Origin of the sequence: Streptomyces sp. NPDC002884, from assembly GCF_040295245.1 — a bacterium.
GTDB lineage: Bacteria > Actinomycetota > Actinomycetes > Streptomycetales > Streptomycetaceae > Streptomyces.
Window position 1 is genome coordinate 112802 of sequence record NZ_JBEOVB010000012.1, and the last position, 57671, is coordinate 170472.

The window sequence follows — 57671 nt, forward strand, 5'->3', positions numbered from 1 at the left end:
CGTGTTCCTGGAGGAGACCTCCTACGGGCTGGTGCCCGCCGGCGGCTTCGTCACCACCGTGATCACCGCCAAGGTCTACGAGCGGTTCGGCACCGAGGACCAGCGCCGCGAGGTGCTCGGCGGCGCCGCGCGGGGACGCGTGCTGGCCGTCGCCATGTCCGAGCCCGGCGCCGGTTCCGACGTGGCCGCCCTGCGCTGCCGCGCCGAACTGCAACCTGACGGCAGTTGGCTCGTGGAGGGGCAGAAGACCTGGATCTCGAACGCCCATATCGCCGAGAGCATGCTGCTGGTGGCGCGGACGGGCGGGGACAGGCACGAGGGACTCACCATGTTCCACGTGCCCATGAGCACTGCGGGGGTGGAGGTCCGGGGCATCGAGACCATGGGCGGCCGCGAGGTCAACGACGTGTTCCTCATCGGCGTCCGGCTGCCCGCCGACGCGGTCGTCGGTGAAGTCGGCTCCAGCTGGGGCCAGTTGATGGCGGGGCTGAACCACGAGCGGCTCTTCCTGGCGGCCAACATGCTGGGCCTGGCCCGCCGCGCCTTCGACGACGCGGTCGCCTTTGTACGCGAGCGCGAGCAGTTCGGCCGGCCGGTCGGCTCCTTCCAGGCGCTGCGGCACCGCGTGGCGGACCTCGCCACGGAGATCGAGTGTGCCCGGCTCCTGGTGCGCGAAGTGGCGTCGGACTGCGACGCCCGGCCGGACCGGCTCTTCCCGCGCGAGGCGTCGATGGCCAAGCTGAAGGCCACCGAGACGGCCAAACGCGTCGCGCTGGAGTGCATGCAGATGATGGGCGGCTACGGCTACGCCACCGAGTACGGCATGGAGCGCCACCTGCGCGCCGCCGTCGTCTCCACCGTCTACGGGGGCACCAGCGAGATCCAGCGCGACATCATCGGCAAGAGCTACGGCCTCTGAGTCCACCGGGCCCCGGAAGCCGCAAGCCGACGACCGCCCCTGCCCTTTCCGGGCCGGGGCGCGTCCTCACCGATGCCGCTGGGCGGCGGCGAGTCGTGTGTCGGTGCCGACGCCTAAGGTTGCGCAGGCAGGCGATACCGAACGTGGAGCAGGGGTCTCGCAGGCCGGGTCGGCCCCTTCATCTCCTCCCTTGACCGCACCCCTTGGTCACACGAACGAGAGGTAAGTCCCATGCACGGAGTGCCGTTGACCGAGCAGGTCGTCGAGGCCGTGCGCCGCGATCCTGGAGCGAGCGCGCTCCCGCAGCTGCTGCCGTACGTGAACGTGCCCTGGGTGGAGGGCGGCGAGGCCAGACCGATGCCTGCGGAGGCGCTCGCGAGGGCAGTGTTCCCGTCGGGGCGCCCGCTGCCACCGAGCCTGCGCTCCTGGCTGGCGTACGACACCAGCCTGCTGGCGCGGTACGGATGGTTCACGCCGGACGGCGGATTCGCGCCGCGGTCGATCGACCAGGTGGTCGGGGACGAAATGGGCGACTTCTGGGCAGGGCCGTTCGCGTGGCTGTCCGGGCGCTTCCCGGAGTGCTTCGTCCTGCCCGGCGGGTCGGACTCACGACGGATCCTGGCCGTCACCGAGCCCGACGAGGAGGGCGAGTACCCGGTCCTCGCGCTCGACCTGGACGACATGCCCTACCTCGGCATCATGTACCCGGGCTTCGACGTCTACCTGGCCGACACCGCGGGCCTCCTGGAGCTGGGCGAGCGACAGACCTACACGGACCTGATCGACCACGCCGCCTACGGACCCCGGATGCGCCGCCACGCCGTGCAGTGCTTCGCGGGCGAGACCTGCGTGGAGTACCCGTTCGAGTTCGCGCCCGTGTACGAGCAGCTGTATCCAGGGCAGGGGCAGGTCGCGGGACGTGGTGGTGCCCCACGCTGACGCCGACTGCCCGGCCCCCGTTCCACCCGCTGCACGACACGGCCGGTGCGGCCCGGCCCTGCGGGCGTGTCACCTCCGTCGGCGGCGCCACCCGCCGGAACGGCGTCCGTCATCAGCAAGGCCAAGAGTTGCTCTTCGACCAAAAAAGGTAGTGCCTCCCCGACGGTGCTGCGGGCACCCTGGAGAGACGGAATCACGGGGGTGAGCCGATGAGCCATTTGGCACTGCCGCATCCTGCCCACTACACGCCGTCGATGCCACGGCAGCAGGATCAGGAATCGGTGAGCCCACGGGACGACAAGGTCCGCGTCAACCGGCACTGGCCCGACAGTCTGCTCGACGGGACCGGTCCGGCGCCCTTCTTCCTGGTCGAGACCTGGCGACCGTACGACAAGGCCGGGTACCTCGCCTCGTGCACGCCGGACACCTGCCGTCGTTGGGTCGACGCCGCCCTCGCCTACGCCACCGCCGTGGACGAAGTCAGCGTCGAGTTGACGGCAGCGCACCAGGGCGTGGAGTCCGTCCCGCGCTGGCGATACGCCGCCGCGCGCCGTGCCCTGCACGACCGGGAGAAGGTCCGTGAGCGCTACGAACAGACAGTGCGGGAGGCCGGCGAGGCCTACCAGCCGATCAGCCGGGAGATCTGGCACGCGGTGTGGGCCGAGCACGACCGGGCGGCCTTGTCGGCCCGGGAGGACGCGCAGGCCCGACGGCGGGCAACGGAGCTGGGCGAACGGCCGATCTGGGGCTGGTCGGTGGTGACGAGGAAGAAATGGAGCATCGCGTATGTCTTCCGGCACGACGTCCCCCACAGCGACGAGCGCGTGTCCGCCACCCGCCAGGGCAGGCCGTGTGTCAACCTCCTGGAACTGCGGCAGGCCCTCAGGGACCTTCATCCGAACCGGCTTCACTGGGACGACGCCGCGCTCGCCGAGACGGGATGCGAGTTGGACGGTGTGAGCTTCGGACGCTGCTGGCGGGAGCTGTTCGGCGAGGATCACAACACGTTCACGTCGCTTCCGCCGCTTCCCCCGCCGACCCGGCGCCCCACCCACCGGGGCAACCCGAGCGGCGGCAGCGCCACCGGCGGCACGGGCGGCTATGGCGGCGGACATGGCTATGGCGGCTTCGGCGGCGGGTACTGACGCAGACACCGGACCGCAGCGGCGGCAACCGTGCGCATTCGAGCGGGAGGTCACCACCGCGCACTCTCCCGGACGACCCAGGCGCGTAACGGCTTCCTGATCGCCCCCTCCGCCCGGCCGGACAGGAAAAGCCCTGGCCGCGGGCAGACCGACCTTCGCTGCGGCGAAACCCAGCAGTGCGAGCAGCGAGTGGCGAGCAGCGGGCGGCGAGCGCTGTGACGCCTGATCAAACAGAGGCGAAAAACTCCTCGGGGGCTTCGTCGAGGACGAATCCGTTGTCGAGCCTGACGCGGACCGTGACGCTGAGCATCCGTCGCTGGTAGGCGACCCACTCCTCTTCCAAGGCCCCCACCTGTTCCTCCAGTTGCTTTCTGCTCTCCGGCGGCATCTGGTGACCGAAGTCGTCGAGGAGCGACTTGAGGCGCAGATACTCACGGACCCCGTGGCTCTGCTGCCTGTGATGCTCGTCCACCCGCTCGACAGTGCCCTCGATCCCTGCCGCAAGGGCGACAGAGGCGGCGAAGGCACCCGTCTCCACCGGGGGCTCCTCGACTGAGGTCACCGACCCGGCCAACCGCAGATCCGCCGCCAGCCGCACCCGTTGGCCCACGTTCAGCATCATCGATCCTTCGTCTTCCTCGTCGGTCACCGGCAATCCGGTACATGTGGCCACGCCAGACGTACCGGAGAGGAATGGATCATCCCACTCGAGTCATGAAACACCGTCACGTCAAACTATTGTCCATATATATGCGCATGCATGCCCTCTCGTCGTCATTCCGGCGTCCGGCACGGCGGACGGGACTCTGTGGCAACTCACCGAGGCAGTGCGGCTGCTGTCGCCGTCCCGCCTTCTCCTCGTCCTGCCCGCCCACGACGAGGAGGGCTACGAGCGATTCCGCGCCGCAGCGGCGCAGGCGTTCGCGACGCGTGCCGCGTCGCTGCCCGAGGCGCAACGCGCGGCTTTCCGTCCACCGGTCCTCCCTCCGGAGCTGCCACCCCCGGTGACACCGGTGGCGGACCGGGTGCCGGCGCTGTACGGCGTCATCCATTTCACCGACGACTGGGGCGCCGCGATCCTGCGCTTCGATGCGTTGTCCGCCGACTTCACCGAGATCCTCCGAAGCAGACAACTAAACAGGCTGCGTGGGCAGTTGGACCAGCTGATTACTCATCTGGATCCGGTGAGGCCGCCGCGTCAGAAGCAGCCCGTGCCCTGTTCGGCCTCCGATCGGACACGGATCCGATGAGGGGACCGCGTATCGGATTCGGTGCCGCCTCGACAGAAGCCGGGATGTGCTGCTGAGGCCGGAGGACCGCAGGAGCGTGCGGCGAGGCGTGGGTGACGATCGTCAGGCCGGGATCGGCGGAGTCTCCAGGGCGTCGTAGTCCAAGTCCCCGACGACGCCCTGCCCCCCCACGACATGCCGTTCGCTCCGCCGCAGACCGAGACGCCCGGCGCCGCCACCGGGCCGGGCGTCTCGTCGGCGTCGTCGACCTCACGCTTCACGGGGTTGCCTGGGAGGAACTGGCCCGGGATCACGAGATCCGGCGGCGGAGCGTCTGCTCGAGATGCACCATGCGCCCACACCGGCCGAGTTGCACCAGCGGCCCGGACACGGCGACGAGGCGACGACGGGTCAGGATTCGAACTCCGAAGTCCAGGTGCCCAGGGAGATCTCCGCCGTGATGCCGGGCCCGAAGCCGGCCATCAGGCCGCGGTGACCCTCAAGGGCTGACGCTTCGTCAAACATGCGGGCCAAGGCGTCGAGTACCACCGCACTGGCTATGTTTCCGTACTCGGTGAGCGTGGCGCGGCTGAAGCGGAACGCCTCGGGCGGCACGTCCAGGAAGAGGCTCAGGTCGTCCAGGATGCGCGGGCCGCCCGCGTGGATGATGTAGAAGTCCATCTTGCTGGCGTTCCATTGGTGCTGTTCCGCGACGGCCCGCAGCGCCGGGGCGAGGGGCTCCATGGTCCCGGGTACGCGCTTGTCGAGCTGGAAGTGGAAGCCTGTGGACCGGACCGCGTAGGAGATCCAGTCCTCGGTGCTCGGGATGATGTACGAGCCGTTGCGTTCCAGGCGGACTCCGGTGCCGCCGTTGCCCCGCATCACGACCGCGGCGATTCCGTCGCCGAAAAGGCCGTTGGACAGCAGCGACCCCACGCCCAGATCGGTGGGCTGATAGCACAGCGAGCAGAACTCGCAGGCGACGACGAGGACGTTGGCGTCGGGGTACGCCGTGCAGAAGTCGTGTGCCCGGTTGATGGCTGCGCCGCCTGCTGCGCAGCCGAGTTGAGCGATCGGCAGCTGTCGTGTCTCCGGCCGGAAGCCCATCTCGCCGATGAGCCATGCGGTCGGCGGGGGCATCATGAAGCCGGTGCAGGAGACGTAGACGATCATGTCGATCTGCTGCGGCTCCAGTTCCGCGTGGTCGAGTGCCTGGCGCACCACGGCCGGAACGCGGGCCTTGGTGTGCTCCTCGTAGGTGGTGCTGCGAGCGTCGAAGCCCGGGTGCTGAAGCACCTTCTCGATCGGCTGGATCAGATGCCGCTTCTGCACCCCGGTGTGTTCGATGAGCCTGAGGATCAGATCGAGCTGCGGATGGTCGCCGTGCAACCGTTCTGCCAGCTCAAGGGTTTGCTCGTTGGTGATGACGTACTCGGGCACCTGAATTGCCGGCTTACAGAGAACCGCCATGGAATGCCTCCCGCGGACGTGGTCCACATAGCCGGGCCCTGGCCGGATGCGGGCTGTTCGTCTTCCGGCGGCAGCCACCCGGATTTGTCCGCGCGGAAACGGTGCGAACAGATCTGTGGTGGGCTCCGGCGCCGGTTTCGATACCCCTGGCACGGGCACGGTCGGGCAGATGCCGAAGACTCAGGCTCTCCCCGTTGAGGCGGAAGGTGATCCGCCACGGCTTGATCAGCCGTCCGACTCACGCTACGACGGGAGGGTGATCGTCGCATGTCGAGCGGGAAGCACAACGGAACTGTCCGGACCATTGCTGGCCGGCCTCCTGACCGGCGCCATTGGTGTGTGACGGCCTTGTTCTCGGCCAAAGCGAGGCGGTGTGGACGTTCGCGTTCTTCCCCAGGAGCGACTTCACGTAGTTCCCCAGGCCCTGGTCCGGTGGGGGGCGGCCCGGCCCTTCGTCCGGCGAGGGCCGGCGGCTGGCGGCTGGCGGCTGGCGGCTGGCGGCTGGCGGCTGGCGGCTGGCCGAGGATCGAGGAAGCGGTCGCGGCGTGACGACGCGCGGCCGCCTCGAAGGGGGGTTCAGCCGTCCAGGTGCCCCGATCCTGACCTCCGCCCTCCCCAGCACTGATCAGGAGAACTCGGGATGGGGGAAACTACGTGACCCTTGAACCACTCTTAATCGCCGACAGGCGGGCGACTCACACCCGGAGTCAAACGCTGCGCCCCCGCCGCCGGGTCCGGCGGCGGGGGCGCAGCGCTACGGGAGACAGCCGTCCAAAGCCCTACGAGGGGACCTCGGACACCTGGATGCGACGTGTTGCCGGGGGCGCCGCGGTCACCAGAGGACGGGCAGCGCGAGCGGATAGCGCCAGATCGACGTCCTGTTCCAGCGCACCTCTTCGGCCGGCTTCGCGAGCTTCAGGTCGGGGAAGCGCTTCAGGAGGCTTCCGATGGCGACCTGCAGTTCTGTGGTGGCGAGCGGAGCGCCGAGGCAGTGGTGCCCACCCCAGCCGAAGGTCATGTGAGACGGACCGGTGCGTTCCAGATCCAGCTCATCGGGCCGGTCGAACTTCCGGCCGTCACGGTTGGCCGTCAGATAGGAGACGTGCACGATGTCCCCGGCGTGGATCGTCACCCCGCTCAGCACCACGTCTTCGGTGGCGACGCGGGGGATGCCGACGCCCTTACGGAAGGGGATGAAACGCAGCAGTTCCTCGATGGCCTGCGGGAGCATCCCAGGATCGGAGCGCAGCATGGCGAGCTCTTCGGGACGGGTGAGCAAGGCGTAGGCGATGTTCCCGATCTGGTAGGTGGTGGTGTCCTGGCCGGTGATGAGCAGGACCATGGCCATGACTGCCAGTTCCTGGTCGTTGAGAATCTCATCTCCGTCACGGGCCGCGGCCAGCGTGCTGATCAGGTCCTCGCCGGGGTTCTCACGCCGGTGTGCCGTCAACTTCTCGAAGTAGGCACGCAGATCGGCCTTGGCCTGTACGGCGTTGTCCCGGTTGTCGATGCCGATGTCCATCATGGTCCGGGCGTGGGAGCGCAGTTGGGCGCGATCGGCCTCGGGGATGTCGAGGACCTCGCAGATGGTGGCCAGGGGCAGGGGGTCCGCCAGATGCTCGGTGAGGTCTGCGGGAGAGCCGTGCTCCTCCATCCGGTCGAGCAGCTCGTCCACGACATGCTGGGTGCGGACCCGCATGCGTTCCATGTGGCGGGGCGCGAAGCCTTTGGAGACCAGGCTGCGCAGACGGCTGCTGCCCGGTGGGTCCATCACGTTGATCGCCTCGTCCTGAACGATGGGTTCAGGGGTCATGCGCGGAAAGTTCCGGCCGATGACGGCGCTTCGGCTGAAACGCCGATCGGTGGTCACCGTGCGCACATCGTCGTAGCCCGTGACGAGCCAGGCTTCGCCGTCGCCGTGGGGCAGCCGGATGCGGGAGACGGGCTCTTCGGTCATCAAGTGCTTGAGCACAGGGTCGAACTCGAGCGCCTCGGCATAGTCGAACGGACATTTTCTCGAGGCAGCGGCTGGTTCCATGCGAGGCTCCCGACGGGGGTCTGATGAGTAGCTCGAAGATGCCCGGGGGCCGGACAGGACATGGGTGCCCGATCACCCGCAAAAGCACGCAACCCTCCGGCCGATCGGCCTAACAGTCCCTGACGAAGATCAGCTCATGCCGACCCCGGGCTCGGTCGGCCGGAGGAGTGGTGGCCGGCCCGGGCAGGTGACCCGAGGAATGCACGGATCGCAGGCGCGATGGCGCGGGCGAGGTCTTCGGCCGTCTGAAGATCGTCGCCAATGTGGACCATGGCCAGCTGCCCGTTGGGAAGGGTCTCGGCGGCTTCTTCGGCAAGAGCGGTGGGGTGACGTGGGTCGGCGCCGGGGAAGACGAGGGTCGGCACGGTGATCGTGGCAAGTTCGCTGACGCTTCGGAATGAGCGGTCGTGGCCGATGGCGGCTGCGGCCACGATGCTGGCGGGATCCGACCGGGGGATGGCGTCGCGCACCATGGCCCCGACAATGGGTGGGAAGTAGGGGAGGATGGGCTCCCAGCCAGCCTCGATGCCATCGGCAGCGACACGCGCGGCGAACGCATCGAGGAACCGGATCTCGGCGTTCTTCGCTTCGTCGTCCTCGATGTCCTCGACCCCGATCAACACGGCGGCTCCCACTCGGCCCGGGTGCGCAACTGCGGTTCTGAGCGTGATCGTGGAGCCGATGCCCGCTCCGGCGAGTACGGCATCGGGGCGACCAATGTGGTCCAGGAGCCAGATCACATCCCTGGTGTACTGGTCCCAGGTGTAGCGGGCCGGGTCCCTGCAGACCGAACGGCCGTAGCCTCGCAGGTCGGGCAGGACGACCATGTAGCGGTCCGCGAGCCGTTCGGCCAGGGGAAGCATGCTCATGTGGTCGGGGCCGCCGGCGTGCATGAGGACAAGGGCTTGGCCCTCTCCGACGACGGTGGCGTGCAGGACGCAGTCGTCGGCCGCCCGGTAGCTGATCTCTGCCATGAGCCGAACCTAGAGCGGTTACCCCAGCGTCCGGAACGCAAAATCCGCCGGATGATGCCGCCATCCCGCCACCTTGGCCGTCACCGCGCATCCAGTCTCCGCGGCCAGCAAACCCGGCGAACCTACGCGGTCACAGCACTGGCAGGGGGTTCCATAAGGCCATCCGCAGGTACCCCGTGCCCCCCTTTCGGCGCTGCCCAAAGTACTGCTGGAAGTCGTGCCACTCCTACTCGGTGGACCAGCGGAAAAGCCGCTCGCGAAGTCCGACGGGAGTGTGCGGGCGACGAGTCCGTCGACTCATCACCGTCCCGGCCGCGCCGCCTTTCGATGCCAGTCCTGCATGGGCACCACCGCTCGGAAGCTGCGCGGCGGCTCCCCTCCCCCAGCTCTCGCTTCTGTGGCGTTTCTACCAATGGACCACCCAGGCCAGGTCCGGGCGGATCGGATCGGACCGGCGGTGAAGGCGAGGATGCACGCCTCGTTCGGTCCGTCTGTCACCGGTCCGAGCAACCCGACATGATGCGGGCGGCGGCGTACAGCCAGGCGCAGGTGCGATGACGAGCCATGTCTGTCGGGCAGCGGGCAGCCGCCAGCGAGTCTGCGGTGAGGACGACCGTCACGCGCAATGCAGCGGCCGGGAGGACTCCGCCGTGGAGTCCCGGTTCAGGACGACCGCGGGGTCGGTTGCGGCTCGCCGTCAGCCTCCCGGTCGCCGGCGAGATACTCGAAGAACTCGTCGAGCAGGCTGAGCAGTTGGTACACAGCGTGCTGGTCGTCCTCGTGCGACCACGGCTCCGCGGGGCGGCCCTCGGGAAAGACGAGCTTGACGACCAAAGTCGACCAGATCAGGTTCCGACCGAATCCCAGTTTGGCAGCGAGCCACTCCTGAAACCCATTCAGCAGGCCTCCTGCAACGGCGACGTTGTAGCCGGTGAGGAACCCGGTCACCGACTCGAAGTTGACATGGGCAATGTACGTACCCGGATATGTCTTGAAGTTCTCCCAGAACTCCTGGCGTGACCCCATCGGCTTGCGCTTGCCGGCACGCCTCCAGGCGGGGGGAATGTCCGACAGATCGGTGCCGACCCCCCAAGTGGAGTACGAGACCGCCTCCGGCCCGACGCCGAGAGCCGCGAGGAGACGGCCCGCGCGCGCGGCCGGGTCGACCGGTCCGCCCTTCCGGGTCCAGACATGCGTTCCCGGAGCATCGCCCTCGTGATGGGTAGCGACGAAATCCGTTCCGTCCAGCACGAAGAAGGCACCCCGGACGCTGCCGTGTCCGTCCCACGAGGTCTCGAGGGTCAGTCTCAGCCGTCGGGCCACCGCGTCCAGGTCCACCGAGAGCAAAGCCAGCGAATGCAGCGGCCAGCCTGCGCTTTGGAACATCGAAGTCTGCCGGGCCGGGTTGTGCCCACCCGCCCGGGGTTCCGTCGCAGGCTCCCAGTCGTCCTCGGCATCCGGTACGTACAGCAGATCAGTCACAGGGACAGTCAACCAGCAAGCCCCGAAGTCGATGTGACTGGTCGCCAGCAGTCTCGCAGCGCCGCGCCCGCCGACCAGCGATGCACGGAACTACGGAAGGAGCCAATTTCACCTACCCCTGTCACCGAAGGCGGAAATAGGGCCGCGCGGCCGTCGGCGCGGCACAGATAGCCTGCACGAATGAAGCGGATCCAGCGGGCCGCCGGCGTGATCGTCGGCTCAGCGGTGGGTGACGCCCTGGGCGGCCCCTTCGAGTTCGGTCCCCCGGGAGCGTTCTCCGCGCGGTTTCCCACTCCTGGTGCCGGTGGCGAGATGTGCGGAGGCGGTGGCTGGGACCCCGGCGAGGCCACTGACGACACGCAGATGGCCGTCCTGGTCGGGGAGTCGCTGCTGGAGCGGGGTGGACTGGATCTGCCGGACGTCTTCGCCCGCTTCCAGCGGTGGGCGGCATCAGAACCGAAGGACATCGGCCTGCAGACCGAAGACGTCCTGACCAACGGCATGCCCTGGGACCTCGCCGCCGCGATCCATTTCCAGGTCAACCAACGAGCAGCGGGAAACGGCTCCTTGATGCGGGCATCGACGTCCGCGGTCCACTTCGCGGCCGCCGGCCGGCAGACCAGCATGGACGCGGCCCGCCGCATCGCCGCCCTCACCCACGGTGATCGCGCGGCCTGGGAAGGCACCGCGATCTTCCACGAACTCATCCGCGTCACGTTCGAGGACACCGACCCCCTCACCGCGCTCCCGGACGTCCTGGCTCTTGTCCACCCCGACCACCGCGACCGTTACGCCACCGTCCTCGCGCCCGGCTGGCACCCCGATCAGGCGACCGAGTTCAACGGTGCCGTCTGGCCCTGCCTGGGCTCCGCCGTCTGGGCCCTGCGCGCCACCGCCGGCTTCGAAGACGCGATACGCGCGGCGATCGACCTCGGCGGCGACACGGACACCGTCGCCGCGGTGACCGGAGGCCTCGCGGGGGCGTACTACGGGCTGGACGCGATCCCCGCCCACTGGACCCGGCCGCTCCACGTCCCCCTCCCAGGCTTCGACGGACGGGTACTGCGCCTGGCCGATCTGCTCCACCTTGCCCACCGCCTCGGAGAGGAACCATCGGTGAGACAGGCACGGTAGCCCGCGTGGAGGGGGTTGTGTGACCTGTGGGGGTGTCTCAGCCCCCAGGTTTCTCAGCCCCCAGGTGTCTCAGGCTGCGCAGCTCCCTTGGACGAGTCGTGACGGGCGTCCCGGCCGCGTGCCGCAGCGGCCGCTCAGAGGTGGCCGTCCAGGAACTTCCGTACCTCGGCGGTGGTCATGGGCTCCGTGCCGTGCGCCACCGCCTCTCCCTCCTTCAGCAGGACGTAGGACGGGGCTCCGGTGATCCCGTATCGCTCGGTTGCGGCCGGACAACGCGTGATGTCGGCGCGGACGACCGTCAGGCGGCCCGTGTATGCGTCGGCGATGCCACCCACGACGAGGTCCATCACCCGGCAGGGCTCGATCGCCTTGGGCCATGTACCGGTGAAGTATGCGAGGACCGGAACTCCGCTCATCTCGAGGATGAAATTGAACTCCGCGTCCTCACGGGGTCGGTGAACCCGCTTCGCCATGGAAACTCCTGACCTCACGTACCGTCTTTCCATCCCCATCATCCCTCGCGCGATGTGCGCGGCCGGCCTGGTCAGTCGTCCGGTCGGCCTGTCGTCCGGTCGACCTGTCGTCCGGTCGACCTGTCGGTACGGGGGCACGGGGCCGTCGCGGAACCACGGTGGTCCTCGGCGCGAGCGGCCCGGCCCCCGCCCCCTGGTGACCATCACCCCCCGGTCCCAGCTGGCTGATACCGCTCCTCCCCTGGCCGCATCAGCCGGCTGATGGCACCGAGAACGAGGCACGATTCCCGGACCGCGCGCGGGCGCGACGCGGTCGTGGACGGTCGAAGTACGCGTCAGCCGTCCCGAAGACCGACCGCCAGCGTCAGTTCAAGGACCCGCTGTGGCGAGGCGAGATCCGGAAAGAGCTCCCGCAGCTGCGACATCCGGTACCGGACCGTCTGGGGATGGACGAACAACGCCGCCGCCACCTCGTCCCGTCTGCCCTGGTGCAGCAGCCACTCCCGCAACGTCTCCTCCAGCCGCCGTGCGGTCGCGACAGGCAAGGTCCGCAACGGTGCGAGAGCGCGGGCACGCAGGTCTGCGAACGCGTCCACGTCGGCGCTCAGCACCAGCTCGGGCAGGTGGTCCTCGGTGTCGCGGATGTCCGAGGAGAGGGAGCGCGCGCGTACGGCTCGTGCGTACGAGGCGGACGCGCGAGTCCATGGCCGGGCCGGGCCGACCACGGCGGTGCGGTCGGTCAGCTGCCGCAAGAGATGTGACCGGTCGGCATCGGGGACGAGCAGCACACCGGTGGCGTCCGGCAGATCGTCGAGGACGAGGGTGCTCAGGTCGAGCGCGCGGTAGGCAGGCCGGGCCTGGGCGGCGGGCAGCAGGACCGCGGTCAGCGAAGCGGGAGGCTGCCACCCGGCCCGTTGGGCAGAGGCCAGCAGCACGTCCGGGCTCGCGCCGGCGAGGAGGTCGCGGGCCAGGTGTTCCAGGTGGCGCTCATGGGCCCTGCCCCGGGCTGCCAGTTCGTCGGCGTGGCCGGCGGCGCTCGCGGCGGAGAGCTCGTCGATGTAGGCGAAGGTCAGCTCGGCGAACTTGGCGACTTCGGCGGCGGGCAGACCCGCGGGTACGGCACCCGCTGCCAGGCATCGCCAGGCCACGCGGGCACCGACGCGGTAGGCGCCGAGCAGGGCGTCCATCGAACGGCCGTCCCGGACCTCGCCGCGGCCCAGCTCGTAGGCCGCGTCACCGCCGTCGCCGCCTGTGGCGTTCCCGCTCGCGAGGTCCAGGTAGTGCCCCAGGGCGGTGCGGACGGCTCGGCGGATGGTGCCGCCCATACGGCCCGAAAGAGCGTTGGCGTACGGAGGGACCTCGTCGATGATCGCCTGGACGACCTCGTCGGCGGTGGTCTTCAGCGCGGCCCGCAGTACGGTGACCGTCGTCTCGTCCAGGGCCAGCTCGCTGGCCCTCCGGGTTACATGGCTCACGATTCTATTCCCTGCGAACAATTCCGTCGATCAGATTCACGTCCTACGGTCAGGACTTTACGCCCTGAGACGCAGCAAGCTGGGGCCATGACGAGTACAGCCCTCCGCAGCAGGGCGTGGAATCTGCTGGAGATGGTCACGACGCCGCTACTGCCGTCGGACTACCTCGACCTGGTCAGCCCGCTGCGTGCCGGCGCCGACCTGCGAGGGCGCATCGAGGCCGTGCGCCCCGAGACGGGTGACGCCGCGACCATCGTGATCAGACCGGGACGGGGCTGGCGCGGCCACACACCCGGCCAGTACGTGCGGATCGGGGTCGACGTCGACGGGGTGCGCCTGTGGCGTGCCTACTCCATCACCTCACCGACCGACCGCCAGGACGGCCGCGTCACGATCACCGTGAAGGCGATCCCGGACGGCAAGGTCAGCAACCACCTGGTCCGCGCGGCGAAACCGGGCACGCTGATCCAGCTCGACCAGGCGACCGGTGACTTCGTGCTGCCGCAGGCCAAGCCCGCCAAGGTGCTCTACCTGACGGCCGGCAGCGGCATCACGCCCGTGATGGGCATGCTGCGCGACACCGAGTTCGACGACGCCGTCATGGTCCACTGCGCGCCACAGCCGCAAGACGTGATCTTCCGCAACGAACTGCACGACCTGGTCGCGGACAAGAAGCTGCGGCTCACCGAGGTGCACACCGACACGGACGGCATGCTCGACATCGCCCGTCTCGACGAACTCGTGCCCGACTGGGCCGAGCGCGAGACCTGGGCCTGCGGGCCCGCGGGCCTGCTCGACGCCGCCGAAGAGCACTGGACCGGGCACGGCGTCCCAGAGCGTCTGCACACCGAACGCTTCCGCCCCAGCATCGTCGTCGCCGGCGACGGCGGCGAGGTCACCTTCAGCGCCACCGGCAAGAAGGTCGACGCGGACGGCGCGACGCCGTTGCTGGACGTCGGCGAGGAAGCCGGCGTGCTCATGCCCTCCGGGTGCCGCATGGGCATCTGCTTCGGCTGCGTCACACCGCTCAAGGCGGGCGCCGTCCGCGATCTGCGCACCGGTGAGATCACCGAGGCCGAGCCGGGCGTCCTCATCCAGACCTGCGTGTCCGCCGCGGCGGGCCCCTGCGACATCGAACGGTAGGAACACCTTGACCGCCATCGACCCCACCGCCCACCTGACCGCGGAGCAGATCGAGGAGCTCGGCCGCGAGCTGGACGCGATCCGCGACGAGGTGATCGCCAGCCGCGGCGAGAAGGACGCAGCCTACATCCGCAAGGTCATCTCGGCGCAGCGCAAGCTCGAGCTGGTCAGCAGGGGTGTGCTGCTGTTCTCGATCTTCCCGCCCGCGTGGGTGATCGGCACCGCCGGGCTGTCCGTGGCGAAGATCATGGACAACATGGAGATCGGCCACAACATCCTGCACGGCCAGTGGGACTGGATGCGGGACCCGAAGATCCACTCCACCGCCTGGGAGTGGGATCACGTCTCGCCGTCCGAGCAGTGGAAGCACTCGCACAACGAGCTGCACCACACGTACACCAACGTGATCGGCAAGGACAACGACCTCGGCTACGGCATCATGCGCGTCGACGAGGACCAGCGGTGGCACCCGTTCCACCTCGGCCAGCCGCTGTGGAACTTCATCAACGCCTGCTTCTTCGAGTACGGCATCGCGGCGTACGACCTGGAACTCGGCAAGAATCTAAACAAGCGCCGCCGTAAGAACCCGGAGTTCCGCGCGCGGGCCAAGGCCGTGGGCCGCAAGATCCGCAAGCAGGTGCTCAAGGACTACGTGATCCACCCGCTGCTGTCGGGCCCGTCCTTCCTCACCACGCTCGCCGCCACGTTCACCGCGAACCTGGTCCGCAACCTCTGGACCCACTCGGTGATCATGTGCGGGCACTTCCCCGAGGGCGTGCAGGTCTTCGAGCGCCGGTCGATCAGGGGCGAGACGCGCGGCCAGTGGTACCTGCGCCAGATGATGGGCTCGGCGAACATCAGCGGCAGCAAGGCCATGCACTTCATGACCGGCAACCTGTCGCACCAGATCGAGCACCACTTGTTCCCGGACCTGCCGAGCAACCGGTACGCCGAGGTCGCGGTGAAGGTGCGCGCGCTGTTCGAGAAGTACGAGCTGGAGTACGTCACCGGACCGCTGCCCAAGCAGGTGTTCTCCGCGTGGCACAAGGTCTTCCGCCTCTCGCTGCCGAACAAGAAGCCCAAGGTCAAGACGCCCGACCGCGAGCAGGAACTCGTCGCGGCCTGATTCCCGGTACTGGTTCAGATCTTTCGGCCGGGCCCACGGCGGTGCCGCGGGCCCGGTGAGATCCGTTGCGGAGGGTGGACACTCGGTTTGCCGACGGGCGGGCTGGGTGGAAGGCGGCCTGCGACCGTGGACACTGCAGGAACTCATGCTCGCCGCCCCCAGGTGCGGGGTGCGCAGGGTCCCGACCGGGGTTGCTTGGCACAACTGCACGCGGTCCATTTCACCAAATGACCTCTGGTACTGCCGGAGTTGGGTGATGATGTCTCGCTATGAGACGCGCCGGGCGCGGCCGGGGGCCGCGGCACGTGGGCCGGGTATATCTGATGCTGTGGGTGGTCGGGCTGATCTCGGCGCTTGTCGTAGCCCGGCGCTTTGATCTCGGAGTGGCTCAGACCGCTGCGGCTGCGCTTGCCACCCTGGCACCGGGCTACCTCGCCTGGGCGGCTTTCCATGCCGACCGCGTCGAGGCCGCCCCCGCGGACGAGGACAAGATCCTTGAGCAGTTGGCAGTAGCGGTCAGAACCCAGTGGGACAACGAGGCAGCCGTACGCCGGGTCAACGACCCCTACCCGTTGCCGGTCGCTTGGGAGACGGCCGGTGACGAACTGAGCGAGAGCTGGGCGCTGCTGACCGGCCTGGCCTGCGGCCGGCCGGGCGGGCCCCCCGGCGACCCTGGCCTGTGGCCTGCGGACCCCGCCGGACTGGCGGGGCAGGATGCCGAGATCGGGCACGTTTTCTCCGACCGGACCCCCACACGGCGTTTGGTGATCCTGGGCGAACCTGGGGCCGGCAAGAGTGTTCTGCTGGTCCGGCTCCTGCAGGACCTCATCGCCCGCCGAACCGCTGGAGACCCTGTGCCGGTGCTGTTCTCCCTGGCCTCCTGGGATCCCCGCCAGCCGCTGAAAACATGGATGGCCGGCCAGCTGCGCCGTGCCCACCCTGGACTGGCCACAGCGGCTCCGCCCTCTTTCGCCCTCATGCACGCCATCGACGGCCAGCCCGGCGATCTGGCCATGTACCTGCTGAACGCGGGCCGCATTTTGCCCCTGCTCGACGGCTTCGACGAACTGCCGCCCGCCCGGCATGTCACCGCACTCGACACACTCAACCGTGCACTGCCCGCCCGGCAGCCCGTGGTCCTGACCAGCCGCACTGGTCCCTACCGCATGGCCCTGACTCGGCCGGGCACCACTGCCCGCCTCAACGGGGCCTCCGCCATCCGGCTTCTCCCTCTCAAGGCTCAGGATGCCGCGGACTACCTGCGTCGCGACGCCGGCAGCCCCGACGCTCCCGCGGCCCACCGATGGAACCAGGTGATCGCCCATCTGGGCACCACCAGCCCGGTCGGCGAGGTCCTCGCCACCCCGCTGGGTCTGTTCCTGGCCCGCACCATCTACAATCCCCGCCCTGGGACAGCCGCATCACCGTTGGCGCCTCACCCTGACGAACTGTGCAACGCTGCCGCCTATCCCGACCCCACTGCCCTCAACACTCACCTCTTCCACGCCTTCATCCCAGCCGCCTACGCTTCCCAACAGCCCCGCCCCCCGCGCTGGACTGCCGATCAGGCCCACCGCGCTTTCGTCTTCCTCGCACGGTTCCAGCAGCACCAGCGCGCAGGCAGCCCCGACATCGCCTGGTGGGAACTGCCCAAAGCCATCCCGAAACGCACCCGCCGCCTGGTGTTCGGGCTCGCAACCGGGCTCCCGACGGGGATCACGGCGGGGCTCGTGACCCAACCCCTGTTCGGGCTCATGGCCGGATTCGTGGCCGGCCTCGTGACCGTAACCGCAGCCGGGCTCATGACCGCGTTCATGGGTGCCGGCACGCCACGAGTGCGGCTGCGTCTTGCATTGTCCGCACACGTCCACTCCCTCGGGCTCGTGTTCGTCCTTGGGCTCTGGCTCGTGGCCTCGCTCGTGATCGGAACTGTGGTCGGGCTCGTGGCCGTGCTCAACGGAATCGGAACCGCACACGGACTCTGGCTCGGAATCATGTCCGGCTTCTTGGTCGGGAGCGCGGCCCTGTTCATGAGCGTGCTCGTCGCCGATGCTCCCGATCTGACCGCCAGCCCGGGGCCAGTCACGCTGTTCGCCTCGGACCGCCGCACGTTCCTCACGTTCATGCTCACGGTCGCGGCCGTATTCGGGATCATCATCGCGCTTCCGTCAGGAATCGTGGTCGGAAGTGTGTTCGGCATCCTGCTGGGCGTCGCGGCCGGACTCGTCTTCGGGATCGCGGCCGGACTCGCAAGCGGGATCGTGTTCGGGGTCGTGGGCGGGTTGATTCAGACAGCATGGGGCTATTTCGTCATCAGCTGTGCCTTCCTTGCAGTGCGCCGCAAGATTCCCCGGCATCTCATGGCGTTCCTGCAAGACGCACACGAACACCGGGGCGTACTCCGGCAGGCCGGCGCGGTCTACCAGTTCCGGCACATCGACCTGCAACGCCACCTGGCCCAGTGAGGGCAATCAACGCGAAACGCCCCACCCGCCGGCCTGACGCGGCCTGACCGCCTGGGCATCGACATCGGTGAGTTGTCCGCCCTCGGCCCACCGCTCTCGGGCAGTCGTCGAGGTGCAACGCTCACGAGCCACACTCCGCGAAAAGGAAGACGGTCAGTCCCGCTGCAGCGCCTCCCGGAGTCGGCCGAGGATCGGGGCGAGCCGCTGCGTATCGACGAGCACCACGCGCCGGAGGTCCTCGAGGTCGTCAATGGCCTCTCTGATCTGGTGCCAGGAAGGCGAACACGACAGGAAGAGCTCCAACTGGCTTTCTGCGCCCTCCCAGTCGGGCAGCGCGCACAGCACCACCAGCAGGTTGCTCCGCGCCAGATCACCCCCTTCCGCCGCACCGGCCTGCGCCTCGTAGATCACTCGGGCATGCCGCCATCGCTCGCTCTGCTCAGGAGCGCCGGTCAGGCGCATGACGAGGGCGCTCTGGTAGTGGAACCATCCGCACTGGGGGCGCAGCGCGATGGCGTGCTCGAAGTCGGCAAGGGCCTGCGCGTGGTGTCCCAGGGCGCGGTGTGTCTCACCGCGCCAGCAGCGCGGCCAGGCGGCGTCGGGTTCCAGTCTGAGCGAGCGATCGAGGTCCGTGAGCGCGGTCTCGATGTCTCCCAGGCTCAGGTGGACGTCCCCGCGGGCGGCGTAGGCCCACGCGTAGTCCGGGTCGAGGGTGAGGGCGCTCGTGAAGTCGGCCAGGGCGGCCCGGTGACTGTGCATGCGGTGGTGCGTCAGGCCCCGGAAGGTCACGGCTCGGACGCTGCTGCGGTCCAGAGCGAGGGCTCGGTCGAAGTCCTCGATGGCGTCGTCGTAGAGGCGCAGGTTGAGTCGGCCGGAGCCGCGGTTGACCAGGTGCAGGGGGTCGTCGGGGGCGATCCTGACGGCTTGGTCGTAGTCGCTGACGGCGGCCTGGTAGTGGCGCATCCGGGTATGGGTGTGCCCTCGGCCGCCGTAAGCGCGGGTCAGGTTCGGGTTCAGGCTCAGCGCGGTGGTGTAGTCCTCGAGCGCCTGATCGTGGCGGCCCTCAAGTCGGTGATCCCGGCCGCGCAGCGCGTACGCGAGAGCCTGTCCTCGTTCTCCCAGGGCAGGCACGGCCAGCAGGACCGTGAGCGCTGCCGCCTCTCCGTACGGCTGGGTGGAGAGCTCCAGAAGGCGCTGCCCGGTCTGTGTGAGGTCCTCGGTTGCGCTGTCCTGGCCTGCCTGGACGAGCAACTGGGCCCAGCGGCGCAGTGATTCCGAACTGTGGGCGCTGGCGCACACCGTGTTGTGCAGTGCTTCCGACTGCGCGTCCGGGGCTTGGGCGCAGAGCAGGTGGTAGCTCTCGTTCAGCAGGTGGTCCTGCCACACGGGGTCGTCCCAATGTCCGTTGGGTCCCAGCAGGTCTCCCTGCTCGCGGCGCCAGGCGGCGAAGGCCCCGGCCAGTTCGGTGTGGCGGCGGCGCCAGTCAGCTGGAGAGTGTGAGCGCTGCAGGCGCAGCATGGATGAGCGGATCACGTCGTGATAGCGGTACTGCCCCGGCTGGCCGGTGAGGAAGGGCAGTTCGCGCAGGCGGCGCAGCCCGTCATCGTCGGCAGCGGCCGGGGCGAGGACGCGATAGATGTCGTCGTCGATCCGCAGGGGATACGCGCAGGCGAGGATCGTGTTGCGGTGGGCGGGATCCCTTTCCCACCTCAGGAAGCGCTCGACCGCGGTGCCGGACGGGTCCCCGACGGCATCCACGTCCTGCGGGCGGCTTCTGGCGAGCGCGTCCAACAGCACCGGGAGCCGCCCCGACAGGCGCAGGACGAGGTCCGTCACCCGCTCGTCGGTGACGCCGTGGGCAGCGAGCAGAGCCCGGGCCTCGTCCTCGGTGAACGGCTCGAGCGGGATCTCGTCGATGAGGTCGAGGCTGTCCTGCCAGCACGCTGCATTCAGGCGTCCCTGTCCGCACAGCACGGCTTGGACATTCACCGGTACGGCCCCGTACGCCTCGGTGACCAGCACGTCCCGCAACCAGGCGTCCAGCATGGGCGCCGTGCGCTCGTAGGTGTCGAAGAAGACCACCACCCATGGCCTGCGTTCGGCCACTTCACTCAGGTCGGCGAGGAAGGACGGGGTGAGCACCTTCAGAGGCGACAGCACGAGCCGCACGTCCTCGTGGCTGCGCAGCCGGCTCCCGACTGCCGCGCGTGCCCGGTCCAGGCCGGCGGCCATCTGGTCGGGACGAACCGCGCCGCTGAGCGCGCCGGCTCCCGGGACGAGCGCGAGACCCGCCACGCCGATCTGGGCAAGGATCGTGCTGGCCGCAGATGCGGTCAACGTCGCGCCGCTCTCATCTCCCGGCAGGGGCACCGCTGCGGCCGCCTCGGCCTCGTGACACTTCTGACGGTAAACGGCCAGCTGCTTGTCGAACGACTTCAGCGGACATCCCTGTCCTGCCAGTCGTGCGCTGACCGTCTCCATCGCCTCGACAGCGCTGTGCGCCTCCTCCCCGACGACGGCGGTGACGCCTCCGGCCTGCCGGGTCACGCTCTCCCATCGGCGGATCAGGGTTGACTTGCCCACGCCGGCGAGACCGTGCACATGGAAGAGGAACTGATACCCGTCGCTCCCCGGAGTGCGGGCGAGGTTCTCCCGGAACACCGCGAGCTCACGCCGTCGCCCGACAAAGCCTCCACTGCGCCGCTGGCGGATGAGTTCCTGCCGTGACACCGGCCCCTGTGCCATTGTCAGCCTCCCCCTCGAAACCCCGGCCTCCAGAGTGTCACCGCAGCAGGGCCCCACGCGAGAACGACATCGCCCGCCGCAGGCGGCCGACAACCTGGCGAATCTGCTTCGCCTGATCCTCCACCTGCCGGCCCTCCCGGTTCGGTGGGCGCCCGCACCCGCTGGCGTTCCCCCGCGAACGCCGGCTCTGCGTCGGCAGGAGTGCTTCGAGAAGCCCTCGCGGCCATCGCCGACGCATTCGAATCGCTGCCGACGGACGTCGATCCGGCGGTTCGCAGCTCTTTTCGGCAGCTACACGGCTCCGGGCCGCCTGCACACGGCTGCCCACCTCAATGGGGCACCTCCCGGGCACGCAGAAGTCCTTGACCTGCCGCTACGACACAGGCAAGCTCCTCAGGACCGCGCCGCCGTGGATGAACCCACTCCGCCGAGAGGCGTAGGGTCCGGGCCTGTGAGCAGCTCCTCCTGGCCCGACTGGGCCTGTCTCCACCACGCCTACGGCTCTGCGGAAGACGTCCCCGGCCAGCTGGCCGCGCTGTCCAGCGCCGATCCCGTCGTACGCCGTGCGGCCGTGTCGGCCCTGAGCGGGAACGTCTACCACCAGGGCACCCGGTGGCCGGCGAGCGCTCACGTGGTGGCCCCCTTGGTGGTGCTCGCGCACACGCCCACGACGCCCGACCGGGCGACAGTCGTGCACCTGCTGCACGCTGTCGCACTCGGCGACCTGCGCGACGATGTCCTGCCCTTCGACCCCGTGCGTACCTTCGCCGGGGCCGAACGGGTCGGCCCGTCGGACGAGGCCGCGGTGCTCCGCGTGCTGTTCGGGGACGAGGACCCGGACCCCGATTCCGTCGCCGACGTCGCCGATGCCGTGGCCGTGCGCTGGGCCTCCGACGCCTACCGCGCGGCCGAGCGCCATGCGCCTTCGTTCCTGACCTGGCTGGAGGATCCCGAGCCTGCCGTGGCCAGCCGTGCGGCAGCACTGCTGGCCTGGTTCCCCGAGGTCCCCAAACTCGCGACCGCGCTGGCCGACGTGGGGTTCAGCAGGGGCACCGCCCGGGCGTCGGCCAATCTCGCCCTGGCGTTCCTCCCCGGCCTTCTCGGCTCCGCCGAACTCGCGGCGCTCACCGCATGCCTGGGGTCCACGAACGAGGCAGTGCGGGTGACCGCCGCCATCGCCCTGGCCCGCCGCCAGACAACGGCACTGCCGGACAAGGCACTGACCGACCTGGTCCACGCCGACGACAACGAACTCACCGGCGTCCTACCGGGATGGGACCGCCCCCTGCGCGGCCACGTCGCACTCGCGCTGAAGCGCCTCGGCCTATGACATATCGGCGGGGGCGGAGAAGCCGTCATCCCGGATTCGCTGGTGCACTACCAGTGCGGGAGCCGGGACGGTGTCGGATCTTGCGGGCGTTCCTCGAGGTCGCACGGGCCACCATGGGCTGTCTCCGACGGAGCCGTCAGGGACGCCGTCGACGAACTCCAAGCCCCCCACAGCGGACTTCTGGGGCCTGTCCCCCAGCCCATCCCCGCCCTCGCTGCCCTCGCTGCCCTCGCTGCCCACTGGGACGAGCCCGTCACGACATGAGCCGCCGGCAGGGCACATCCGGCTGCTGCCGGCCGACTTCCAGCTGACCGTTGATCAGTCGCCCGCATGCCAGCGCCCTTGGCCGTCACTCTGTCAGAGGTCTTTCGACCGCGTCCGGTTGCGGTTGCCCGACGCGCGAGATGCGATGAGAGGGCGACCGGGAGACTGAGGGCTGACGGACTTCGCCGCGTCCCCGGGCGACGTCGGGTCCGCCGGCGTCGACCCCTCGGCCGACCCGCAGCGCCCAGGTCCGGAGGGTTGGACCGGATGCAGTGGATCGGGCTGACTGCGGCCACTCTGCCGGGTCTCGCCGCCCTGGCCGCGCTGCTCTTCACATGGATGCAGGTCGGGCAGGCAAGCAAGGAACTGCGGATCTCTGAGCAGGGGCAGATCACCAACCGCTTCAACGCGTCGATCAACAATCTGGGCTCCGAGTCCCTGGACGTCCGGTTCGGCGGCATCTACTCCTTGCAACGCATCATGGAGGACTCTGCCCGCGACCATGCCACAGTCGTATCAGTGCTGGCCGCCTTCGCACGGCAGCATGCCGGATCCAGTACGCAGCGCATGAAAGAACCGACGGACGCTGAAGCAGGAGTGCACGCGCCGAAAGCCGACGTGAAAGCAGCACTTACGGTCCTGGCCAAACGCCGATCCGACCGTGACGGCGGAGCGGTCGCCGACCTGAGCAAGACCGATCTTCGCAGCATCTCCTTCACTGAGAGGATCTCCGTCGAATTCCCCAGAGCGATCTTTCTCGAGGCGGACCTTCGATGGGCCGACTTTCAGAGGAGCAGACCTGCGAAAGGCATACTTCAGGCAGGCAAACCTGGACAATGCCTCCCTCGACAAAGGGAACCTCAGAGGCGCGGATCTCACCGCGACCACCCTGAAACGCGCGCAGTTGCCCGGCGCCGATCTTCGCGAAGCAGACCTGGGCTGCCTGTATATCAATAGAGCGGACGACCCAAGCAGCGGTTCCCAGTGCGCGGTGCTCCAGGAAGCCTTCATGGACGGCGCGGACTTTCGAAACGCCACGATGTTCAGCACGAACCTCATCCGGGCCTCCCTGAACGGTGCAGACTTCCGCGGCGCGGACCTCCGAAACGCCGACCTTCGGGATGCGTACCTCAATAAGGCGGACTTCCGCGGCGCGAAGCTGACCGGTGTGAAGCTGCATGGCGCAGACCGGGTCGGCGCGCGTGGACTCCCGGCTTCAGACTAAAGCCCGCCCTTGGCAGCGACGTCGGCCGGGTTGCCCCTCCGGTAGACGGGCGGGGGCACCGCGTCGCTCGCAGCCTCGCCATCCCGCCGGTCAGGTGCCTGCTCGACCCTGCGTAACGGCGTCCCAGGGTAAATGCCGGTCAGTAAGCTCCTACCGCTTTCGGTAACCATTCCATCACATATGGATAATTACTCAGGAGCAAGCAGGATCCCGCGACGCCGAGTACTGAAAGAATACATCCGCCGCCCAGACCGCCTTCGCTCGCCAGAATCGAAGGAGTGGCCATCAGCACGCAAGAAGCGAGTAGGCATAGCATGACAAAGAGAACAATTAAGAAAGATTTTTCTGGCTGATTCCGGACTTCCCCCCACGGGATCCCGAACCAGAACGCCCAGGCACCTGACATCAAGACGATCGGGCCTAGAGCCGCGATGCTCACCACTACGGCGTATACGGCTGTCCCGGCCGCTGCGCTCGCAGCTTTACCGGCTATGCACGACGCTTTTGAAGGCGCTTCGATCGACTTCCCGGGTCGCGATTTTCGCTCTTCCTCACATACGTGAGAGGGGGACATGGTTTGATGATGCTCTTCTTCGGCCACTTCAGGCACCTGCATGTTCGGGATGTCGATGCCGGGGTCGTAGGTCATCGGGGGAATTGGCGACTCATCTGCGGGGCATCCACTTGCCGTGCGTTTCGCGCGTCCGAGTGCTTCCTCCTCTGCACGATGACGCGGTTTCGGCTGTGAGATTTGAGTCGGAATTTGCGCCCTGAGGATCCGCAGCTCTGCCTCTGCCCGGGAAAGTTCATTTTCGGCAATCCGTGTACGAGCGAGAAGCGCAGACGTATGGTCCTGTGTTTTCAGCCTTGCTTCCTCAGCCGATTCCACTGCCATCTCCCACCGTGCATACAGTCGGTCGTAGCAGTCCCATGAAAGCTCCCAGTCGGCCTGTGCACGAGTGATCGCCGCACCCGCCGCTCTCAGGAACCGCAGCCCCTTCTCGACGTCCGAGCGGGCGATCAATTCTGGGAACCCGACGGAACTATCGGCCGTTTCCTGTCGGCGCTGGCGGATCCGTTCGTCCAACCGATCGAGCACCGTGCGCAGACTGCGCTCACCCGGAAGATTCTGGCCGGCCAGCCATCTCGACAGGGTGCTCTTGTCGACACCTAGTTGCGGCCGCTCTATCCGCACACCCTGAGCGTCAAGTGCCGTCACCTTTCTGGCCGCCTGGCCCAGGGAAGTCCAGCCTCCACGGGCCAGGAGGTCAGTCAGCCACACCAAGAAGGCTCCGTGTTCTGCTGTCAGTTCGTGCAGCGACCGGCCCTCTTCGCCTGTGCCCTTACTGGCGATCCCCCAGTTGGAGGGATGGTGCGGGTCAGGGTGATGAGCTGCGGCTTCAAGCATCGCGCCCCCGACGGGATGAAGATGCACCCCTGCATCCCCCATGCAATGCCCGTGCACCCCTGTACGACCTGGTAGGCATCCTCATTCCCTGGCAGAGGCACGGGGAACCGCGATGCCGGGATCCTCCGTGTCGGTCAGATCCCACGCCGAGGGCCCGCCGAGATCCTCACCCGTACGCAACGGCAGCCCCTCGAAGCCCGAAAGGGGAGCTCCATGAATGCTCAGATGGATGTCCGAACCGTCCTGCTCGTCGTCCTGGGCATCACCGCCGGCTGTCTCGCCTACCGCTCCCCGGAGTTTGGCGTAGCCCTCACCGTCGGCCTCACAGCCGTCGGCCTTCTCCAACTCCTGATGAAGGACTCCGATGGCCACTGAGCCCACGCCTACGACGCGGAGGCCACCCGATCCCTGCGGACTCTGTCGCAACCTGGTCACCGGCCGAACCGGACGCCGACTACGGCGCCTGGACCGCGGGGGTCCAGCTCACAGGTGGTTCAAGCCGCCCCCGTCCGCCCGGGGACCGGGCGGGGGCGGTCGCTCGGAAATGTCGCTCGGCGTCTGCGGCTGCTCGCCCTCGGGTACGTTCTGGTCGGGAGCCGGCCTCGGGGTCGGGGTCGGCCCCTCGCGGCGTACGATCCGCCGCCGGCCAGTACGCCACGATCCGCCGAATCTCGCGACATCCGTTTCCAGTTGTGTCGTGTCCTCACCCGGAACGTGCGCCAGCATCCGCAGATGGAGAAGCGCGGTGGCCTGTGCCTGCTCCGCCCACCGGAAGGTGACACTGTTTCTGTTCGTGGCCATGGTGAGCAGGTGATCTCTCTGTTCCAGGGCCGCCCTCGCGGCTCTCCTGTGCTCGGCAACGAGCGGCACCCGCTGAGCCGGCGGTTCGAACAGGTCCTTGAGGTCCGTCGATGTGGGCAGCAGAAGGGCCGCCAACGAGGTTCCGACCGTCGACACGGCGGCCGCGAGCTGGCTGCCCGACGCGACGGAGGCCACGGCGATGGCGGTGGTGGTGGCCACGTGCGGAATGAGCGCACGGGACACCCTGAGGGCTCCGTCCAGACGGACCTTCCAGAGACTGGGCGGACGACCGGACACCACCGCGTCGGCAGCCCGTCCGGTGAGGGTGATGATGTCGTCGAGGCTCCGCATTGCGTCGGCCCTGGCCTCATCGGACCTCGGACGCACCACGTGATCCCGCGCCTCTCCGAGGTCGAACAGGATGTCCGTGAAAGTGGGGGGAGGCGGATGCCTGTATCCCACGGACGTCAGAAGCTCTGGCACGATCAGGGCAAGACACGTGAACGCCGCTTCCGCCTCGACCGTGTCGTCAAGATCGGTCCGCGCCGGGATCACGCCGTCGGCTCGTGCGAGCAACTCCCTGGCGGACTCCAGCAACTCCTGTGCCTGGACGAGTTGGCCGGGTGCCCGCTCGCCCCCTGCGACGGCTCGGGCCAGCCTGCGCTGCTCCCTGACGAACTCCTCGAACCGGAGCCGCAGTTCCTCCACGGGTACGGTCATGAGCACCTCCCCTGGTCACCCTGCAGTGTGCTCGAAACGGGGCTTGTGGGGCAATATGGCCGTTCATCGGCCAAGTGACGTAAACGCACGTGCTGACCAGCAAGCTGCCCATACACCCAAGCCAGGGCGATCTGCGGGGAGGGAGAGAGGGGAGCGCCTGCGGTGGCCGTCGGCGCTGCCCCTGGGCGGGCCGCGCAGGGCCGAACGCGCCGCGTGGGCCGAACGCACCGCGGTGGCCGAACGCACCGAAGGCCGGCACCGAGGGGTGCCGGCCGGGCGCTGGGCGGGGCGCGGGCCAACGCGCCTGCCGCCTTCCTGAGGTTCGGGCTTGCGACCAGTCGCCGTCAGGAGAACACCGGTCGCCGAGCAGCCGGTGTCGTCGCTGCGCAGCGTCTATCAAGAGGTCACCGACCGCAAGCGGGTGAGACCGAATATTGGGCCTCATAGGCCTTGTCCGGCCGTGTGAGCAGCCGAGCACCACCTGCCCGGCCCGCTTTCCGAAGGCGTGGGCACCGCCGCGCTCTGGTCCTCGACGCATGAGGGGCCGACCGTCGAGGCGGTGCGGAACTCGCTGGCCGGCAGGGGACCATTCGCTGGGCCGTCAACCGGCAAACCGGGCATACGGATCGAGGCCGGCGGGCGCGGAGCGGGCGGAGCGTGGAAGGCTGTGCACACCGCGCAGCCCCGTTGTACGGCAGGGCCAACTGCCTTAGGGCTGCGCCGGATTGCGACCACGTCCGACCCCGGTCCCTGGCTGTCCCGCCTGGGACCGGGCCGCCCGAAGGAGACCTCTTTCTCGTGAACCACCAGCCTTCCCCTCGCACGCCCGCTGCCACCCCTGAGGCGTCTGGACGGTGGGGGCCCACGCACGCCCTGATTCTGCTGATCGCGTTCCTCGCCCTGGGCACCCTGCTGTTCCGCGAGGGAACGCCGGTCGGCGACATCCTCGCCCTGCTCGGGGGCTGTGGCACGATCGGCGCCGCAACCCTCGCGCTCGCCGGTGGCGGGCGGCGCCTGATCGCCGTCCTCGCCGAGGCTGCCGTGCGCTCCGGCATCGGGAGGTAGTCGCCCGCCATGCCCCGCACCGACCCCGGTACCGCGCGCCCGCCCTACGCCCGGCTCGCCGCCCACTTGACCTCCCTGCGTACCACCGCGCGGCTCACCCAGCGTGGCGTCGCCCAGGCCGCCGCCGTCTCCCGCGGCACCGTCCAGAACGCCGAGTCGGGCACCCGCGCGCCCTCTCCCGACGTCCTCGACGCCCTCCTCAACGCCTGCCGGGCCGGCGAGCACGACCGGCGCGAGGCGCACTATCTGCGCAGCCACGGCCGCGCCACCGCCCGCGGGCGGCACTACCCCGCACCCGCGCCCGCGCTCATCAACAGCCGCGGCGGACTGGCCGACGTCCTCGCCGACGCCTACGAGAAGGCCGGCGCACCCTCCCCCACTGCCTTCACCCGCCCCGCCACAGGGCTGACCCGGATCCCCCGGACCACCCTGCGCAACATCGTCAACCGCCGCAGACTTCCCGCGACCGAGGAACAGCTGGACACCTTCCTGACCGTCTGCAATGTCCGGCGCTCCGACCGGGCCCACATCCACGCCGCTTGGCGCCGCATCCGTGCCTGGCCGCAGCCCACACCCCCCACCCACCGCCACCGCGTCGCGCGCACGACGGGGCTCGACCACCCCAGAGTCGGCACCGGATACCGCAGACTTCTCGACCACCTGACCTCCGACGAGGTCGAGACCGCGCTGGCGTTCGGCGTCGCCCACGTCACCGCGGACAAAGCGCACCGCAACGGCGTCACCCCGCCCCCCTCCCTCGACACCATCGCGCCGATCGCCCATCTGCTGTCCGTCGTCGCCAGACAGCACCCAAACCCGACGGGCTCCAACTGGCTCAGCTCCGTCCTCGCAGATGCCACCCGCCGCACACCGTCCCGAAACCACACCCGGCCACCGGCACCGCACCTGACTTCTCATTGAGGTACGGGGCATCGGATGGGCGGTCCGATCTGCAGTCTGCTGCTTCTGCCGCGCCCGTCGCGCGGCCGACTCGCGACACAAGCGAAACGCGCAACGCGCAACGCCATGGGGTGGACGAGCTGGCGGTAGGACCAACTAGGACCGGAGCCGACCGGGCCAGGGGCTACCGGGGGGCCACGTACAGGAGCCGGTTGGGCGAGTCCTTGGGGTCCTGGATCACGTCCGGCGTGGCCTGGGCGGTGATCGCGTCCATCACCTCTTGCGCGGATGCCTGCGGGTACTGCGCGCGGTAGAGCACCGCGGCACCGGCAACATGCGGAGCGGCCATCGAGGTGCCGCTCTTGCGCTCGGTGGCGTCGGGGGAGCCGATTCCGGCCGACCAGATCTTGTCACCGGGCGCGAACAGGTCGACGGCCGGGCCCCATCCGGAGGATGGGCTGCGCGTGTCCCCTTCGCCGCTGGCCGCGACGATCAGGGCGGCGGTGGCACGGTTGCCCGCGTCCTCGTCGTCGTTGCCCGCGGAGACCACCCACACAGTGCCCCGGTTCACCGAGTTGCGGATGGCGTCGCGGATGGTGGCGCTGCGGGTGCCGTAGCTGAGGTTGACCACGGCGAGCGTGCCGGTGGCCTCCACGTCCGCGTCGATCCACTCGGCGGCCCGCTTCATCGACGAGTAGGTGGCACCCGTCTCCGCTCCCCCGCTGGGGCATTCACGGTCGATGTTCAAGGACTTGATGCGGACCGCGGAGGCAACGCCGAAGGTCCGTCCGGCAACCGTCGCGGCCACGTGTGTGCCGTGGGACTTGCACGTAGGGGTCCGTGTAGTCGGTCATCTCCGCCGCGAACTCGGCCCGGCCGGCGAACTCCTGATGGTCCGTATAGACCTTGCTGTCCACGACGTACGCGGTCACGGTGGCGGTGTCGACCGCGGGCGGGGAGAAGGATGCGTCCAGCGGCAGGTGGCGCTGGTCGATCCTGTCCAGGCCCCAGGAGCGGGGGCTGGTGGCCACCGTGGCGCGTTCGTCGGTGAGTTCCTCGGGCGCCGGGGTCGCCGCGTTCTGCTCGACGAACTCGACCTGGGGATCCTGGGCCATGCGCGCGGCCTGCTCGGCGTCCATACCGACGAGGAACACCACTCCGGTGCGGTGGTACGTCTCCTGGACCCTCGCGCCGTAGCGGCCCGCCAGTGCACCGGCCACCTCGGCACTCGCCTGCGCGGGGTCGCCGCGGACCGCGTCCGGCCGCACCGTCACCAGGTACTCCCCCGCGATCGGCGTGTCACCGGGCGCAGGCCTGAGCAGGCCGTGCGGACGAGGCCCGGCCGACGGCGTCACGCCGCCCCTACCAGCACCCGGGCAGCCTGCACCGCAGAGGGCTGCCACGCCCCGATGGCCATCAATGTGTATGTGATCGATTGCATACGGCGATCGTAGGAAGGCGGCCCGTCTCTGGCCCGGCGACGCGACCCCGGCACCTCAGGTATCCGCCGCACAGCGCAATCAGGGTGTCGGAGCGGGCCACGACCTGCACCGACGGCCAGGGAGCATCGGCGCGGATTCTCGGTGCACACTCCTGCCGACACCGTCGGCAGGAGTGTGCACCGGCACCGGCACCGGCACCGGCACCGGCACCAGCAGTGGCGGCAGCGGCAGGCGCAGGGCAGCGGTGCCGAGGTTCAACAATTTCGCGGGGGCCGCGGTGGACGACCGCCAGGTGTACGGCACACGTCGATCAGGGCGAACGGGGCCCGGCCGCTGACCGACGCCGCCGAGGACGGGGAAGCGATCGAGTCGTCACCTCCTTGCGCGGGACGCTCCCGCCGGGTGGACAGCGGTCGCTGGTGTGGAGATGAGCAGGGCAACCCACGTGATCGTCATCGCCGCGGCGGCACTCCCCCCTGGACAGGCAACGCTGGAAACGCTCATCGCCCGAGTCCGGTGAGTCCGTCGCCCAGGATGCTGGCGCCCAGAAGAAGGAACACGATCGCGGTGATCACGGTGCTGTTGGTGACCATGAATTGCCTGACACTGTCCAGGAACGACACCGCGCGCTGTCCGCCGAGGAGATGAATGATGACGGCGCCGAGGACGGTGCAGGATCCGACGAGAACGAAGACGGTGACGGCCACAGCGAGCTCGCCGTCATGAACCCCTGTTTCGACGATCGACGTGGCCGCCGAGGCTGTCAGGACGAGGTTCTTCGGGTTGGCGCCCGCCAGCAGCGCACCGAGGAGCAGTGCCCGCAGGGCCGAGACGTCATCGAGTGAGGCCATCCAGCGCGGCGTCTCGGTCTCGTTGCCGCCAGCTGGACGCTGCCGCCATGTGCGCGCCCCCAGCACGATGAGGGCCGCTCCGGCGAGTACCCGTCCCCAGTCTGCGACCGCTGACGAAGGGCTTTCGGGGTCGTCGGCTCCACCGAACACGACCACGACGAGCGTTGCCACGATCCCGAGCCCGGCGATCCACCCGGCCGTGAACAGCACGCCGTTGCGCCGGCCGTGTCGGCCGGCCAGGAGCAGCACGATCCCGATCAGGGGGAAAGGGCTGAGGGCGACCGCGAGTGCGGCCGGCAGCACGGCTCCCATAGCCTGGATCAACACCGGCTCCCCTTCCGACCACGTCCAGGGCACTGCGGCGTGCCCTTCACCGGACGGTACCGAGCGCACCCGTCCGGCAACCTCTCGCGCCGCCGTCCATATGGGTCATGGAGTGGTCCCGTCTGCGGAAGCCGTGAGGGGGAGCGGTAGGGTCGGCCGGTCTTGGCGGCGCTTTCGGGCCCGGGCCCGGGCTCGGGTACTTGCGAGGCGGTGGGAGTCGGTGCCGGTCTGCCGGCTGTCCTGATCCGATTCGCGAACGGCAGTGAACCTATTCGCGTGTCGCGGAGGGTTCCATGGCGTCGGCATCTCGGGTGGCGGCCCAGGACGCGAGGAGGCGCAGGCCCTCTTCGGAGGGCGAGCCGGGTTCGGGGGTGTAGATGGTGAGGGTGAGGCCTGGTTCGGCGGCCATTTCGAGGCCTTCGTAGGCGAGGGTGAGTTCGCCTACGGCGTGGTGGTGGAAGCGCTTGGTGCCGGTGCCGTGGTGTCGGACGTCGTGGGCGCCCCAGCGGGTGCGGAAGTCGTCGCTACGGGTGGAGAGTTCGCCGACGAGGTCGTGCAGGCCCTTGTCGTGGGGGTTGCGGCCGGCTTCGGTGCGCAGGATCGACACGGCGACGTCGGCTGCCTGCTCCCAGTCGGGATAGAAGCGCCGGGACGCAGGGTCGAGGAAGTTGAAGCGGGCCAGGTTGGCCTGGTTGTGGGGTGTGGCGTAGACGTCGTCGTAGAACGCGCGGGCGAGCCTGTTCGTGGCGAGCAGGTCCATCCGGCCGTTGCGGACGAAGGCCGGGCCGGCGGTCACGGCGTCCAGGACCCATTGCAGGCTGCGGTGCGCCTTCCACTGGGGGGTGCGCCGCCGGGGGCGGGTGAGGGCGTCGGAGCCGTCCGCCGCGTGGGCGAGGTTCAGCAGGTGGGCGCGTTCTGCGTCGTCGAGCTTCAGGGCGCGGGCGAGGGCCTCCAGGACGGCCGGGGAGGCGCCGGCGAGGTTGCCGCGCTCCAGCTTGGAGTAGTACTCCACGCTCATGTCCGCCAGCGCGGCGACCTCGCTCCTGCGCAGGCCGGGCACCCGGCGCCGGCTGCCGGAGGGCAGGCCCGCCCGCTCGGGGGTGATCTTCGCTCGCCGCGAGGTCAGGAACTCGCGGACCTCTGCCTGGTTGTCCACACCTTCGACGGTACGTCCCGCGCGCGGCCGCGGGGATGTACTGGCAGTACACCCCTTGAGCGTGCCTCGCTCCGCACGCCGAGAACGGGTTACCTGGATGACGTGGCGCTTTTCGTCCGGCCGTGAGCCGGACGGGCACAAGGCCACCTGGCTCTGCACTCGGCGACGGCCGCTGACCCCGGGTACGTCGCCTCGGCACGCAAAGGAACCCCTGTCATGCGCGGCGCAATGCTCTACGCCCCCGGCGACATCCGCTTCGAGACGCTGGACGACGCGAAGATCCTCCATCCGACCGACGCGATCATCCGCACCGCGGTGACCTGTGTGTGCGGCTCGGACCTGTGGCCCTACCGCGGGCTGGAGCCGACCGACGAGCCGCATCCGATGGGGCACGAGTACGTCGGCTTCGTCGAGGAGGTCGGCTCCGAGGTGACCACGGTCAAGCCGGGCCAGTTCGTGATCGGCTCGTTCGCCACCTCGGACAACACCTGCGCGAACTGCAGGAACGGCTTCCAGTCCAGCTGTCTGCACCGCGAGTTCATGTCCACCTGCCAGGCCGACTATGTGCGCATTCCCAACGCCCAGGGCACGCTGGTCGCCACCGACCAGGTCCCGGGCGAGGAGCTGTGGCCGAGCCTGCTGGCCGTCTCCGACGTCATGGGCACCGGCTGGTGGGCCGCGGAGGCGGCCGAGGTGAAGCCCGGCTCGACCGCCGTGGTGGTCGGTGACGGCGCGGTCGGCCTGTGCGCGGTGATCGCCGCCAAGGAGAGGGGCGCGGAGCGCATCGTCGCGATGTCCCGCCACGCCTCCCGTCAGAAGCTGGCCCGCGAGTTCGGTGCCACCGACATCGTCGCCGAGCGCGGCGACGAGGGCGGCGACGAGGGCGGCGAGCGGATCAAGGAGCTGACCGGCGGGATCGGCGCCGACAGTGTGCTGGAGTGCGTCGGCACCGGCGAGGCCATGCGGCAGGCCCTGCGGTCCGCCCGCCCTGGCGGCAACGTCGGCTTCGTCGGCGTCCCCCACGACGTCGCCGTGGACGGCCAGGAGCTGTTCTTCTCCCACGTGGGCCTGCGCGGCGGTCCCGCCCCCGTACGCCGCTACCTGCCCGACCTCATCGACCTCGTCCAGTCGGGCCGTATCGACCCGGGCAAGGTCTTCGATCTCACCCTGCCGCTCGACGAGGTCGCCGAGGGCTACCGGGCGATGGACGAGCGCCGTGCCATCAAGGCGCTTCTGAAGCCCTGACCGGGGGAACTCGCCCGTCCGAGCGGCGCGCCCGAGCGCTGGCCGACCCCATTTCCGACCATTCGGAGACACCTTTCATGACGACCTTCGCCCTTGTCGGTGCCGGTCCCGGCCTCGGCCTGGCCTGCGCCCGCCGATTCGGCGCCGCCGGCCACACCGTCGCCCTGCTCTCGCGCAGCGCCGAACACCTCGGCCCTCTCGTGGCCGAGCTGAACCGAGACGGCGTCCGGGCCCGCGGCTACACCGCCGACGTCCTGGACCCCGACACGCTCAGCACCGCCCTGCGACGGGCCGGTGCGGAGCTGGGACCGGTGGAGATCCTGCAGTTCAGCCCGGTGCCCCGCGCCGACTTCATGAAGCCGGTCCTCGACACCGGCCCGGCCGACCTGGACGATCCGCTGACCTTCTCCATCAAGGGCCCGCTGACCTGCGTGAACGCGGTCCTGCCCGGGATGCGGGCGCTGGGGCGCGGCACGCTGCTCTTCGTCAACGGCGGCAGTGCGGTCCGCCCGCACCCCGACCGTGCGGGTACCTCGATCGCGTTCGCCGGTGAGAGCGCGTACGCGGCAATGCTGCACGACGCGCTCGCGGGCGAGAACATCCACGCCGCTCAGCTCATCGTGCCCGGTGCCATCAGCCCGGAGTCCGAACACTCGAGCCCGAGTGTGCTGGCCGAGCGGCTGTACACGCTGCACAGCGATCGGGACGGCTTTCGGCACTACGCCGCGCCGATGCCCGACTGAGCCGGAGGCGGTCTGTCATGCCCCGCTCTGCCCCACGTACCTGTACTCACATGGTCCCGACCGCGGCGCTACTGCTGACCGTGACGGCGTGCAGCACCGTGCCGGACACCACGCCCGTGGCGTCGCCGCCCCAGGGTTCACCTCGGCAGTCCGCGACCGGCAGGCCGACGACCGAACCCTCCGAGGAGAACGGCGGCTTGCACATCCGTCTCACGATCGACGGCCACAGCGTGGACGCCACCTTGAACGACAGCGCCACCGCACGGGACTTCGCCGCGCCGACGTGAGCATCGTTCGAGCCGTGCGGAGTTCGCGAGCGGCAGGCCCCGCGACCGTGATCAAACGGACCGTCCGAGCATCTCGATGAGGAGCGGGAGATAGCGGCGGACCTGCTCACGGTCGCTCTCCTTCTCCGATTCCGACAGCTCGGCATACGGAGTGGCCATCTGCGATTCCCACCGCCGGACCAGTTCGGCGGGGATGGTGAGTGATCCGTCGCTCTGACTCGAGCACCGCGAGTGCAGGTAACGCTGCCAGTGCGCCCACCGTTCGTGCTCGACGCCGGCCAGCTCCTCCATCACCTTGTCCATACCGTGCACCTCCGGTGAGCCTTCGGAATGTATCGGCATTCAGATCAGTCCCTTGTCCACAAGTGCCCAATAGTGCTGCCCCAGCACGGTCAACTCGCATGACTTGCTCTGCATCGCGGCATGCCACATGTGCGGAGCATCCGCCGGCCGCACCAGATTGACCCTCACATAGCGTTGCAGCACCGCGAACACGGCTGTGCGGGCGGGATCGGGCGCAGGAATCGAGGTGTCGTCCTGCTCGCCCGAGGACCGCTCCGGCTCGAACGACGGACACGGGACACGTTAGCCATCTTCATGAGAGCGGCCAGGGCCAGGCCGTCGTCACCGGTTTCGGAGTCGCTGGCGCACAGGAACCCGCCGGTGAGAACGTGCTGTTCGGCGTTCGTGGCCGCCAGGTCCGTCGGGGAAGGAAAGTTCAGCGTGCCGTCCGAGTTGCGTTCGAGGGCCCCGGACAGCGAAGGCGTCGTTCACACACCCGGTGAGCAGTTCCAGGTGGTCGTAGTGATCGATACCGACGATCAACGCCTTGCGCATGACACTCCCCCAGCGAACCGACGAAGTGACGGCTGTTCGGGTCGGTTCACCCGACACCCGCTGCCCCCAGGTGCGACAGTCACCAAGGGGCCGCCCTCGCGCCGGCAACTCGAACCGACCACTCACGGTACTAGCGGTCCCGCACCTGCGCACAGGCCTGTTGACCAGCAGGCCGCCCACACACCCATGCCGGTACCCCACCGGAGGAGCATCCTTGAGCACGCAGCCCCGCCAGGAGACCGCCGCCGCGCCCCACTGGCGCGCCTACGCTCCGCTGGACCTCCACCCGATCCTGGTGCACGCCATGGAGGCCTTCAACGAGCACGGCTACCACGGCACTTCGGTACGGGACATCGCCGGCCGGGTCGGAGTCACCGTCCCCGCGCTCTACTACCACTACGCGAACAAGCAGGCATTGCTGGCCACCCTGCTGGAGACGTCGATCAAGGATGTGCTGGACCGCTGCCGGGCCGCCGCGGCGGAGGCCGGCGACGAGCCGCTCGCCCGCTTCCGCGCCATGGTCGAGTCGATCGTGCTCTACATGGCCAACCGCAAGGGACTGGCCTTCCTGGACACCGAGATACGCAGCCTGGAACCGGCGAACCGCGCCCGGTACGTGGCTCTGCGGGACTACCTCGAGCACATGCTGCTCGACACCGTGCGCGCGGGCATCGCCCAGGGCGTCTTCACCACGCCCATCCCGGCCGACGCGGTCCGGGCCGTTCTGATCATGTGTCAGGGGGTGGCCGACTGGTACCGGGCCGACGGCCCTCTCAGCGCGTCGGAGGTCGCCGAGCGGCACGTCCTTCTCTGCCTCGGCACGGTGGGCTGCCCGCAGGCGGCACTGCGGCGCCCGTCGTGACTCCCCCTCACGACACCGTGATCACGATCTTGCCGCGCGCATGTCCTTGTTCCAGATGCCGCAGGCCCTCGGCCGTGTCGGCCAGGGGGTAGGTCCCTTCGATCACCGGTGTCAGCCTGCCTGCCTCGATGAGCGCGGTGACGGCGAGCAGGTCCTCCCGGGTCGGTCCGTCCGGGGCCGACGGGAGGATCGTGCGGAGTCGCTGCCGGACGAACCCGTTGACCGCGATCACCCGCAGCATGGAGCCCACCGCCCCGAACACTCGGCCGGGCGAGCCGCCGCCGTTGGCCACGAGCGTCCCTGTCGGGGTGAGGGCCCTGCGCAGCCGGCTCAGCGGACGGTTGCCCACGTTGTCCAGGATCACGTCATAGCGCTCGCGGACGTCCGTGAAGTCCTCCCGGGTGTGGTCGACGACGTGCGCGGCCCCGAGTGAGCGCACCAGATCGACGTTGCGCGTGCTGCACACCCCGGTGACCTCCGCGTCCGTTCCCGCGGCGATCTGCACGGCGAACGTGCCCACTCCGCCGGCGGCTCCGTTGATCAGCACCCGCTGCCCGGCCCGCACCTGGCCCAGGGTGCGGATGCCGCGCAGGGCGGTCACCGCCGCCATCGGCAGCGCCGCGGCCTGCTCGAACGTCAGACCGGCGGGTTTGGGCACCAGCAGGTCCGCGGTGGTGCGCGCGTACTCGGCGAAGGAGCCGTGACAGAAGCCCAGCACCTCGTCGCCCGGCCGGAGCCCTCGTACGCCGGCGCCGACCGACTCGACCTGCCCTGCGACGTCGATACCGGCCACCCGGCACCTCGGCCGCGTCAGCCCCACGCCCCCCATCAGCCGCGCCACATAGGGATCGCCGCGCAGCATGTGCCAGTCGTAGGGGTTCAGCGCGGCGGCACGCACCCGCACCGCCACCTGGCCGGCCGAGACCACGGGCCGGTCGGCGTCCACCAGCTCAAGGATGTCCGGCGGGCCGAACCGCTCCTGCACGATCGCCTTCATCGGGTCGCCCCCTCTTTGCGGCATCGACCGCCGCGGCGCCGGCGGATGCCCTCCGGCACGGCAGGTGTACGGCGTACACCTCTGTCGGGCACGGTAGGTGTACGCCGTACACCCGTCAAGAGGTCGCGGGACGGTCAGGTCGTGCCGAGGAGCCGCTCGAGGCCGTCCAGCGTCAGGTCCAGAGCGAACTCGAACTCGAACTGGTCGTCGCAGCCGGAGCCGACGACGGACTCCGGGTCGTGGGCGACGGCCATGGCCAGCTCGGTGATGTGCGGGTAGCGCGCGGCCATCTCCTCGGGCGGCAGCGCGTCCGGATCCGGTTCACGGCCGTCGGCGCCGTCCTCGAACAGCTCCTGGGAGAAGCCCAGCAGACGGCTGCCCATGACATGCATGGCGTGATGGACCAGGCGGATCGAGAACCCTCCGGCCCGGAAGATCCCGATCATCGAGTCCAGGTACGCCATCACCGCGGGGGTCGGAGCGGCCCGCGCCTTCGTCCGCGTCTCGATGACCGCGGGCGCCCACGGGTGGCGCAGCAACATGCCCCGGGCCGACAGCACCCGCCGGCGCACGGTGGTCTTCCAGTCGGTGCCGTCGGCCGGTGGATCGATCTCGCCCATGAGGACGTCGATCATCCCGTCCAGCAACTCGTTCTTGTTGGCCACGTGCTTGTACAGCGCCATCGGCACGACGCCGAGCGCCTGGGCGATGTTGCGCATGCTGAGCGCGTCGACTCCGCCCTCGTCGGCCAGCGCGACGGCGGCACCCAGGACCCGCCCCTTGCTCAGCGGCGGGCGGGACTGCGCCGCGACGCCCACCTTCGTCGTTATCTCCACCATCTCCTCTCCCGTTCGACGACGCCGTCAGTGCGCCGGGCGGGACAACAGCGTATGCGTGAAGGGGGTGACGGGGCGTTCGAGGCTCTCGCCGTCCACGGTGATGTCGACCGCCTCGTTGTAGAAGGCCAGCAGCTCCGCGACGGGGGCCACGGCGGGCAGTGGGGCGGGGTAGCTCCACACGACATGGGGCGGCACGTCCGCCTCGCCGGTCCAGGACCAGTACGAGGCGATGCCCTTGTAGGGGCAGCCGGTGTGGTGGTCGGTCGGGGTGAGCAGGTCGAGACGGACGTCCTCGCGGGGGATGTAGTAGCGGGTGGGCAGGCCGGTCTCGAAGAGGAGGACCGGGCGGCGGGTGTCGGCGACGACCGTGCCGTCGATCGCGATCCGGACGTGTCGGCTGCTGGGCAGGGCGTCCACGCGTTTGTGCGGGTCGCGGGGGTGGATGAAGATCTCCTCCTCTTCCTCGTACCAGTGGTCGAGGCCCCTGCCCGTGCGCCGGAACCACTCGAAGGCGACGTGACCGGCCAGGTCCTCGGCGGGGAAGGTCCAGGCCGCGTTCTCCAGCAGCTCGCCGTCCACTTCGAGGTCGTAGAAGACCCGCGAGCCCGTGTGCGTGCCGACCGGCGGATTCTTCGCCGGCCGCAGCAGGTCCTCGCGCACCTCCTCGCGCGGGAAGGCGTACAGCGGCACCGGCACACCGGGCTCCCAGACGAGAACGGGATGCCGGCTGTCGACGACGGTGAACTCGCCCTTGCGGCCCCGGACCCAGCGCGGGCTGGGCTCCCAGAGGAGACCTTCCGGGGTGGTGCGTACGGAGTCGGCGGTGCTGAGCTTGGTCATGTCCGTTTCCTCCCTCGAATGCTCCGCTCATCCTCCACGTTCCCTCGCTCGCGCAACGCTGTCACCGTGCGTCCAGCACCTCCGGGTCGTCGGCGCCGCTGTAGGTGAACGACCGGAACAGCACCTCGCCCTCGGAGCAGACGAGTCCGACCATCCGGCCCGTCATGCCCGCGGCGACCTCGGTCGAGAAGTACCGGCCGTCGATGCGGCCGAGTTCGCGGAATCCGTCCGGGCCGGATGTGCCTGCCACGACTTCGTCGGGCCCCATGTCGGTGCCGAAGGGCGTGGCGGCGCCGTGCGGTACGACGCGCAGTTCGAGGGTCGTCTCCCCGGTGGCGGCGGCTTCGCCCAGGACCGCGTGTGCCGCGCCGATCCGGGCGACGGCACGCACACGGCCGTCCGCCACTTCGACGCGTACGGCATGGCGGGCGTCGATCCGCAGCTCCAGACCCCCGGTTCCACCGGCCCCGCCCGCTCGACCGGATCCACCGGACCCACCGGCCCCGCCCACTGCGCCGCCGGATCCACCGGCTTCGCCGAATGCGCTGGATTCACCGGCTTCCTCATCCGCGATCACCGTTGCCCGCGCCCGCAGGTAGAGGTGTTCCTGGCGGCGGCCCACGAAGGCCGGGCCGGCTGCCGCGGTCAGTCGCCGGCCGTTGCGGGTCGCCTTCAACACGTCGGCGGGGAACGCGCCCGGCGCCACCCAGGACGGCGGCAGGGGCTGCCCCGCAGCCGTCAGGTGCTCGGTGAGTTCCGGTGCGGTCGTCGGCTGGATCGCCTCGGCCGTGCCGGGCCAGCCCTCGCTCCAGCGCACCTCGCAGGCGAACGTCTCGCGGCCGAGCACATGCCACTCGGGGCTGCTGCCGCGCGGCCGCACGCCCAGGTAGACCATCGCCCACGTACCGTCGGGACGCTGCACGAGGTCCGCGTGACCGGTGCTCTGGACGGGAGCGTCGCTGCCGCGCGCGGTGAGGATCGGATTGCCGGGGCACGCCTCGAAGGGGCCGGACGGTGAGGGCCCCCTGGCGATGGTGACGGCGTGGCCGCGTTCGGTGCCGCCCTCCGCGATGAGCAGGTACCAGTACGCGCCGACGCGGTACAGATGAGGACCCTCGGGGAACTTGCCGCCCGCCCCCTGCCACAGCCGCCGTCGCTCGGTGAGCAGGGCGCCGGTCCGCGGATCCAGCACGGCCTGCACGATCCCCTCGCCGAAGCGGGTCCAGGTCAGCAGGCAGACGCCGTCGTCGTCCCAGGCGAGGTCGGGGTCGATGCCCGGCGCGTCGGGGATCCACACCGGGTCCGACCAGGGGCCGGCCGCGTCTTCGGCGGTGACCAGGAACGTCCTCGGCTCGTCCACCAGGAGGGTGCTGATCATCCAGAAGCGGCCGTCGTGATGCCGAAGGGTCGGCGCCAGGATGCCACCCGAGGCGCCCACCCCCTCCAGCGGCAACTGCGACGGCCGGTCGAGCGCGTGGCCGATGTGCTCCCACGTGCGCAGATCGGTCGACCGGTGGATCGGCACGCCCGGCGCGTATTCGAAACTGGAGTTCGCCAGGTAGTACACCTCGCCCACGCGGCAGACGCTGGGGTCGGGATGGAAACCGGGGACGACCGGGCGGGTGGGCAGCTGCACGACGTGACTTTCTGGTGGTCGGTCAGGAGCGGGAGGGGGCGGGAGGCGTAGGAGAGGGCGCCGCTCAGGCGGCCGCTTCGACCCCGGTCACCGCGTCGTCGGTCTCCGGATCCCGCAGCGGCGGGATGAACAGGGAGAGCGTCAGCGCCAGGAGGGTGACGAGGGCGCCGAGCCAGAAGACCCAGGCGTAACCGGCGTCCTGGTAGAAGGCGGTGCCGTCGACCACGGTGCTGTGGGCGCTGAGGAGGGCGTACGCACCGGCGGTGACGATGGCGCCGAACAGGCTGATCAGCATGTTGAGCATGCCGCTGCCCAGCCCTTGTTCGTCACGCGAGACGACGCCGACCACGAGCACCGGCGCTCCCGCCACCACGACACCGGCGCCGATGTTGGCGACGCAGGACGTCAGGGAGAGCTCCAGCTCGTTGCCGTGGAAGAAGCCGACGAGGGTGTAGCCGACGGCCATCACCGTCAGTCCGGCGATCCAGACCTTGCGGGGGTCCAGGCCGCGCAGGAAGCGGCTGACGAGGATGCCGGTCCCGAACATCACCAGGTTCCAGCTCACGCTGACCACGGCGTTGTGCTGCGCCGTCCATCCCAGGCCGGCCGAGACGCCGGGGATGTGCGGGAAGAGGGCCAGCAGGATGGCCAGGCCCGGCATGGTGAACGCGACCGTCTGGGCGAGACCGCCGGCGGTGAGCGCCAGGGCCACGGGCCGTCGTCGGAGCACCGCCAGATCGAGGATGGGGTGGGCGCTGGCCCGTTCCACGAACAGGAACGCGATCAGGGCGGCGGCGCCGGCCCCGAGCCAGCCGAGTGTCCGGGCGTCGGCCCAGCCCCAGCTCTGGCCCTGGCCGACGGCGTAGATCACCGCGGTGAGACCGCCGCCGAGCACCAGTCCGCCCGCCCAGTCGAAGCCCGAGTCGAAGGCGTGCCGCGGGGTCTCCGGCACCAGGAGGGCGACCAGCAGGAACGCGACGGCGGTGGCGGCGGCGAGGAACCACAGGGCGCCGCGGTAGCCCCAGTGGTCGACGAGCCAGCCGGCTAGGAACGGGGTGCCCAGGGCGATCAGTCCGACGCTGCTGCCGATCATTCCGCTCGCCGACTTGACCAGCCGGCGCGGGAAGATGTCGCGCACCGCGGCGAAGGAGAGGGCGCCGAACGGGCCGTAGAACCCGGCTATCGCCCGGCCGACCAGCACCAGCCAGAAGTCCCCGGCCAGGGCGGCCAGCGCTTCGCCGCCCGCTCCCAGCGCCATCATGGCCAGCATGACGCGCTTCCTGCCGTACAGGTCGCCCAGCTTGATGGCGAACGGCGTCAGCAGGGTGGTCGCCAGGGTGAGGGTGAGCCCGAACCACGCCACCTGGGTGGTGTGGAAGCTCTGCGCGACGCTCGCGGTGGCGTTGGCGCCGAGGATGCCGCCCGCGGCCAGCAACTGGGTGGGCCAGGCGAGTGCGATCAGCACCACGACCAGGCGGAGGTTCCAGCGTCCGCCGGCCTCGACGGAGGGCGCGATGTCGACTGAGGGGCTTGGCGACGTCGGTGTCATGCCAGCCCTCCTTTCACGGAGGTACGTAAGGGAGTGAGAGGAGATGTGGGGGTGCGCGGAGGATCGAACCCGCCGTGACACGTCGCTCACCGGGAGGTGATGGCGTGGCAATCCGTCGTCGCGTGACGTCGATGATGACCCGAACACCTAGTGCTTACTAGGTGTTCGGTGAGTGACCCATGTCACACGCACACGGCCATCCCCCGCCCACCATGGACGCCCCACAGCTCCCCGGTACGGTTCTTCCATGGCGACACCCAGGGGACCGCGCGGCGGCTACACGGCAGGCCGGGCACGGCGCACCCAGATCCTCGAGGCGGCACTGCTGCGCTTCGGGCAGGACGGCTACCGCAAGACCTCCCTCGCCCGCATCGCCCGGGACGCCGAGATCACCGACGCCGGACTGCTGCACCACTTCCGCGACAAGCAGCAGCTCCTGCTGGCCGTGGTCGAGCACTGGCACGACCGCATGGACACCCAGTGGCAGCGGGTGTCGGAGTCGGTGCGGGACGCGTTCCGCTGCCACCTGGAGGACACCGCCGAGACGCTCACCATGCCGGGCATGGTGGAACTGGCCGTCGTGGTCTCCGCCGAGGCGACCGCGCCGGACCACCCGGCCCACGACTTCTTCGCGCACTGGCAGGAGAAGGGCGTGAAGGAGCTCGCGGAGCGACTCCGCGCCGGCAGCAGCAACGGCGAACTCCTGCCCGATCTGGACCACGACGGCATCGCGCGCGAATGCGCCGCCCTCGACGCCGGACTGCGGCAGCAGTGGCTCGCCTCCGGCCGCTCCTTCGACCTCATCCCGGTGATGCACGACCACCTGGACCGCCTGATGCGCGGCATCTCCGCCGACGGACAGGGGCTGTAGGGCAGGGAAGAGAGGGGCAGGACAGGGCAGGGCCGAGGCTCACATCCCTGCACCCCGCACCCCCGCACCCCCGCACCCCCGCACCCCCACACCCCTGCACCCCTGCACCCCTGCACCCCACTCCAAGCTCGCACCCTCGCGGCCCCACGCCCTCGCGCACGGCGCGAATCCACAGCGGGGCCCGTCCGGACCCTTGACTTGTCATGCACACGTCATTACAGGCTGTGATTCACGTCATACAGCCCAACACCTAGCATTCACTAGGTATTGGCGCGCATGATCGAGCCTGCTCATCTCCGTCCCACGGACCCCATTCACCTGACCCACTCACCTGACCCACTCACCTGATCCTGATCCTGATCCTGATCCCACTCACCGGACACCACCGCCCACCGCGCCGAGGACTCGACATGCCCCACCCCTGGACCGCCCGCGTCATCTCCCCCTCCCGACCGGCGCAGCCGTCCGCCGCCGCGGTCCGGCCGGCCGCTCTGCTGCGCGGCGAGTTCACCGTGCGGTCGGCGGTCAGAGCGGCCCGGCTCTCCGTCACCGCGCTCGGCGTGTACGAGCTGGAACTCAACGGCGCCGTGGTGGGCGACCACGTCCTCGCCCCGGGCTGGACGAGCTACCGCCACCGCCACCGCTATCAGGTCTTCGACGTGACGGACCTGGTCCGCGAGGGGGCCAACGCCTGGGGCGCACACCTGGCGGACGGCTGGTACCGGGGGCTGCTCGGCTTCAACGGCGGCACCCGGGACATCTACGGCGAGGACACGGGCCTGCTCGCCGAGCTGCGGATCGAGTACGCCGACGGCGCCGCGGACACCGTCACCACGGGAGGGGACTGGCACTGGAGCCCCGGGCCCGTGACCGCGGCCGGTCTGTACGAGGGCGAGGAGTACGACGCCCGCCGAGAACAGGCCGGCTGGAGCGAGCCCGGCTTCGACGACTCGGCCTGGGAGCCCGTCCGGATCCTGCCGTTCGACACGTCCGTGCTCTTCGAGGCCGACAGCCCGCCGGTGCGCCGTATCGAGTCCGTCGCCCCCGTCGCCGTCACCACCTCCCCCACCGGCCGCACCCTCGTCGACTTCGGCCAGAACCTGGTCGGACGGCTGCGCGTCCGGGTCCGGGGCGAGGCGGGCCGGACCGTCACCCTGCGGCACGCGGAGGTCCTGGAGGACGGCGAACCGTGCCTGCGTCCGCTGCGGCACGCCACCGCCACCGACCGCTACACCCTGTGCGGCGACGCGGACGGCGAGGTGTGGGAACCCCGTTTCACCTTCCACGGCTTCCGCTACGCCGAGATCGACTCCTGGCCCGGCGTGCTGGACCCGGCCGACGTCACCGCCGTGGTCCTGCACAGCGATCTGCGCCCCACCGGCTGGTTCTCCTGCTCCGACGCCTCGCTGAACCGGCTGCACGAGAACGTGGTGTGGGGGATGCGCGGCAACTTCCTCGACGTGCCCACCGACTGTCCGCAGCGCGACGAGCGGCTCGGCTGGACCGGCGACGTGCAGGTCTTCGCCCCCACCGCGGCCTTCCTGTACGACGTCCGTGCCTTCCTGCGCTCCTGGCTGCGCGACCTGGCCGCCGACCAGAGCGACGACGAGCGGGGCGTCCCACCGGTGTTCAGCCCCGCCATCCCGGTGATCACCCCCGTCCCGATCCCGCCGGGCAATCCGCCGATGGCCGGATGGTGCGACGCGGCCGTGATCGTCCCCTGGGTGCTGTACGAGCGCTACGGCGACACCGAGGTGCTCCGTACCCAGTACGCCTCCATGCGCGGCTGGGTCGACGCGGTCGAGCGCCTCGCCGGCGACGGCCGGATCTGGGGCGAGGGCTTCCAGTTCGGCGACTGGCTGGACCCGGCCGCGCCCGCCGACGATCCCGGACGGTCGGCGACCTCCTCCGAGCTGGTCGCCACCGCCTACTTCGCGCACTCCGCCCGGCTGCTGGCCCGCACCGCCCAGGTGCTGGAGGAGAAGGACGACGCCGAGCACTACGACGCCCTGGCCGACTCGGTCCGCGACGCCTTCCGGGACCGTTTCCACGCCGGGGGCGGGCGACTGACACAGGAGACCCAGACCGCGTACGCCCTCGCCCTGTGCTTCCGGCTGCTGGCGGACGACGCGGAGCGCGCCGAAGCCGGGCGCCGCCTCGCGGACCTCGTGGCCTCGGGAGAGCACCGCATCGGCACGGGGTTCCTCGGCACCCCACTGGTGTGCGACGCGCTGACCGACACCGGGCACGTGGACACCGCCTTCGAGCTGCTGACGCAGCGGTCCTGCCCGTCCTGGCTCTACCAGGTCGACATGGGCGCCACGACCGTCTGGGAGCGCTGGGACAGCATGCTCCCCGACGGCAGCGTCAATCCCGGCGAGATGACCTCCTTCAACCACTACGCGCTCGGAGCCGTCGCCGACTGGATCCACCGCACCGTCGCCGGTCTCGCGCCCGCCGAGCCGGGCTACCGCCGGATCCTCGTCCGTCCCCGCCCGGGCGGCGGCCTCACCTGGGCCCGCGCCGCGCACGAGACGCCGTACGGCCGTGCCGAGACCGGCTGGCGCGTCGAGGGCGGACTGCTGCTGGTGGACCTGCTCGTACCGCCGAACACCACCGCCCTCGTGGACCTCCCGCACGCCGAACCCGTGACCGTGGGCCCCGGACGGCACACCTTCCACACACCGCTTCCAAGGCCGAAGTGACCCCCGACCGCGGAGTCGCCCCCGCCTCCGCAGGTCGTCCGCGTCCGGCTTGGGCCTGCGGTTTTTGGGCAGACGGGACACGGACCCGGCTGGTCGGCCCAAGGAGAGAGCATGGCGAAGGACTCACCGTTGAAAGCTGTGGGATGGGCGCGCTCGCTGCCGGTGAGCAGCGGGGTGAAGGTCGCCAGGGAGTGGACGCGCGCCCATCTGGCCACGCTCGGCTGGTCGCGGACCGCGCCGGAGCTGGTGGACGCGATTCTGCTGGCCGTTTCCGAACTGGTCACCAACGCCCATGTGCACGCCCGTAGTGCGGCGCAGCTGATCCTCACCTGGGACGAGGAGTGCCTGCACGTCACCGTGCACGACGCCTCGTCTCGGCTGCCCGAGCCGCGCGACCCGGGCACCAGCGCCCCAGGAGGACGCGGTCTGCTGCTGGTCGACGCCCTCGCCGACAGTTGGGAGGCCTACCGCTGCCCCCGCGGCAAGAGCGTCACCGCCTGCTTCGGCGCACCCAGGTCCACCGCGCCCGGAGCGACGGGTTCGTGATGAGAGGCCCGGTCGGTCCAGCCGCCGGGCGGAGGGTCACCCATGACATCCGACGAGGACGAACAGCTCGAACGCGCCATCCTTGACCTGCTGGGACGGCGGCGGCCGGACGCGTCGGTCTGCCCGTCCGAGGTCGCCCGGTCGGTCCACCACGGTACGGACGACGGGTGGCGGCGGCTGATGGAGCCGACCCGTGCCGCGGCACAACGGCTGTCCCGGGCGGGTCTGGTGGAGATCACTCAGGGTGGAGAGCTCGTCGACCCGGCAACGGTCCGTGGCCCGATCCGGATCCGCCGGACGCGCTGACGGCCTTCGCGGACGGCTTCCGCTGACGGCTTCCGCTCACCGCTTCCGCTGACGGCCTTCGCGAGCGGCACCGGTCGACATCACCCCGTGCCCGTCGCCGTCATCCCGTGCCCGTCGCTGTCACCGCGGACCCGTCGCCGTCACCCCGTGCCCGTCGCTGTCACCGCGGACCCGTCGCCGTCACCCCGACCCGGTCGCCGTCACTGCGGGGGATTGCCGTGCTTGCGCGAGGGCAGGTCGGCGTGTTTGGTGCGCAGCATCGCCAGGGCGCGGATGAGCGTCTCACGGGTGCCGGCGGGGTCGATCACGTCGTCCACCAGACCGCGTTCGGCCGCGTAGTACGGGTGCATCAGCTCCGCCCGGTACTCCTTGACCATCCGCTCCCGCATCGCCTCGGGCTCGTCCGCCTCGGCGATCTGGCGCCGGAAGATGACGTTCGCGGCGCCCTCGGCGCCCATCACCGCGATCTCGTTCGTCGGCCAGGCATAGGTGACATCCGCGCCGATGGACTGCGAGTCCATGACGATATAGGCGCCGCCGTAGGCCTTGCGCAGGATCAGGGAGATACGCGGCACCGTCGCGTTGCAGTACGCGTACAGCAGCTTCGCACCGTGCCGGATGACGCCGCCGTGCTCCTGGTCCACCCCCGGCAGGAATCCCGGCACATCGACCAGGGTCACCAGCGGAATATTGAAGGCGTCGCACATCTGGACGAACCTGGCGCCCTTTTCGCTCGCCTCGATGTCCAGGACACCCGCCAGGACCCGGGGCTGACTCGCCACGATTCCCACGACCTCGCCGTCCAGCCGCGCCAGCGCGCACACGAGGTTGCGGGCCCAGCTCTCATGGACCTCCAGGAACTCTCCGTCGTCGACGAGGTGACCGATCACCTCGGTCATGTCGTAGGGCTGGCTGCCGTCCGCCGGCACGAGATCCACCAGCGCCTCCGACCTCCGGTCCGGCGGATCCGTCACGGGCCCCCGCGGCGAGATGTCGCGGTTGTTCTGCGGCAGCATCGACAGCAGGTACCGCACCTCCGCGATGCACGTCTCCTCGTCGTCGTAGGCGAAGTGGCACACGCCCGAGGTCTCCGCGTGCACATCCGCACCGCCCAGACCGTCGCGCGTCACCTCCTCACCCGTCACCGTCCGCACCACGTCCGGCCCCGTCAGGAACATCTGTGACGTGCCGCGCACCATGAAGACGAAGTCCGTCAGCGCCGGACTGTAGGCGGCGCCTCCCGCGCAGGGCCCCAGCACCACCGAGATCTGTGGAATGACCCCCGACGCCCGCACGTTGCGGCGGAAGATTCCGCCGTAGCCCGCCAGCGCCACCACACCTTCCTGAATGCGTGCCCCCGCACCGTCGTTCAAGGACACCAGCGGCGCACCCGCCGCCAGCGCCATGTCCATGACCTTGTGGATCTTCTCCGCGTGCGCCTCACCCAACGCACCCCCGAACACCCGGAAATCATGCGCGTACACGAAGACCTGCCGGCCCTCCACCGTGCCCCATCCCGTCACCACACCGTCCGTGTACGGGCGTCGCGCCTCCAACCCGAAACCGCTCGCCCTGTGCCGCCGCAACAGCCCCACCTCGACGAACGACCCCTCGTCCAGCAGCAGGGCGACCCGATCCCGCGCCGACAGCCTCCTGCCGCCGCCCGCCCCACCGCCCGGCCCCGCCAATGCCTCCGCACGCACCTCCAGCAACTCCGCCACGGCCACGCGGCTACCAGGCACGTTGGAAAACTCATCTACACCGCTCACGGCATATCCCTCCCTCGTAACGAACCCAGCACCCCCGAAACCCCCACCACGACGAACCGCCCACGCGGTTCACATGGCAGGGGAACAAACGCCGGCTCCGACACTCCGACACCAGGAACCACCGACCGACCCACACCCCACAACCCAAACGCTCACAACCCCACCCCACGACCCACGACCACAACCACAACCACAACCACAACCAGGCCTACCGCCAGCTGCGCGGCGAGCGGTAGCCCGAACTACCGCCCAGGCCACGCCACTTCGGTACGCCCCCGACCGGCCCCTCATCCACATCGGCGCGCCGGGCGGCCAGCAAGGACGCCACCACCGCCACCACGGCGGCGACCTCCGCCTCCGTCACTCCACCGCCCGCCACCCGCACCACCGCATCCCGAGCGACCTCGCTGCCCATGTCCCCACCTCCCTACAGCCGTCGGTACTCCCTCTGGCCCCCAACCCTCCACCACCCCGCTCAAAACCAACCGGGGCCCCGCTCGAAACCCACTCACCCCTCCCCCACGCGCACCGCGCCGGACTCTCGCCGAACTCATCTGAAACATTTGCCCCGGCCCACCGCGTCTGTGAGGTGTAGGCCAACGGAAAGGCACCCAGGGGTGGGAATGAGAAGGTCCCGGACATCGTCCCGGACAGATGAGTTCATGGAGTTCGCCACCGGACGTGCCGGGCATCTGCACCGCTCCGCGTGCCTGCTCACCAGTGGAGACACTCACCTCGCCGAGGATCTGGTGCAGGAGACGCTCAGCCGGATGTACACCCTGTGGGGTCGGATGTCCCGGATCGACAACCCTGCGGCGTACGCCCAGACCGTTCTCGTCCGTACCTTCCTGACACACCGGCGGCGGTACTCCGCGGGCGAGCGCCCTCTGGCAGACCTGCCGGACGCGCCGATGCCCCGGAGCACGGACGACCCCGCTCTGCGGCTGGCACTGCTCCAGGCCCTGCGGGAACTGCCGCCCAAGGACCGGGCGGTGGTGGTGCTGCGGTACTGGGAGGACCGCAGCGTGGAGGAGACGGCGGACGCGATGAACGTCAGCTCCGCGGCCGTACGCACCCGCTCGACCCGGGCGCTGGCCAAACTACGCGAACGGCTCGGCGGCACCCTCACCGAACTGATCACCCCGGCCTGACCGCCCGGCGTGATCCCCGAGTCCGACCTCCTCCCGTTCGTCTCCCCACCGCTTCGAACAGCCGGGCCGACGAAGGCCCGTCCCGTTCATCGCTCCGCACTCCCGTCCGCACCAACACAGGAACTGGTGGTTCCGTATGCCCTTCGAAGACGAGCTCGGGAAGGTGCTCCGCGACACCGCGGGCTCTTTCACCGCCGACCGGCGTTCCCTGGCGGAAGGCAGCCTGCTGCGCGGCCGCCGCAGGCTGGCCCGCCGCCGCGCCTCCGCTGCGGCCGGAAGTGCGCTGGCCGTCGTTCTCGTGGCGACGGCCGGTGTCCAGCTGAGCGGCGGGCACGACGGTGACGGCAAAGTCGGCGGTCTGGCCTCCACTCCGCCACCGGGGGGTGCCTACGGGCATTTCGCGGTCACCGCCGAGGAAATGGAGAACATCCTCCAGAACGGCATGGACCGGTCCGGGATCGCCGTCGCGCACCCGAAGCTCCAGGCCACGGGCAGTTCCCGAGCGAGCCGGTCGGCGACGGCCTCGATCGACTTCGGGGACGGCTTCGGCGCGGCGAGGGTCACGCTCTCGGTGCGCCGCGTCGACCCGGCCGAGCAGGACCTGAGGAAGCTGATCACCTGCCCGCCCGAGGACGGTTCCCTGTACGAGGAGTGCACGACACAGCCCGACAACCGGGCCGTGAAGGGGTACACCGAGGCGGGCAAGGCGGGCGGGATCAAGAAATGGGCGGTCACGATGGTCTCGCCCAGCGGGTACGTCATCGAACTCGCCACCCACAACGTGGAATCGACGGTCAACGCCGGCACGGAACCCGTGACCCGCAACCCCCGTATGAACCCGGGCAAGCTGCGCTACCTGGCGATGTTCGTCGACGGTTCGTTCACCGCCGCCGGGGAGCCCAACTCCCTGGGGACGCTCGAGCCCGGCACCCGGGCCGAGCCGGGCGACATCCTGCCCCTCCTTAAGGATCTGTTGCCCAAGCGCCTCCAGGTCTACTCGGAGGGTGGCACCGGAGCCGACGGCCATGTCGTGGTCGTCGACTCCGACAGCGGCAAGCGGACGTACATCGAGGCCGCCCGGATCGCCGGCGACAAGGAGGCATGGAACGAGACCCTGTCCGACGGCACCAAGGTGGGCACCCGGCAACTGCCCGGCCAGCGGCCGGGAGTCGTCCGGCTCCGGGTCGACACACTCCGGGTGAACGGGCTGTGGATGTCCGTCTCCGCCTACAACGCTCCGAGTCCGACGTCCGAGAAGAGCGGCGCCGCCCCCTTGATCACCATCGAAGAACTCAGGGCCATCGCCATCAGCCGGTCGTGGCTGCTCGCCCGGTAGCGTCGGCCGGGCGACGAGACGTTCCGCCCGTCGGACGGGGTCCGGCTCGGTGATCAGAACCCGCGCGGGGTGAGGCACCGGGACGGGCGATCGGCCCGGCGGACGATCGGCCCGGCGAACGATCAGGCGATCACTTGGCGGGATCACCCGGGACGGGAGCGGGGACGACCCGCGGTGTCCCCTGCGTCCAGGCGAGCGTGATCAGCATTTCGCTGAACCTCCAGCCCGCCGGGGTCAGCACGGCGGTGCAGGCCGATCGCAGGCCACTCGACCGGTGGGGTGGTTCGCCGTCCCGGTAGAAGTACACGAGCTGGTTCGCGGTGGCCTTCGCACGGTCGCCGTCGACATGCACCAGCACGTCACCGTGCACGTGCTGGGTGCGCTCCCCCTCGACCTGGCCGCGCTTCAGCAAGGCGGTCACTTCGTCGAGGCCGCGCAGCTCGCCGTTCGGCCCACGCACCACGACGTCGTCGTGGTAGACGGTGGCGACGTCGTCGTGGCGGCATTCGTCCAGCAGGTTGGCCAGGCGGGCGAACAGTTCGGCGATCTCGACGCGATCGGCGGTCTGGGCGGCTAAGGACACGACATCTCCCTTGACGGCTACTCCGACATTGGTGGGACCAACACTGTGGAGGGACACTACCGATGGAGTGTTGGTCCCACCAACACTTATAAAGTGGCCGTCATGGACGAGATCCCCGAGCGCCTGTCAGTGAAGCCGAGCTGGTTGATCACCCAGCTGGCCGTGCACGCCCGTCGGCTGGTGTTCGGCGGTTTCACCGCCACCGGGGCGCGTGGGTACCACTACCGCATCCTGGCGGCACTGCACGAGTTCGGGCCGGCGAGCCAGGCAGAGCTCGGCCGCCGGTGCCGCGTCGACCGCAGCGACGTCGTGGCGGCCGTCAACCGACTGGTCGAGCAGGGCTTCGCCGACCGGGCGCCGGACCCGGACCATGGACGGCGCAACAAGGTGACCCTCACCGCGGACGGTGTCCAGCAGCTGCGGCACATGGATCAGGTGCTCGATCAGGTGCAGGACGACCTGCTCGCACCGCTGTCGGCCGAGGACCGGCAGACGCTGACCCGTCTGCTCGGCCGCGTCCTCGCCCACCACGAATCGCGGTGACCGCCCGCTCAGGCCGTCTTCGCCGCGGACGGCTTCGCGCTTCTGCTCCTGCCGGCGCCCGTGCTGCTCCGGGCGGGTTTGGCAGGCGCCCTCTTCCGGCTGGTGGCGGTCTTCTCGGTGCCCGCGACCGCCCGCGGTGGCACCGACCGGGTCGGGGCGGTCGGCCACTTGAACTCGAACTCCAGCTCGATCTCCCCGTCGCCGACCTCGACCTCGATCTCGGTGCGCAGATCGTCGGGGATCCGCAGACTCAGCGTCCCAGGACCGAACTCCAGTTCCACGTCCCCGCCCTCCCTCAGCGCGGCCGCGAGCGCCGTGAGCTGGTCAGCCGCCTCCAGACGTGACAGCGAGCGCTTCTGCTCGAACTTGAGGTCCTTCATGAACGCCTCCGATCCGGCATGAACAACACATCACGCCAATTCTGGGGTCATGCGCGCAATCGGACATCCGCTGCGGTCGAACGGCACGCAGGTCAGTCCCTCCGTCCCTCCGTCGGGCACGGTGCGGTTGCTCGAAAGGTCGCGGAAGTCTTCCCCGTCGGCTGCCCCTCAGCCCTTGAGAGGTGCTGCCCGGCCGGTCCACGCTGATCGGCACGACGCCGACGGGACACCCCGGAACACACGGGATGTCACGTGACCGGCACCTGAAGAGGAAGCACACGGACAGACGGACATGGTGCGCAGAGCAGAACAGGACCCGGCGTCCGCGCAAGCCGGCCGACAGCCTGCCCGGCCTTCGCCGGTGCCCGCGGCACCCGGCGCGGCGGCTCGTGTATGGGCCGACCTCGCCGGCCGAGGGCTCGCCACCCGAGCCGACGCGGACACCATCGCCGCGCTGCAACGCAGCGTCGGCAACGGCGCGCTGAGCCGGACGGTGGGCGCGGCGGGCGGCGCGCGCAGCGGTGGCCCGGCCGGGTCCGCACGCCATGTCGTGCAGCGGATCGGCACCCTTCCCGGCGGCAGCTACCCGACGCACCGCGAGGAGGAGGACAGAGGCCCGCACTTCATGGAGCAGGAGCAGGAGCCGCGGGTGGTGGCCGGCAGCGGCGCGACCCTGGGCCCTCCCGGCGTCCCCGAGCGCATCCGCTTTCCCGCCCGTGAGGTCAAACCGGCCGAAGCGGGTCTGCGCGTCGCCGACGACGGCACGCTCGCCGTGCTCGACAGGGACGAGCCGAAGGAGTTCTACGCCGTCCAGCAGGTCGTCGACGCCGCCAACGCCTCCCTGGACGCTGCGGGCAGCATCGTGCGCCTCGCTCTCCAGGGCAGGAGCATCACCGTCGGCGGCCGGCGGCTGTCCCGGGTGCAGCCGGTGCTCGCGCAGCAGACGCAGCAGTCGTCGAGCGAGGAATTCGTCTCGCTGGTGCGCAGCACCTGCATCACGGTGGCCTGCAAGTTGATGGGCTCCAGCCGGGACAAGACGAGCCGGGTCGTGCTCGGTGGCGGCGCCGGGGGCTTCGACATCACCCCCGGCTCCGACAGCGATCCACGGATGAGCAGTCTCGCCGGGCAGATCGCGTCCTCACCCGACGGCGGTCTGGACGTGCCCGGGGCGGTCGACGCGGCCGGGGCCAGGGACCGGGCGGCGCCGGACAACGGCAAGGTGTACGGCGAGGCCGTCAGGAACGGCGGACGGGACGGGACCGCCGCTCGGCTGGGTGTCAATCAGCACGCTTCGCCCCGTGTCGGGGAGGGGTTCGCGATCTTCAGCATGGCCGCCGAGGACGAGCGCGACCACTCCGTGCAGCCGCCGGCGGCGCGCGGCGACAACGTCTGGGGGTATCACTTCGCGGCCGTGGTCGCCTCCTCCCTGGACGGCAGCTGCCGGGTGACGCTGGAGAACTACGCGCGCAACGACTTCGACAGGGTCGCGCGTGAGGAGCTGTACGACACGCTCTACCAGCGGGCGAAGAAGTCGGGCGGCTGGTTCAGCGCCGTCAGCGCGCTTCAGGAGACCGACGACCAGCAGGCGTTCAAGAAGAAGTTCGACGACGTGATGCGCAGGCTCTGCACGGACCCGGCCATCAAGGAGGTCCAGGGACTCCCCCGGCGCAGGCTTCAGGAGGACTTCGAGGACCACACCGGTCGCGCCTGGTTCTTCCGCGTCTACGGCGGCGGCCCGGGCGAGAGCTTCCACGAACAGCAGTCCGCCTCCGGCTACTTCAACAATCCACTCACCGTGCGGGTCGCCAGACCCTGAGAGGCGGACGGGGCCGGGCGGACGCCCCGCCGCTGGCCGGGTCGGGCCGCACGCTGCATCGGCACGCGACCGACACCCGCCAGGCCGAGTGGCTGGTGGATCTCACGGCTGGGCCGATCATCTGGAGCCACGCCCACGTGAAGGCCGCGGTGAGCGGTGCGGTGCGCGCACCGCTCACCGACCTCGTGCCGCTCCCGTACGGCCGCCGCACCTCGGCCGACGGGTCCGTCGAGGTGCGCGGCGACTCGGACCTGCCGGCCCTCGCCCAAGGTCTGCGGGATCAGAGCGCCGACCCCGAGCGTCGCTACGTGCCGCTGTCCGGAACCGGCGACGTGGCTCGGTCCGTGTCCGTGGCCGCGGGGGAATCACCGGCGGCGTCACGGACCCCGGCCAGCCGCAGTGTCACGAAGGCCGTCAGTCCCGCCAGGACGCCGAAGGTCAGAGCGGCCGGGACACCGGTGCCGAGTCTGGAGAACAGGTACACGGGTCCCCATACGCCGACGGTGTCATCGATCACCATGTGCAGCACCTGGCTCGTCAACAGCCCCAGCACGGTGGCACAGACCGCGCCCACCGCCATCGCCGGCGCCGTCGTGCGGGTCAGCAGGCCCGGCAGCAGCCGCAGCGACCACCACACCACAGCCAGCACGAGCACGTCGGCGGCCCGGTACAGCAGCCAGTCGCCGAGCGCCCCGGTCGAGGGGTCCGTCCACGCGCCGAGCAGCAGCCACTGGCGCAGCAGGTCGCCGGGCTCGGAGAGCAGGCCCCCGCCGCCGAACGAAGTCTGGATCCAGGCCGCCACCGACTGGTACGACAGGAGCACCACCGACAGCGCGACCACCACGGTCCCGGCGCTCGCGGCCAGACGAGCGGCGCGCGGCGGCACACTCCGCCGGGGCAGCGGGTCCGCCCCCTTGGCGGTGAGACGCGCGACGAGGACCGTGAGCAGGGCGGTCAAGAGCCCCGCGAACACCGTGACCGGCCCGCTCGACGCGATCACACTCGCCAGCTGCGGCAGGACCCGGTAACTCCCGTGGCCCCGGGATGCGATCAGCCACGGCGCGGAGACCGTCACGGCGAGCGTCGCGGCCACGGGGCCCCAGGCCCACAGCGCGAGCAGCGTGGCCGGCGTGCGGCCCGGCGTCGGCGGAATCCTGCGGATCAGCAGCAGCGCGCCGGCCAGGAAGAACACGAAGACCGCCACGAACCTGATCTGCATCGCGGTGCTGTACAGATCGCTGTACTGGGAACCTCCGGTCGAGGCCGTGTCCCCGCCCGCGGTGCCGTCGGACAGCGAACCCGACGGAATGTCGTACGACCAGGGTGCGAGCCATCGCCGGAGTTCGTTCACGGAATCGATGTCGAACACGCCGGTGGTGCCGGGCAGTTGCAGTGCCTGCTCGCTCGCCCCCGCCCACCACAGCAACAACGTGATCAGCAGTCCCCCGGCCAGTGCCGGTATCACCGCATGGCGATATCTCATGGTGTCTTCCCCCGTCTTGGTCCTGCGTCAGTGAGTGTGGCGATCAGCCGAAGAGTGGGGGGCGATGATCGTCGGCAGCGTGTGCCGGCCGCACGGAGCCGTTCCCCGGGCCGCGTACCGCGTCGGTCGCCCGTTGATCGGCGTCGGCCAAGGAAAGGTGCGGAAACAGCGGTTCACTCGTCCTATCGGACGCGGGACGGTTTGTCGGTGGCGGCCGGACGGCGGGCCAGTACGCGCGTGGTGCTGCCGTCAGCCTCTTCGATGTCCCGGACGTGCTCGAAACCGATTCTGCCCAGCAGAGTCAGTGAGGCCTCGTTGGGCGCAGCCACGGTGGCATACACCTCGGTCAGTCCGAGGGTTTCGAAGCCATGGGCGACGATCGCCTCTGCCAGCTCGGTTCCCAGGCCGGACCCCCAGGCCGTCGGCGCGAGAGCGTAGATGATCTCGTGCCCTCCGACTGCGTCGGTCGGCTTGATCTCGGCATGCCCGACCAGGAGTCCGTCGCGACGAACGGCCCAGACATCGAACAGGTCCTGGGCATAGACCTTCGTGAAGATCCGCCCGAACAGGGCTCGGTCCGCCGCTTCGGAAGCGGGGCCGTCACCCATCCACCGCGACACCCTGGTGTCCTGGAAGAGAGCGACGAAGGCCTCTTCGTCGTCGGGGATGTACGGCTCCAGGAGCAGCCGCCGGGTGCGCAGAGTCGGGGTCACAGTCGGCGACGCTATCCACGCGGCATCCGAGTCGGCAAAGGACTTTCCCGTCAGCGCGCATCACCCGGCGCCTCGCCTTGTACCGTGCCGCTCTCCCAGCCGCCGGACGCGCAGCACGCCGGTCAGCGTCGTGAGGGTGAACCCGCCCGGCGCTCTCCGGCCGGCCCGCGCGAGCCCGGAGACCCACCCGACCCCGGCGATCTCGGGTCCCGCTACGGTCATGTCGAATGAAGAAGCGTTTGAACTCGAGCCATGCGGTCACCCTAGGGAGGGTGTCCTGCTCGCGTCCCTGTTCGTGAAGATCGTCGGAGTTCTGGAGTGACGTTGTGCGGGAAGGGGCCGGGCGTTGCATAGGTTCTGCGGATGCGAGATGGTTGCCGGACGGCAATCTTTTCGATCGGTAGAGAGGTGGTGGGGTACGCGCGATGCGTTCCCCCGCTTGTGACTCCTTCTCCAGGTATCTCCGGCAGTTCACGCGTGGGCGTCGGCACGGCGTGGAGTGACGCTCCCTACCCCGTGCTCGTCGTCGACCGCGGCGGGGACGTCGTCGGGACGAACGATGCCGCGCGCAGCCTGCTCTCCGATCGCACCGAGGAGAGTGTCACCGCGGAGGACCTGCCGCGCTGGCTCGCGGAGGCGCACGGCCGCCTGAACACCACCGGAACGCCGTCGGACGCCGTCTCGGGTGCCGTGGCGGGCCGTACCTTCGAAGCGCACCCCTCGCCCGCCGAGGGCGGGGACGTGGTGTGGTGGCTGGTGGAGAACACCGATCTCCGCCTGGCCGAGCAGGCGCTGCACAGCGAGCGGGAGCGAGCCGCGCTGCTGGCGGAGATCTCCGGTGCCCTGCTGTCGTCACTGAATGTGGACCGGTGCACGGAGGTGACGGCCCGGATGGCAGCTGATCATCTCGCTGACGCGGCGGTCATCGTCGCTCCCGCCCAAGGCCGCCGGCATTCCCTGACCCACGCGCGGGTGGGCGGTGAAGTCACCCAGGTCATGGTGCCGATCGACGCGAGGTCGGTGCCCGGACTGGCCGAAGCGCTCCAGGGTTTCCCGCCCGTTCCGACGCGGTGGATCGACCCGGAGGATCTCCCGGGCTGGGTGGTCCCACCGGGTTTCGACCGTCAGATCGGCTCGGTGATCGTCACCCCGCTGCCCGGGCACGGGATGCCGGCCGGGGTGCTGATCCTGCTGCGGTCCAGCACGCACCGGGCGTTCACGGACGGCGAGGAGGTCTTCGCCCGCCTGTTCGCCGCGCGTGCCGGAGCCGCCCTGTCGGCGGCGCGCCTGTACGCCGAGCAGGCGTCGATCACGGCCACGCTGCTGCGGGAGCTGCTGCCGCCGCGTCTCGAACGGGTGCACGGCGTCGAATACGCCGGGGCCTACCGTGC

The 57671-nt window shown here is 69.9% G+C and carries 52 protein-coding genes (2 of these 52 running past the window's edge); 25 read left to right on the top strand and 27 right to left on the bottom strand.

The annotated features are described in order from the left end of the window. The 3 genes from ABT070_RS24175 to ABT070_RS24185 form a co-directional block, all read left to right on the top strand. On the top strand, window positions 1-919 hold the 3' portion of the coding sequence (locus ABT070_RS24175) for an acyl-CoA dehydrogenase family protein (RefSeq protein WP_351763918.1). It extends 221 nt beyond the left edge of the window; 919 of the gene's 1140 nt are visible here — the last part of the coding sequence; its start codon lies beyond the left edge, outside the window; it ends in the stop codon at window positions 917-919. 231 nt (window positions 920-1150) lie between these two features. Beyond that, the gene (locus ABT070_RS24180) at window positions 1151-1858 is read left to right on the top strand and encodes a hypothetical protein (protein ID WP_351763919.1); all 708 of its coding nucleotides are present in this window, start codon (window positions 1151-1153) and stop codon (window positions 1856-1858) included. Window positions 1859-2067: 209 nt separating this feature from the next. Continuing rightward, window positions 2068-3003 carry a hypothetical protein gene (locus ABT070_RS24185; RefSeq protein WP_351763920.1) on the top strand — a complete coding sequence of 312 codons (936 nt, stop codon included), beginning with the start codon at window positions 2068-2070 and terminating at the stop codon, window positions 3001-3003. Between the two features lie 226 nt (window positions 3004-3229). Here the strand turns inward: ABT070_RS24185 and ABT070_RS24190 are convergent, their stop codons facing one another. Next, on the bottom strand, window positions 3230-3652 hold the full coding sequence (locus ABT070_RS24190; protein ID WP_351763921.1) for a hypothetical protein: 423 nt from the start codon (window positions 3650-3652) through the stop codon (window positions 3230-3232). Between the two features lie 178 nt (window positions 3653-3830). On the opposite strand from ABT070_RS24190, the gene ABT070_RS24195 reads away from it, so the two are divergent. Beyond that, on the top strand, window positions 3831-4253 hold the full coding sequence (locus tag ABT070_RS24195; RefSeq protein ID WP_351763922.1) for a hypothetical protein: 423 nt from the start codon (window positions 3831-3833) through the stop codon (window positions 4251-4253). Window positions 4254-4643: 390 nt separating this feature from the next. On the opposite strand, the gene ABT070_RS24200 is transcribed toward ABT070_RS24195, so the two are convergent. The 4 genes from ABT070_RS24200 to ABT070_RS24215 all read right to left on the bottom strand — a co-directional run bounded on the left by ABT070_RS24200 (window position 4644) and on the right by ABT070_RS24215 (window position 10196). Continuing rightward, window positions 4644-5702, bottom strand: coding sequence for a type III polyketide synthase (locus ABT070_RS24200; RefSeq protein ID WP_351763923.1), 1059 nt, complete (start codon window positions 5700-5702; stop codon window positions 4644-4646). A gap of 832 nt (window positions 5703-6534) precedes the next feature. Next, the gene (locus tag ABT070_RS24205) at window positions 6535-7740 is read right to left on the bottom strand and encodes a cytochrome P450 (RefSeq protein WP_351763924.1); all 1206 of its coding nucleotides are present in this window, start codon (window positions 7738-7740) and stop codon (window positions 6535-6537) included. A gap of 134 nt (window positions 7741-7874) precedes the next feature. Next, entirely contained in the window at window positions 7875-8714 is an 840-nt protein-coding gene (locus ABT070_RS24210) for an alpha/beta fold hydrolase (protein WP_351763925.1), read from the bottom strand. 663 nt (window positions 8715-9377) lie between these two features. After that, window positions 9378-10196, bottom strand: a complete 819-nt coding sequence (locus ABT070_RS24215) for a hypothetical protein (protein ID WP_351763926.1) — start codon at window positions 10194-10196, stop codon at window positions 9378-9380. A gap of 180 nt (window positions 10197-10376) precedes the next feature. Between ABT070_RS24215 and ABT070_RS24220 the strand changes: the two genes are divergently transcribed. Further along, on the top strand, window positions 10377-11330 hold the full coding sequence (locus tag ABT070_RS24220; RefSeq protein WP_351763927.1) for an ADP-ribosylglycohydrolase family protein: 954 nt from the start codon (window positions 10377-10379) through the stop codon (window positions 11328-11330). A gap of 134 nt (window positions 11331-11464) precedes the next feature. Here ABT070_RS24220 and ABT070_RS24225 read toward each other — a convergent pair whose 3' ends face one another. Both ABT070_RS24225 and ABT070_RS24230 read right to left on the bottom strand, forming a co-directional pair. Beyond that, a complete protein-coding gene (locus ABT070_RS24225) occupies window positions 11465-11803 on the bottom strand; it encodes a thioredoxin family protein (RefSeq protein ID WP_351763928.1) in 339 nt (112 codons plus the stop codon). A 335-nt stretch (window positions 11804-12138) separates the two neighbouring features. Then, entirely contained in the window at window positions 12139-13278 is a 1140-nt protein-coding gene (locus ABT070_RS24230; protein WP_351763929.1) for a PucR family transcriptional regulator, read from the bottom strand. 87 nt (window positions 13279-13365) lie between these two features. On the opposite strand from ABT070_RS24230, the gene ABT070_RS24235 reads away from it, so the two are divergent. The 3 genes from ABT070_RS24235 to ABT070_RS24245 all read left to right on the top strand — a co-directional run bounded on the left by ABT070_RS24235 (window position 13366) and on the right by ABT070_RS24245 (window position 18012). Then, window positions 13366-14421, top strand: a complete 1056-nt coding sequence (locus ABT070_RS24235) for a ferredoxin reductase (RefSeq protein WP_351763930.1) — start codon at window positions 13366-13368, stop codon at window positions 14419-14421. A 7-nt stretch (window positions 14422-14428) separates the two neighbouring features. Beyond that, the gene (locus tag ABT070_RS24240; protein ID WP_351763931.1) at window positions 14429-15547 is read left to right on the top strand and encodes a fatty acid desaturase family protein; all 1119 of its coding nucleotides are present in this window, start codon (window positions 14429-14431) and stop codon (window positions 15545-15547) included. A 323-nt stretch (window positions 15548-15870) separates the two neighbouring features. After that, window positions 15871-18012, top strand: coding sequence for an NACHT domain-containing protein (locus ABT070_RS24245; protein ID WP_351763932.1), 2142 nt, complete (start codon window positions 15871-15873; stop codon window positions 18010-18012). Between the two features lie 153 nt (window positions 18013-18165). On the opposite strand, the gene ABT070_RS24250 is transcribed toward ABT070_RS24245, so the two are convergent. Then, on the bottom strand, window positions 18166-20757 hold the full coding sequence (locus ABT070_RS24250; RefSeq protein WP_351763933.1) for a tetratricopeptide repeat protein: 2592 nt from the start codon (window positions 20755-20757) through the stop codon (window positions 18166-18168). Window positions 20758-21208: 451 nt separating this feature from the next. On the opposite strand from ABT070_RS24250, the gene ABT070_RS24255 reads away from it, so the two are divergent. Next, the gene (locus ABT070_RS24255) at window positions 21209-22087 is read left to right on the top strand and encodes a hypothetical protein (protein ID WP_351763934.1); all 879 of its coding nucleotides are present in this window, start codon (window positions 21209-21211) and stop codon (window positions 22085-22087) included. A gap of 1093 nt (window positions 22088-23180) precedes the next feature. Further along, on the top strand, window positions 23181-23576 hold the full coding sequence (locus tag ABT070_RS24260) for a pentapeptide repeat-containing protein (RefSeq protein ID WP_502990184.1): 396 nt from the start codon (window positions 23181-23183) through the stop codon (window positions 23574-23576). Window positions 23577-23715: 139 nt separating this feature from the next. On the opposite strand, the gene ABT070_RS24265 is transcribed toward ABT070_RS24260, so the two are convergent. Beyond that, window positions 23716-25011, bottom strand: coding sequence for a hypothetical protein (locus ABT070_RS24265; RefSeq protein WP_351763935.1), 1296 nt, complete (start codon window positions 25009-25011; stop codon window positions 23716-23718). 198 nt (window positions 25012-25209) lie between these two features. Here ABT070_RS24265 and ABT070_RS24270 point away from each other — a divergent pair, with 198 nt between their 5' ends. Next, entirely contained in the window at window positions 25210-25359 is a 150-nt protein-coding gene (locus tag ABT070_RS24270; protein WP_351763936.1) for a hypothetical protein, read from the top strand. Window positions 25360-25467: 108 nt separating this feature from the next. On the opposite strand, the gene ABT070_RS24275 is transcribed toward ABT070_RS24270, so the two are convergent. Further along, complete coding sequence (locus ABT070_RS24275; RefSeq protein WP_351763937.1) at window positions 25468-26493, bottom strand: hypothetical protein; 1026 nt, start codon at window positions 26491-26493, stop codon at window positions 25468-25470. An 810-nt stretch (window positions 26494-27303) separates the two neighbouring features. Between ABT070_RS24275 and ABT070_RS24280 the strand changes: the two genes are divergently transcribed. Together ABT070_RS24280 and ABT070_RS24285 are read left to right on the top strand one after the other, a co-directional pair. After that, on the top strand, window positions 27304-27570 hold the full coding sequence (locus ABT070_RS24280; protein ID WP_351763938.1) for a hypothetical protein: 267 nt from the start codon (window positions 27304-27306) through the stop codon (window positions 27568-27570). Window positions 27571-27579: 9 nt separating this feature from the next. Beyond that, window positions 27580-28491: a helix-turn-helix domain-containing protein gene (locus ABT070_RS24285; protein ID WP_351763939.1), complete on the top strand. Its 912-nt coding sequence runs from the start codon at window positions 27580-27582 to the stop codon at window positions 28489-28491. A 163-nt stretch (window positions 28492-28654) separates the two neighbouring features. On the opposite strand, the gene ABT070_RS24290 is transcribed toward ABT070_RS24285, so the two are convergent. The 4 genes from ABT070_RS24290 to ABT070_RS24305 form a co-directional block, all read right to left on the bottom strand. Beyond that, entirely contained in the window at window positions 28655-29278 is a 624-nt protein-coding gene (locus ABT070_RS24290; RefSeq protein ID WP_351763940.1) for a S8 family serine peptidase, read from the bottom strand. Next, window positions 29202-29744, bottom strand: a complete 543-nt coding sequence (locus ABT070_RS24295) for a S8/S53 family peptidase (RefSeq protein WP_351763941.1) — start codon at window positions 29742-29744, stop codon at window positions 29202-29204. Before ABT070_RS24295 ends, ABT070_RS24290 begins: the two co-directional genes overlap by 77 nt. Before the next feature lie 668 nt (window positions 29745-30412). Beyond that, window positions 30413-31075, bottom strand: a complete 663-nt coding sequence (locus ABT070_RS24300) for a GAP family protein (protein ID WP_351764051.1) — start codon at window positions 31073-31075, stop codon at window positions 30413-30415. A gap of 280 nt (window positions 31076-31355) precedes the next feature. Beyond that, a complete protein-coding gene (locus ABT070_RS24305; RefSeq protein WP_351763942.1) occupies window positions 31356-32243 on the bottom strand; it encodes a helix-turn-helix transcriptional regulator in 888 nt (295 codons plus the stop codon). 216 nt (window positions 32244-32459) lie between these two features. Here ABT070_RS24305 and ABT070_RS24310 point away from each other — a divergent pair, with 216 nt between their 5' ends. Both ABT070_RS24310 and ABT070_RS24315 read left to right on the top strand, forming a co-directional pair. Further along, entirely contained in the window at window positions 32460-33488 is a 1029-nt protein-coding gene (locus ABT070_RS24310; protein WP_351763943.1) for a zinc-dependent alcohol dehydrogenase family protein, read from the top strand. Between the two features lie 77 nt (window positions 33489-33565). After that, the gene (locus ABT070_RS24315; RefSeq protein WP_351763944.1) at window positions 33566-34231 is read left to right on the top strand and encodes an SDR family NAD(P)-dependent oxidoreductase; all 666 of its coding nucleotides are present in this window, start codon (window positions 33566-33568) and stop codon (window positions 34229-34231) included. A gap of 46 nt (window positions 34232-34277) precedes the next feature. On the opposite strand, the gene ABT070_RS24320 is transcribed toward ABT070_RS24315, so the two are convergent. Both ABT070_RS24320 and ABT070_RS24325 read right to left on the bottom strand, forming a co-directional pair. Continuing rightward, window positions 34278-34436 (bottom strand): hypothetical protein, encoded by a 159-nt coding sequence (locus ABT070_RS24320; RefSeq protein WP_351763945.1) that lies wholly within the window; start codon window positions 34434-34436, stop codon window positions 34278-34280. A gap of 133 nt (window positions 34437-34569) precedes the next feature. Continuing rightward, window positions 34570-34821 (bottom strand): hypothetical protein, encoded by a 252-nt coding sequence (locus ABT070_RS24325; protein WP_351763946.1) that lies wholly within the window; start codon window positions 34819-34821, stop codon window positions 34570-34572. Window positions 34822-35569: 748 nt separating this feature from the next. On the opposite strand from ABT070_RS24325, the gene ABT070_RS24330 reads away from it, so the two are divergent. Beyond that, window positions 35570-36217, top strand: a complete 648-nt coding sequence (locus ABT070_RS24330) for a TetR/AcrR family transcriptional regulator (protein WP_351763947.1) — start codon at window positions 35570-35572, stop codon at window positions 36215-36217. 7 nt (window positions 36218-36224) lie between these two features. On the opposite strand, the gene ABT070_RS24335 is transcribed toward ABT070_RS24330, so the two are convergent. The 5 genes from ABT070_RS24335 to ABT070_RS24355 all read right to left on the bottom strand — a co-directional run bounded on the left by ABT070_RS24335 (window position 36225) and on the right by ABT070_RS24355 (window position 42078). Continuing rightward, window positions 36225-37214, bottom strand: coding sequence for an NAD(P)-dependent alcohol dehydrogenase (locus tag ABT070_RS24335; RefSeq protein ID WP_351763948.1), 990 nt, complete (start codon window positions 37212-37214; stop codon window positions 36225-36227). 134 nt (window positions 37215-37348) lie between these two features. Next, complete coding sequence (locus ABT070_RS24340; protein WP_351763949.1) at window positions 37349-38053, bottom strand: TetR/AcrR family transcriptional regulator; 705 nt, start codon at window positions 38051-38053, stop codon at window positions 37349-37351. A gap of 24 nt (window positions 38054-38077) precedes the next feature. Further along, entirely contained in the window at window positions 38078-38893 is an 816-nt protein-coding gene (locus ABT070_RS24345) for a DUF427 domain-containing protein (RefSeq protein ID WP_351763950.1), read from the bottom strand. Between the two features lie 61 nt (window positions 38894-38954). After that, window positions 38955-40529 (bottom strand): glycoside hydrolase family 43 protein, encoded by a 1575-nt coding sequence (locus tag ABT070_RS24350; protein ID WP_351763951.1) that lies wholly within the window; start codon window positions 40527-40529, stop codon window positions 38955-38957. 64 nt (window positions 40530-40593) lie between these two features. Next, on the bottom strand, window positions 40594-42078 hold the full coding sequence (locus tag ABT070_RS24355) for an MFS transporter (protein WP_351763952.1): 1485 nt from the start codon (window positions 42076-42078) through the stop codon (window positions 40594-40596). Between the two features lie 247 nt (window positions 42079-42325). Between ABT070_RS24355 and ABT070_RS24360 the strand changes: the two genes are divergently transcribed. The 4 genes from ABT070_RS24360 to ABT070_RS24375 all read left to right on the top strand — a co-directional run bounded on the left by ABT070_RS24360 (window position 42326) and on the right by ABT070_RS24375 (window position 46506). Next, window positions 42326-42949, top strand: a complete 624-nt coding sequence (locus ABT070_RS24360) for a TetR/AcrR family transcriptional regulator (protein WP_351763953.1) — start codon at window positions 42326-42328, stop codon at window positions 42947-42949. 410 nt (window positions 42950-43359) lie between these two features. After that, window positions 43360-45654: a family 78 glycoside hydrolase catalytic domain gene (locus ABT070_RS24365; RefSeq protein ID WP_351763954.1), complete on the top strand. Its 2295-nt coding sequence runs from the start codon at window positions 43360-43362 to the stop codon at window positions 45652-45654. A gap of 111 nt (window positions 45655-45765) precedes the next feature. Continuing rightward, window positions 45766-46200 carry an ATP-binding protein gene (locus ABT070_RS24370; RefSeq protein WP_351763955.1) on the top strand — a complete coding sequence of 145 codons (435 nt, stop codon included), beginning with the start codon at window positions 45766-45768 and terminating at the stop codon, window positions 46198-46200. 42 nt (window positions 46201-46242) lie between these two features. Next, entirely contained in the window at window positions 46243-46506 is a 264-nt protein-coding gene (locus tag ABT070_RS24375; protein WP_351763956.1) for a DUF3253 domain-containing protein, read from the top strand. A gap of 200 nt (window positions 46507-46706) precedes the next feature. Here the strand turns inward: ABT070_RS24375 and ABT070_RS24380 are convergent, their stop codons facing one another. Both ABT070_RS24380 and ABT070_RS24385 read right to left on the bottom strand, forming a co-directional pair. After that, window positions 46707-48209, bottom strand: coding sequence for an acyl-CoA carboxylase subunit beta (locus ABT070_RS24380; protein ID WP_451101487.1), 1503 nt, complete (start codon window positions 48207-48209; stop codon window positions 46707-46709). A gap of 274 nt (window positions 48210-48483) precedes the next feature. Next, window positions 48484-48690: an acyl-CoA carboxylase epsilon subunit gene (locus ABT070_RS24385; protein ID WP_351763958.1), complete on the bottom strand. Its 207-nt coding sequence runs from the start codon at window positions 48688-48690 to the stop codon at window positions 48484-48486. Between the two features lie 208 nt (window positions 48691-48898). Here ABT070_RS24385 and ABT070_RS24390 point away from each other — a divergent pair, with 208 nt between their 5' ends. Then, window positions 48899-49426 carry a SigE family RNA polymerase sigma factor gene (locus tag ABT070_RS24390; protein ID WP_351763959.1) on the top strand — a complete coding sequence of 176 codons (528 nt, stop codon included), beginning with the start codon at window positions 48899-48901 and terminating at the stop codon, window positions 49424-49426. A gap of 136 nt (window positions 49427-49562) precedes the next feature. After that, the gene (locus ABT070_RS24395; protein ID WP_351763960.1) at window positions 49563-50762 is read left to right on the top strand and encodes a hypothetical protein; all 1200 of its coding nucleotides are present in this window, start codon (window positions 49563-49565) and stop codon (window positions 50760-50762) included. A 130-nt stretch (window positions 50763-50892) separates the two neighbouring features. Here ABT070_RS24395 and ABT070_RS24400 read toward each other — a convergent pair whose 3' ends face one another. Continuing rightward, complete coding sequence (locus ABT070_RS24400; RefSeq protein ID WP_351763961.1) at window positions 50893-51345, bottom strand: nuclear transport factor 2 family protein; 453 nt, start codon at window positions 51343-51345, stop codon at window positions 50893-50895. Window positions 51346-51447: 102 nt separating this feature from the next. Here ABT070_RS24400 and ABT070_RS24405 point away from each other — a divergent pair, with 102 nt between their 5' ends. After that, a complete protein-coding gene (locus ABT070_RS24405; RefSeq protein ID WP_351763962.1) occupies window positions 51448-51888 on the top strand; it encodes a MarR family winged helix-turn-helix transcriptional regulator in 441 nt (146 codons plus the stop codon). A gap of 8 nt (window positions 51889-51896) precedes the next feature. On the opposite strand, the gene ABT070_RS24410 is transcribed toward ABT070_RS24405, so the two are convergent. Beyond that, a complete protein-coding gene (locus ABT070_RS24410; RefSeq protein WP_351763963.1) occupies window positions 51897-52268 on the bottom strand; it encodes an amphi-Trp domain-containing protein in 372 nt (123 codons plus the stop codon). 361 nt (window positions 52269-52629) lie between these two features. Here ABT070_RS24410 and ABT070_RS24415 point away from each other — a divergent pair, with 361 nt between their 5' ends. Further along, window positions 52630-54084, top strand: coding sequence for a hypothetical protein (locus ABT070_RS24415; protein WP_351763964.1), 1455 nt, complete (start codon window positions 52630-52632; stop codon window positions 54082-54084). A 304-nt stretch (window positions 54085-54388) separates the two neighbouring features. Here ABT070_RS24415 and ABT070_RS24420 read toward each other — a convergent pair whose 3' ends face one another. Continuing rightward, window positions 54389-55567: a hypothetical protein gene (locus tag ABT070_RS24420; RefSeq protein ID WP_351763965.1), complete on the bottom strand. Its 1179-nt coding sequence runs from the start codon at window positions 55565-55567 to the stop codon at window positions 54389-54391. 182 nt (window positions 55568-55749) lie between these two features. After that, the gene (locus ABT070_RS24425; RefSeq protein ID WP_351763966.1) at window positions 55750-56280 is read right to left on the bottom strand and encodes a GNAT family N-acetyltransferase; all 531 of its coding nucleotides are present in this window, start codon (window positions 56278-56280) and stop codon (window positions 55750-55752) included. A 477-nt stretch (window positions 56281-56757) separates the two neighbouring features. Between ABT070_RS24425 and ABT070_RS24430 the strand changes: the two genes are divergently transcribed. Then, on the top strand, window positions 56758-57671 hold the 5' portion of the coding sequence (locus ABT070_RS24430; protein ID WP_351763967.1) for a PP2C family protein-serine/threonine phosphatase. The gene runs 712 nt beyond the window's last position; the window shows 914 of its 1626 coding nt (coding positions 1-914); its start codon is at window positions 56758-56760; its stop codon lies beyond the right edge, outside the window.

Coding starts and splice junctions, on each gene's coding strand:
- ABT070_RS24180 (WP_351763919.1), top strand. CDS start 1,151: ATGCACGGAGTGCCGTTGACCGAGCAGGTCGTCGAGGCCGTGCGCCGC.
- ABT070_RS24185 (WP_351763920.1), top strand. CDS start 2,068: ATGAGCCATTTGGCACTGCCGCATCCTGCCCACTACACGCCGTCGATG.
- ABT070_RS24200 (WP_351763923.1), bottom strand. CDS start 5,702: ATGGCGGTTCTCTGTAAGCCGGCAATTCAGGTGCCCGAGTACGTCATC.
- ABT070_RS24205 (WP_351763924.1), bottom strand. CDS start 7,740: ATGGAACCAGCCGCTGCCTCGAGAAAATGTCCGTTCGACTATGCCGAG.
- ABT070_RS24210 (WP_351763925.1), bottom strand. CDS start 8,714: ATGGCAGAGATCAGCTACCGGGCGGCCGACGACTGCGTCCTGCACGCC.
- ABT070_RS24220 (WP_351763927.1), top strand. CDS start 10,377: ATGAAGCGGATCCAGCGGGCCGCCGGCGTGATCGTCGGCTCAGCGGTG.
- ABT070_RS24225 (WP_351763928.1), bottom strand. CDS start 11,803: ATGGCGAAGCGGGTTCACCGACCCCGTGAGGACGCGGAGTTCAATTTC.
- ABT070_RS24235 (WP_351763930.1), top strand. CDS start 13,366: ATGACGAGTACAGCCCTCCGCAGCAGGGCGTGGAATCTGCTGGAGATG.
- ABT070_RS24245 (WP_351763932.1), top strand. CDS start 15,871: ATGCTGTGGGTGGTCGGGCTGATCTCGGCGCTTGTCGTAGCCCGGCGC.
- ABT070_RS24250 (WP_351763933.1), bottom strand. CDS start 20,757: ATGGCACAGGGGCCGGTGTCACGGCAGGAACTCATCCGCCAGCGGCGC.
- ABT070_RS24270 (WP_351763936.1), top strand. CDS start 25,210: ATGGATGTCCGAACCGTCCTGCTCGTCGTCCTGGGCATCACCGCCGGC.
- ABT070_RS24285 (WP_351763939.1), top strand. CDS start 27,580: ATGCCCCGCACCGACCCCGGTACCGCGCGCCCGCCCTACGCCCGGCTC.
- ABT070_RS24300 (WP_351764051.1), bottom strand. CDS start 31,075: ATGGGAGCCGTGCTGCCGGCCGCACTCGCGGTCGCCCTCAGCCCTTTC.
- ABT070_RS24310 (WP_351763943.1), top strand. CDS start 32,460: ATGCGCGGCGCAATGCTCTACGCCCCCGGCGACATCCGCTTCGAGACG.
- ABT070_RS24315 (WP_351763944.1), top strand. CDS start 33,566: ATGACGACCTTCGCCCTTGTCGGTGCCGGTCCCGGCCTCGGCCTGGCC.
- ABT070_RS24320 (WP_351763945.1), bottom strand. CDS start 34,436: ATGTGCAAGCCGCCGTTCTCCTCGGAGGGTTCGGTCGTCGGCCTGCCG.
- ABT070_RS24325 (WP_351763946.1), bottom strand. CDS start 34,821: ATGGACAAGGTGATGGAGGAGCTGGCCGGCGTCGAGCACGAACGGTGG.
- ABT070_RS24335 (WP_351763948.1), bottom strand. CDS start 37,214: ATGAAGGCGATCGTGCAGGAGCGGTTCGGCCCGCCGGACATCCTTGAG.
- ABT070_RS24340 (WP_351763949.1), bottom strand. CDS start 38,053: ATGGTGGAGATAACGACGAAGGTGGGCGTCGCGGCGCAGTCCCGCCCG.
- ABT070_RS24345 (WP_351763950.1), bottom strand. CDS start 38,893: ATGACCAAGCTCAGCACCGCCGACTCCGTACGCACCACCCCGGAAGGT.
- ABT070_RS24355 (WP_351763952.1), bottom strand. CDS start 42,078: ATGACACCGACGTCGCCAAGCCCCTCAGTCGACATCGCGCCCTCCGTC.
- ABT070_RS24360 (WP_351763953.1), top strand. CDS start 42,326: ATGGCGACACCCAGGGGACCGCGCGGCGGCTACACGGCAGGCCGGGCA.
- ABT070_RS24365 (WP_351763954.1), top strand. CDS start 43,360: ATGCCCCACCCCTGGACCGCCCGCGTCATCTCCCCCTCCCGACCGGCG.
- ABT070_RS24370 (WP_351763955.1), top strand. CDS start 45,766: ATGGCGAAGGACTCACCGTTGAAAGCTGTGGGATGGGCGCGCTCGCTG.
- ABT070_RS24375 (WP_351763956.1), top strand. CDS start 46,243: ATGACATCCGACGAGGACGAACAGCTCGAACGCGCCATCCTTGACCTG.
- ABT070_RS24385 (WP_351763958.1), bottom strand. CDS start 48,690: ATGGGCAGCGAGGTCGCTCGGGATGCGGTGGTGCGGGTGGCGGGCGGT.
- ABT070_RS24390 (WP_351763959.1), top strand. CDS start 48,899: ATGAGAAGGTCCCGGACATCGTCCCGGACAGATGAGTTCATGGAGTTC.
- ABT070_RS24395 (WP_351763960.1), top strand. CDS start 49,563: ATGCCCTTCGAAGACGAGCTCGGGAAGGTGCTCCGCGACACCGCGGGC.
- ABT070_RS24405 (WP_351763962.1), top strand. CDS start 51,448: ATGGACGAGATCCCCGAGCGCCTGTCAGTGAAGCCGAGCTGGTTGATC.
- ABT070_RS24410 (WP_351763963.1), bottom strand. CDS start 52,268: ATGAAGGACCTCAAGTTCGAGCAGAAGCGCTCGCTGTCACGTCTGGAG.
- ABT070_RS24420 (WP_351763965.1), bottom strand. CDS start 55,567: ATGAGATATCGCCATGCGGTGATACCGGCACTGGCCGGGGGACTGCTG.